Raw genomic sequence first — 42832 nt, forward strand, 5'->3', positions numbered from 1 at the left:
GTTTTTGCCTCTCCCGCTTGCGGGAGAGGTCGGAGGCGCTTGCGCCTCCGGGTGAGGGGAGGGCGTCGAGGCCGGACCAGCCCTCACCCGGTCTCGCTGCGCGAGCCCGACCTCTCCCGCCAGGCGGGAGAGGCAACGCAATGAGCCACCGGAATCCTATGCCGCCGCGATGCGCCGGCCCTTCAGCTCGAAGCCGCCGCCGTCCAGGCGGTGCAGGGCCGGGGCGGCGGCCAGCAGCTCGCGGGTGTAGTCGTGCTGCGGGTGGTCGAACACCGTGTCGCGCGGCCCGGACTCGACGATCTTGCCCGACTGCATCACCGCCACCCGGTCGGCCACCTGCTCGACAGCGCCGAGGTCGTGCGACACGAACAGGCAGGCGAAGCCGTAGCGCTCCTGCAGCACCCGGAACAGCTCCAGGATCTGCTTCTGCACGGTCATGTCGAGCGCCGAGACCGGCTCGTCAGCGATGACGAAGGCCGGGCGGCGGATGATGGCGCGGGCGATCGCCACGCGCTGCCGCTGCCCGCCCGACAGCTGGTGCGGATAGCGCCCTGCATGGTCCGGCGTCAGGCCGACATCAACCAGCGTCTCGGCCAGCCGGTCGGCCTTCTGCTTGGCCGTCATCTCCGGCGCCAGCCGCAGCGGCTCGGCCACGATCGGGCCGACCTTCATCCGCGGGTCGAGCGAGGAGTACGGGTCCTGGAAGATCATCTGGCAGTTCAGCCGGTGGTCCCGCGCCGCGGCGCCGTCCCGGTCGCCATGGACATCGCCGCCCCGGAACAGGATGCGGCCGGCCGTCGGCTTCAGCAGGCCCACGATGGCGCGGCCCAGCGTGGTCTTGCCGCTGCCGCTGCCGCCGACCAGCGCCACCGTCTCGCCCGGATGGATCGCCAGGCTGACCCCGTCCACCGCCCGCTTCGGCGGGGTGCGCGAGAACAGCCGCTGCCGGCCGGCATGGTCGATGGTGACGTCCTCGACCGCGATCAGTGGCACGCTGGTGTCGACCGGCGGCCGGGCGGCGCCGCGCTTCGGCAGCGCGTCCAGCAGCTTGCGGGTGTAGTCGTCGCGCGGGCTCAGCAACACCTGCTCGGTCGAGCCGCCATCGACGGCGCGGCCGCGCTGCAGCACCACCACGTGCCGGGCGTAGCGGGCCACCATCGCCAGGTCGTGGCTGATCATCAGCACGGCGGTGCCGTTCTCGCGCGTCAGCTCGACCATCAGGTCCAGCACCTCGCGCGCCACCAGCGTGTCCAAGGCCGTGGTCGGCTCGTCGGCGATCAGCAGGGCCGGCTTGGTCAGCATCACCGAGGCCAGCATGATCCGCTGCCGCATGCCGCCGGAGAATTCATGCGGATAGGCCGACAGGCAGCGCTCCGGGTCGGCGATGCGGATCCGCTCCAGCATCGCCAGGCTGCGGCGCCGAATCTCGGCATCGTCCAGGCGCAGATGCAGCTTCAGCGCCTCGGCCATCTGCCGGCCGATCGGCATCGCTGGATTCAGCGACACCATCGGCTCCTGGAACACCATGCCGATGTGGGCGCCGCGGATCTTCCGTAGGCCCTTGGGCGGCAGCGCCGCCAGGTCCTGGCCGTCGAAGCGGACGCGGCCCGCGATCCGCTGCATCGGCGGCGGCAGCAGGTCCAGGATGGCGCGGGCCGCCATGGTCTTGCCGCTGCCGGATTCGCCGACCAGCGCCAGCATCTCGCCGGCCGGCAGGGCGAAGCTCAGGTCGTCGACCACCACCGGGCCGTCGTCGCCGGCGCGGATGGTCAGATGCTCGACCGAGAGGAGGGGGCTCATCGCTGCATCCTGGGGTCCAGGCGGTCGCGGATCGCGTCGCCGAACAGGTTGATGCCGAGCAGGGTGAGGGAGATGCACAGGCCGGGGAAGATGCCGAGCCAGGGCGAGGTGCCGATATAGGGCCGGGCGGCGGCCAGCATGTTGCCCCAGGTCGCGGCCGGCGGCGGCACGCCGAGGCCGAGGAAGCTGAGCGCGCTTTCCGACAGCAGCACCCAGCCGAACATGCTGGTGGCCAGCACGGTCAGGGGGGCGATGCAGTTCGGCAGCACGTGCCGGGCCATGGTGAACAGCTCGGAATTGCCCATGATCTGCGACGCCTCGACGAATTCGCGGCCGCGGATCGACAGCACCGTGCCGCGCACCACGCGGACGACGGAGGGCATGTAGGCCAGGCCGAGGGCCAGGATGATGCCGTATTTGTTGGCGCTGAGCACCGCCATGATGCCGAGCGCCAGCAGGATGCCGGGGAAGGCCAGCAGGGCGTCGTTGAACATCATGATGACGCGGTCGACCCAGCCGCGCATGTAGCCGGTCAGCACGCCGATCAGGGTGCCGCCGGTGACCGCGGTGGCGACGGTCAAGAGGCTGATCCAGCTGCTGGTGGCGGCGCCGCTCATCGCCCGGCTCAGCACGTCGCGGCCGAACTCGTCGGTGCCCAGCCAATGCGCGGCCGAGGGCGGCTTGAAGCGCGACAGGATGTCGATCTTCAGCGGGTCGTAGGGCGTCCACACCACGCTGAGCAGCGCGGTTGCGACCAGCACGCCGATGATCAGCCCGCCGATCGCGGCATTGGCGTGGATCCGCCGCCGCTTCGGCAGGGCCAGGGTGGTGGGGGTCTCAGCCTGCGCGCTCATGCCGTCACCCGCGGGTCGAACAGGGGATACAGGAGGTCGACGAACAGGTTCACCAGGACATAGATGCCGGCGACGAACAGCAGGCAGCCTTGCACCACCGGATAGTCGCGGGCGTAGATCGAATCGACCAGCAGGCGGCCGAGGCCGGGGATGGTGAACACGGTCTCGACCACGGCGATGCCGCCCAGCAGGTTGCCCAGCATCAGCCCGATCAGCGTCCAGGTCGGGGCGAAGGCGGTGCGGAAGGCGTGGCGCCACAGCACCGCACCCTCCGACAGCCCCTTGGCCCGGGCATGGGTAATGTACTCCAGCCGCATCACCTCGATCGTGCTGGCCCGCGCCATGCGGATGATCACCCCGGTCTCGACCAGCACCAGCGTCGCCACCGGCATGATCATGTACAGCAGGGCGGCACCGGCATCCTCGCCGAACGGGACGTAGCCGATCACCGGCAGCCATTGCAGTTTCAGCCCGAACAGCAGCAGCATCAGCAGGCCCAGCCAGAAGCTCGGGATCGACAGCAGCAGCGTGGCGCCGGAGATCACGGTGAGGTCCAGCGCGCTGTCCTGGCGCCAGGCGGCGATCATGCCGGCGGGCACGGCCACCAGGCTGGCCAGAGCCACCGCCACCAGCACGATGGTGGCGCTGACCGAGAAGCGGTCCAGGATCAGCGGCAGCACCGCCTGACCGGTGCTGATCGAGGTGCCGAAATCGCCGGACAGGACGCGGCCGAGCCAGTACAGGAACTGCACCGGGATCGACTGGTCGAGGCCGAGCGACCGGCGCAGGTCGGCGACGGCGGACGGGTCCGCCATGTCGCCCAGCATCAGCGTCACCGGGTCGCCCGGGATCAGCCGGATCAGGGCGAAGACGGTGATGGCGACGATCAGCAGCGTCGGCACCGCCATGCCCAGGCGTTGCAGCAGGAAGCGAAGCATCGCGGCCTCCTCCGGGCGGACCGGTTCAGTTCTTGATCGCCACGTTCCACAGCCGCGGCTTCGACGCCACCCAGGGCGTGTAGCCCTCGAGCCGGTCGGAGACCGCGGCGATCTCGGCCCCGTTATAGGTCACGATCAGCGGCACGTCCTCGATCTGCATCTGGTGCAGCTTGTCGAAGATCGCCTGGCGCTGCTTCGGGTCGCTGGTCACCATCGCGTCCTGGATCAGCTTCAGCGCCTCGGGGTTCTCCCACACCTTGCGCGGCTGCTTGTCCTTCGGGCCGGAGACCATCTCGTAACTCAGCGCCGGATCCATGCGGGCGGAATAGCTGAACGACATGGTCTGGTAGTCGCCGGAAGTGTAGCGGTCCAGCTGGGCGCCCCAGTCCAGCACCTCCAGCTCGATATTGATCCCGGCCTGCTGCGCCAGGGCCTGGGCGAAGATCGCAGTGTCGTAGACGTTTTGGTACTTGCGGTTGACCAGCATCTTGATCGGCTGGCCGGTATAGCCGGCTTCGGCCAGTAGCTTCTTCGCCTCCTCGACGTTCGGCACGTAACCCTGGCGCTCGACATCGGTGTAGTAGGGGCTGGCGGACGGGACCACCGAGGGGTTGGGCGGCGAGGTGCCCTGGGTCACCGCCTGGGCGATTTGGTTGCCGTCGATCGCCAGCGCCAGCGCCCGGCGGACGCGGACGTCCTTCAGCAGCGGGTCGCGGGTCTGCAGCAGGATGGCGCTCATCGACAGGGTCTGCGCCAGCTGGGTGTGCACGCCCTTCTGGCCGTCGATCTCGGCCTTGTCGGCGATGCTGACATCCGGCACCAGATCGATGTCGCCGGACAAGAGCGCCGTCTTCGCCGCCGCCGGGTCGCCGATGATGGTGAAGCGCACGGTCTCGGCCAGCGCCTGCTTGCCGCCGGTGTAGCCATCGCGCTCACCACCGCGCGAGGCGTAGTCGGCGAAGCGCTTCAGCAGCACGTATTGGGCCGGCTCCCACTTCTCCAGCTTGAAGGGGCCAGTGCCGATCGGGGCGATCCACTTGCCGTCGGGTCCCACCGAATCCGGATGGATCACGGCGCCCTCAGCGCAGTCGGTCCGGGCCATGGTGGTCAGGAACAGGGCGCTCGGCGCGTTCAGCCTGAACACGACGGTCTTCGGGTCCGGCGCCTCGACCGCCTCGATCTTGATCCGGCCACGGCCGTCGAATTCCGGCAGGCAGCGCCATTCGGTCTTGGGGTCGAGCCAGCGCTTCCAGCTCCACACCACCTCGGCCGAGGTCATCGGCGCGCCGTTGTGGAACTTGATCCCGTCGCGCAGCTTGAAGGTGTAGGTCTTGCCGTCGTCGGAGACGGCGACGCTGTCGGCCAGCATCGGCCCGACCGAGGCGTCCTCGCGATAGGCGACGAGGCCCTCGACGACATGCAGGATCACCGCATCGGTGTTGTCGTCGCGCTTGGTGCCGGGGTCGGTGCTGCGCAGGTCGCCGTTCAGCTGCACGCGGATGGTGTCGGAGGGCGGCGCCGCCCAGGCCGGAATGGACGAGACGAGCGCCGCCGCGAGTGCAAGAAGGGAAAGACGGGTCAACAGGGCCTCCCTGTGTTGAGGCGTTGGAATAGGCCGGACCGCGTTCAGGCCGCGTTTTTGGTCCGGCGGGACAGATCGAGCGAGTAGGTGGTAAAGGTGCGATTCAGGGCGGGCAGCGGCGCCACCTCCATGATCCCTTCGGCCGGGCGCATGATCACCATGGCGACGGTGGCCGAGAGGTTGGCCCGCGACGACGGCCGCGGCGGCCGGCACACAGCGTAGGGCGCGCCGAAATCGTCGAAGAACGCCGCCTTCATGTCCTCGGCGGTCAGCTGGCCGCGCTTGGCCTGGAGATGCTGCTGCACCCGCCAGTCGCGGTAATAGCTCTCGGGCGAGCTCGGGATGCCGGCTTCCTTCAGCTTCGCCAGCGCCACCGAGCTGCGCCAATGGTTGGCGTGGACCAGCAGCCCGTCCTCGGGATACAGCGGGAAGGTCTCGTCCGGCGCGCATTCGAAGTCGATGGCGAAGCCGCCGGCATTGCTCAGGATCATGTTGTTCGAGGCGGATTTCGCCGTCGTCGCCACGATCCGCATCGACAGGGCGAAATGCTCCTGCTCCAGTGCCTTGCGCCGGATCAGCGGCAGCGGCACGCCGACCCCCAGCTTGTAGTCGCGGTCGGATTCCAGGTAGTTGGCGGTGATCGCGGTGCCGACCGAGTTCAGCCCGTTGCGGGCCAGGCCGCCGGCCTCGGTGAAGGTCAGCACGTCCGGCCCGTCCTCGCGCCGCACCCGCAGCACGATCGCGGTCTCGGCGCATTCCGCCCGCCAATCCCAGTTCTGGCCGTGGATCAACTGGCCGTCGGCGCTGGCAGATCCCATGATCACCGCGCCGGTGCAGCCGTCCGGATCGTCCTCGGCCAGCCCCTTGCGCCGGTGCGCCAGCTGCATCACCTCGGTGCGGCAGTTGATCAGCGCCACCGCCTCGAAGTCGAGCTCGGCCCCCTCGGCGATGCCACGCATCTCCTCGATCAGCTCGGGCGCGAAGTCGTCCATCTTCGGCAGGAAGTCGGCGACGAAGCCGCGGATCTGCGCCCAGTCATAGCCCAGGTCCCGCAGCTGCCGGGCATAGACCTCGACGCTCTTGCGGGTGCGGTCGGCCGCGGCGGCGCCGTATTGCCGGCCGCGCTCGCGCGGCGTGCCGTGGATGTCGACGAAGGGGAAGGGCGTCATGTTCGGCAGACCCGTTGTCATCGGATGGTCACACCGTAGTGCGCTTTATGGAGACGAAAAACACTTTTCTCGGGCATGCTGCGAAGTTGAAAGATTTTTACATGCTCGCCGCACGCCCTTTTCCCGCGTCGCGCGATCGCTATCATGGAGGGGCAGCACAGCGTGGAGCACAGCGTGTCAGCGGCGGAAGCGGCGGAGCGGGCGAGCCCGCTGCAATTGGAACTGGCCCGGCAGATCGTCGAGCGGATGCGCGACGAGGGATGGGGGCCCGGCATGCGGGTGTCCGAGCAGGCGCTGGCCCGCACGCTCGGCGTGTCGCGCTCGCCGATCCGCGGCGCGCTCGACCTGCTGGTGGCGCAAGGGATCCTGGAGGCGTCGTCCGGCCGCGGTTTCGTGGTGCTGCGCCGGCCCGGGGACGACGAGATCGCCAAGCTGATCCCGCGCTCGGAGGGCGAGGAGGTCTATGTCGCGATCATGACCGACCGCGCCAATGGCCGCCTGCCGCAGGAGGTGTCGGAGGCCGAGCTGATCCCCCGCTACGGCGCGTCGCGCGGGGTGGTCCGCAAGGTGCTGATGCGCTTTGCCGCCGAAGGGCTGGTGCAACGCCAGCGCGGCCATGGCTGGCGCTTCGTCGACAGCCTGGAGACCGACGAGGCGGTGAATGAGAGCTATCAGTTCCGCATGGTGGTGGAGTGCGCGGCGCTGCGTCAGCCGGGCTTCCGGATCGACCCCGACCGGCTGCAGCAGCTGCGCCGGGCGCATGAGGACATCATGGCCCGGGCCGCCGGCGGCGTCGGCACCGACGAGTGGTTCCGGGTCAACACCGCCTTCCACGAGATGCTGGCCGCCTCGTCCGGCAACCGCTTCTTCCTGCAGGCGGTGCGGCAGCAGAACGCCCTGCGCCGGATGCAGGAATATGCCGATTTCGTGCAGCTGCCGCAGGGCCGGGTCGAGCAGTCCTGCCGCGAGCATCTGGCGATCCTCGACGCGCTCGAGGCCGGCGAGGTCGAGTGGGCCGCGGCGCTGCTGCACCGCCATCTGGCGCTGGCCGCCGGCACCTATGCCGGCGATGCCGCGGCGGAGGGCAAGCAGCGGGCCGAGCTGAGCGCATGACGGCGGTGCCCTATCGCATCCGCCCGGGCCGCTCGGACGAGGTCGACGTCGTCCGCGCCATCGAGGTCGCGGCGGCGTTGCAGTTCCGCGAGGTCGGCCTGCCGGAGATCGCGGCGCTCGATCCGGCGGAGCGGCAGGAAGTGATGCTGCGGGCGCGGCAGGGGCGGCTGCTGGTCACGGCCGATGCCGCCGACCGGCCGGTCGCCTTCGCCCTGTTCAGCGAGATCGACGGCACGCTGCATATCGAGGAGCTGGACGTCCATCCCGACCACGCCCGCCGCGGCCTGGGCGCGGCGCTGATCGAGCGGCTCGACGCCGTGGCCCGGGAGCGGGGGCTGCCGGATCTGACCCTGTCGACCTTCCGCGACGTGCCCTGGAACGCGCCCTATTACGCCCGGCTCGGCTTCGTACCGATGCCGGATGAGGATCTCGGCCCCGGCCTCGCCGCGATCCGCGACATGATCGCCGGCAAGGGCATCGACATCATCCCGCGCCTATTCATGCGGCGGCCGGTGACCGGCTAAGGCTGGTCCATCCTGATGAATTCGGAGCGGAGCCTGGCCGCGACGAAATCCACGAAGGCCCTGACCTTGGCGCTGGCCAGGCGGCCTTCGGGAATGACGAGATGGGCCGGCAACGGCGGCAGCTCGTCTTCCGGCAGCAGGATGACGAGGCGTCCCTCCCGCACATGGCGATCGATCTTATACGACATGATGCGGAGCACGCCCTCGCCGTCGACGGCGGCATCGACCGCCGCCTGATCCGCATTCACCGTCAGGCGCGGGCGCACCCGGACATTCCGGTTCACCCGCTGTCCCGGCGCGGGTGGGAAGCTCCAGATCTCGTTCGGGCTCAGCTGGGCGATCGCAATGCAGTCATGGTCTGAAAGGTCGGCGGGGGCCGTGATCGGCGGCCTGTTCGCAAGGTAGTCCGGCGAGGCGCAGAGCACGCGCCTGACGTCGCCGACATGCAGCGCGATCATCGCCGAATCCGGCAAGGCCGCGATCCGCAGCGCTACGTCCACGCCTTCCTCGATCAGGTTGATCATCTGGTCCAGCAGCAAGAGACGGATCTGGACCTCGGGGTGGTCTCTCAGGAACGCGCCGATGATCGGGCGCAGGATATGGGTCCCGAACATCACCGGCGCCGTGATCGTCAACGGGCCGCGCGGCACGGCTTGTTCGCCGGCCACCGACAGGTCGGCTTCCTCGAGGTCGGTCAGCATGCGCCGGCAGGCCGCGGCATAGCGTTCGCCGGCATCGGTCAGCCTCAGGCCGCGAGTGCTCCGATGCAGCAACTGGACGCCGACCTGGCGCTCGAGAAAGGCGATCGCGCGGGTGACCGCAGCTGGTGACCGGCCCAGCCGGCGTCCCGCGCCGGCAAGGCTGCCTTCATCGAGGCTGGCGACGAACACGCGCATGGCGTCGAGTCGATCCATCGTCCTTGCGGCTGGCGAAAGAAAAGCTTTCCGAGGATAGGTGTTCTGGCGGTCGGGACAAAGCCGTAGCTTTCTGCAGCGAACGCCCTCTGCAACCCCGCCAGAATGAGGAGGATAGAGATGTCAGCGACGAGACCGGCCGTCACCCTTCACCGCACGGCCACCGTGGACGGCGTCGACATCTTCTACCGCGAGGCCGGCCCGGCCGATGCGCCGGCGGTGTTGCTGCTGCACGGCTTCCCGACCTCGTCGCACATGTTCCGCAACCTGATCCCCGCGCTCGCCGACCGCTACCGCGTGATCGCGCCGGATTATCCCGGCTTCGGCCAGAGCGCGATGCCCGACCACAGGGAATTCACCTACAGCTTCGGCCATTACGCCGACCTGATGGATGGGCTGCTGGGGCAGCTCGGCGTGCGGCGCCATGCCATGTATGTGATGGATTACGGCGCGCCGGTCGGCTACCGCCTGGCGCTGAAACACCCGGAGCGGGTCAGCGCGCTGATCATCCAGAACGGCAACGCCTATGAGGAGGGCCTCAAGGAGTTCTGGGATCCGATCAAGGCGTATTGGGCGGACGGGTCGGCAGCGCGGCGCGAGGCGTTGGCCTTCCTGGTGGCGCCGGAGACGACGAAGTTCCAGTACACCGACGGCGTCAGCGACGTCTCGCGCATCTCCCCCGACAACTGGGTCCATGACCAGGCGCTGCTGGACCGGCCGGGGAACGCGGACATCCAGCTCGACCTGTTCCGGGACTACGGCAGCAACGTCCCGCTCTATCCCCAGTTCCAGGCCTTCTTCCGCGAACGCAAGCCGCCGACGCTGCTGGTCTGGGGCCAGAACGACAAGATCTTTCCGGCCGATGGCGCCCATCCCTACAAGCGCGACCTGTCGGACCTGGAGTTCCACCTGTTCGACACCGGCCACTTCGCGCTGGAGGACAAGGCGGACGAGATCTTCCCCCTGATCCGCGACTTCCTCGACCGGAAGATCGGCCGGCCATGACCCAAGCCCATCATCCTGGCCTGTCGCGTCGCGGCTTCTGCCTGTGCTGCGCCGGCTCGGCCGCCTTCGCCGCCGGCGGCGGCTGGCTGACTCCGCGCCAGGTCTTCGCCGAGGCCCGCGGCATCGTCGACACGATCCGCGCCGCGGCGGCGACGGCGCCGATCCAGGTCCATACCCTGCGCGGCAATGTCAGCGTGCTCGAAGGCTCGGGCGGCAATATCGCCGTACTCACTGGCCCGGACGGCAAGCTGCTGGTCGACGCCGGCATCACCGCCTCCCGCCCGCAGCTCACCAAAGCTCTCGCCGGGTTGGGACCCGAGCCGGTCACGCATCTGATCAACACCCATTGGCACTTCGACCATGCCGACGGCAACGAATGGCTGCATTCGGAGGGCGCGGCGATCCTGGCGCACGAGAACACGCGCAAGCACCTGCTCTCGGCCCAGCGCGTCGAGGATTGGGACTTCGACTTCCCGGCATCACCTCCCGGCGCCATCCCTGTCGACGTCTTTGCCTCGGATCGCACCGTGCAGCTGAATCGTTCGACGCTTACGCTGAAGTATTACGGCCCGGCCCACACCGACAGCGACATATCCGTCACCTTCGCCGAGGCCGATATCGTCCACGCCGCCGACATTTACTGGAACGGGATCTACCCGTTCATCGACTATTCGACCGGCGGCAGCATCGACGGGACGATCCGCGGCGCCGAGGCCACCCTGGCCGCGACCACCGACCAGACGATCATCATCCCGGGTCACGGCCAGCCGGTCAGCAACCGGTCCGAGTTCCAGGCCTATCGCGACATGCTCGTTGCAATCCGGGACAACGTCGCCGCGTTGAAACGGCAGGGCCGGCCGCTCGAGGAGATCGTCGCGGCCAAGCCGACCGCTGCCTACGATGCAAAATGGGGTCGGTTCGTGATCGGGCCCGATTTCTTCACGAGGCTCGTCTACGAAGGCGTCTGATGAAGGTCCGCCTTCGAGGTTCGATCCCGGCCTGGACGTCAGAACGCCGTCAGCCCGGCGACGTCGCGGCCGAAGGCGGATTGCGGCTGGGAGGGCTGGAAGTGCTTGGCCCGCTCGCGCCGGGCGACGCAGCCGGAGATGTCCGTCGCGATCACGGTCCAGGCCGCGCCGCGCTTCAGCGAATCGAGGAAGCATTCGTCGTAATAGGTGTAGCGGTCGTCGGCACCGCAGCCGAAGGACGGACGGTCGGCCCGGGCCGCGGTCAGCACGATCCGGTCCGGCGTCGTCAGCGCCGGCGTGTCGGTGTAGATCCCGGAGTAGCAGCCGGACGTGACCAGAACGGTCGGCCGGCCGGCGCAGGCGCCGTCCAGCGCCTGGGCCAGATAGGCCGGCGGAATCACCGCATCATCGGCGGCGGCGAACAGCCCGCGACCCTCGACGCCGTGCGAGGTGAGATAGACGAAGCAGCCGGTTCCGGCGGGGCCGGCCAGACCGGTCATGGCGCGGTCGAAATTCGTCTTGGTCGCGACGGTGGCCGGCTGGTGCGCATCGGCCTTGAGCACGGCGATGTCGGCCGGCGCCACGCCGAAGGACAGCAGACTGCGCCGCAGCGCGTCGACGCCGTTGTCGAACACCGGCTCGGCGTCGTCGGCCGCGACCAGCAGCGCCTTCCAGCGCAGCGGCGCGTCGGTCGCGGCGACGGAAGGGGAGGGGACGGCCTGGCCGGCACAGCCCGACAGCAGCGCCGCGAGGAGGGCGATGCGAAGCGATAGCGCCGGTCTCATCCGTGCCCTCTCCCCATCGTCCGGCCTACCAGGCGCCGGTGTTCGGCATTGATGCCCAGGGCTCGGCCGGCGGCTTCGAGCCGCCCTTCTGCAGGATCTCGATCGAGATGTTGTCCGGCGAGCGGACGAAGGCCATGTGCCCGTCGCGCGGCGGCCGGTTGATGGTCACACCCGCTTTCTGCAGCCGGTCGCAGAATTCGTAGATGTCGTCGACCTGATAGGCCAGGTGGCCGAAGTTGCGGCCGCCGGTGTAGACCTCGGGGTCCCAGTTGTAGGTCAGCTCGATCGGCGCGTCCTCCTGGCCCGGCGGGGCGAGGAAGACCAGCGTGAAGCGGCCCTTCTCGTTCTCGATGCGGCGGGTCTCCTTCAGGCCCAGCAGGTCGCGGTAGAAGTGCAGCGACTGCTCCAGGTCGGTGACGCGGACCATGGTATGCAGGTATTTCATCTTCCATCCTCTCGCGGGTTCGCGGCGGCGGGTGTCGGATCGTCCGAGGCAGTCCGGACCCGCGCTACCATCGTCGCCCGGCGGCTGTCTGACAAGTCGCTCCGCCATTCAGCCGAGGCGGAGAAAATCTCGTGACAGCGCATAACAGAGGTTGTGATCGGCCCCGTCGTTCATAAATGATGGAGCAGTGTCGGCCCGGCCGATGCATCCCCGACCATCTCTGCTCCGGAGGCCGAGGCGCATCCATGCCGCACGACACCCCCCTGATCGCCACCATCGTCGCCGGCCTCGGCCTTGCCTTCATTTTCGGGGCCCTCGCCAACCGGATCAAGGCGCCGCCGCTGGTCGGCTATCTGCTGGCCGGCATCCTGGTCGGGCCGCACACGCCGGGCTTCGTCGCCGACCAGGCGCTGGCGCCCGAGTTGGCCGAGATCGGCGTCATCCTGCTGATGTTCGGTGTCGGGCTGCACTTCTCGCTGAAGGACCTGCTGTCGGTGCGCGCGATCGCGGTGCCCGGCGCCGTGGTGCAGATCGGCTTCGCCACCGCCCTTGGCCTCGGCTTGGCGCTGATGCTGGGCTGGACCATCCCGGCCGGGCTGGTCTTCGGCCTCGCCTTGTCGGTCGCCAGCACCGTAGTGCTGCTGCGCGCGTTGCAGGAGCGCCGGCTGGTGGAGACCGAGCGCGGCCGCATCGCCGTCGGCTGGCTGATCGTCGAGGACCTGGCGATGGTCCTGGCCCTGGTGCTGCTGCCGGCGCTGGCCGGGCTGGTCAACGGCGACACCGACCTCGGCTCCGATCCGCTCGCCGTCTCGCTCGGCCTCGACCTCGGCGTCGGCGGCATCCTGGCGCTGACCCTGGTCAAGGTCGCCGCCTTCGTCGCGCTGATGCTGGTGGTCGGCCGGCGGGTGATCCCCTGGGTGCTGCACTACGTCGCCCACACCGGGTCGCGCGAGCTGTTCCGGCTGGCGGTGCTGGCGCTCGCGCTCGGCGTCGCCTTCGGCTCGGCCAAGCTGTTCGGCGTGTCGCTGGCGCTGGGCGCCTTCTTCGCCGGCATGGTGCTGGCCGAATCCGAGCTGAGCCACGCCGCGGCGCAGGAGACGCTGCCGCTGCGCGACGCCTTCGCGGTGCTGTTTTTCGTCTCTGTCGGCATGCTGTTCGACCCGACCAGCCTGTGGCGCGACCCGCTGCCGCTGCTGGCAGCGGTGTTCATCATCGTCATCGGCAAGTCGGTCGCCGCCTTCGTCATCGTCCGGATCTTCGGCCATCCGGTGACGACCGCGCTGCTGATCTCCGCCAGCCTGGCGCAGATCGGCGAGTTCTCCTTCATCCTGGCCGAGCTCGGCGTGAAGCTCGGCCTGCTGCCGGAGGCCGGGCGCGACCTGATCCTGGGCAGCGCGATCCTGTCGATCCTGCTCAACCCCGTGGTGTTCAACCTCTTCGGCCGGCTGCGGCCGCTGCTCGAGCGCCTGGGACCGGTTCCGGTCCCGGCGGGCGGCCCGGCCATCCCGGCCGAGGAGACGCCGTCGGCCGAGCCTGCGCCCGCCGCAGCGCCCGCGCCCGAGCCGGCCACGCTGGAAGAGCCGGCGCTGCCGACCGCGCTCACGGATCATGTCGTGCTGGTCGGCTACGGCCGCGTCGGCAGCCTGATCGGCGCGGCGCTACAGGCCTCGGGCCGCCCCTTCGTGGTGATCGAAGACGCCGACCAGCCCCTGGCCCGGCTGCGTGAGGCCGGGGTCGAGACCATCATCGGCAACGCCGCGGTGCCGGAGGTGCTGGGGCTGGCCAATTTGCCGGGGGCGCGGCAGCTGGCCGTCGCCGTCCCGAACGCCTTCGAGGCCGGCCAGATCGTCGCCCAGGCGCGCGCCGCCAACCCCGGCATCGCCATCATCGCCCGGGCGCATTCGGACGCGGAGGTCGAGCATCTGCGCAGCCTCGGCGCTGACGCGGTGATCATGGGCGAGCGTGAGATCGCCCGCGGCATGGCGGAAGCCCTGGTGGCGGACGAGGCGAGACCGCCTGAAATCACCCAGACGGCGTGACCGTTTCGGACCGGTCGCAAATCTGTTGCGCGGCCGGGTGGGTTCAGACATATTACATTTTGTATACCAGTTGGAATCCTGCCGATCATGACTGGTCATAGGCGGAACCGCCGACGCAGAAGATATTGTCGGCCCGCACCGCCGCCGATCATGCCTCCGGGCGACGCGACGTGTCGGCCCGGCTTCGATGCCAAAGCGGCGCTCAGCGCCGGACTTCCTCCATGACTCGATTGGCGCTCAGCGCCCTACGCCTTTGCAGGCTCTGCCCGACGGCTCGGGATCAGGCAGGGCCGGCTCTCCGGAGGCCCCGGAGGACCGGCCCGATCCCGCAGCCACCGCCAAGGGTGAGCATCGCGGGCCAATGAACCGCCGGCAGTCAACGACCGGCCGAACGAGTGCAACGAGACACTGGGAGAGCCATCGCCATGAGTGCGATTTCCAACGCGAGCGCCGGGACGGGGAGAGCGCCCGCGAATCGCTGGATTCAGCTGATCGCCGGCATCGTCTGCATGGTCGCTGCCGCGAACATCCAGTACGCCTGGACCCTGTTCGTTCCGGAGATCCAGGAGACCTATGGCTGGAGCCGCGCCGCGATCCAGACCGCCTTCACCATCTTCGTCGTCGTCCAGACCTGGCTGACCCCGATCGAGGGGTATTTCATCGACAAATACGGCCCCCGCGCGTTGGTGCTGGTGGGCGGCGTGATGACCGGCCTGTCCTGGGTCGTGAACTCCTACGCCACCTCGCTGACCGGCTTCTATGTCGGCGCCGCGATCGGCGGCATCGGCGTCGGCTGCGTCTATGCCACCTGCGTCAACGCCGCGCTGAAATGGTTCCCGGACCGGCGCGGCCTGGCCGTGGGCCTGACCGCCGGCGGCTACGGCGCCGGCTCGGCCCTGACCATCATCCCGATCGCCAGCGTCATCGCCGGGTCGGGCTATCAGACCGCCTTCTTCTGGTTCGGCCTGATCCAGGGCAGCATCATCTTCGCCGCCGCCTGGTTCCTGCGCGCCCCGGGCAAGGAGGAGGTGAAGCACTCGACCAAGGTCGCCCAGTCGCGGCGCGACTACACGCTGGGTGAGGCGCTGCAGACGCCGGTCTTCTACGTCATGCTGTTCATGTTCATCTGCACCGTCACCGGCGGCCTGATGGCGGTCGCCCAGCTCGGCGTCATCGCCCAGGATCTCGGCGTCAAGGACATGCCGGTGAACCTGTTCTTCTTCACCATGGCGGCGCTGCCCTTCGCCCTGATGCTGGACCGCATCATGAACGGCATCTCGCGGCCCTTCTTCGGCTGGGTGTCCGACCATATCGGGCGCGAGAAGACGATGTTCATCGCCTTCACCATGGAAGGCATCGGCATCGTCGCGCTCGGCACCTTCGGCCACAATCCCTGGGCCTTCCTGATCCTGTCGGGCGTGGTGTTCCTGGCCTGGGGCGAGGTCTACTCGCTGTTCAGCGCCACCGCGGGCGACACCTTCGGCACCAAGCATGTCGGCAAGATCTATGGCGTGCTGTACTGCGCCAAGGGCGTCGCCGCTCTGCTGGTGCCGTTCGGCAACCTGCTGATGGAGGCGACCGGCACCTGGTCGACGGTGCTGTACACCGTGGCGGTGATGGACCTGATCGCGGCGTTCACGGCGATCGTGATCCTGCGGCCCATGCTGCAGCGCCACCATGCCCGCAATGCCTCGGCCCTGGCGACGGCCGAGCCGCCGCGGGCGGCCAGCCACAGCGGCCGGCTTGCCAGCGCGAACTAGGCTCCCCGACCGGGCCGGCGCTTGCCGGCCCTACAGGACCTGACCCGGCCGCACAAACCGTCCCGAGGGCGGTCGGGGATTTTCGGAGCGACTGCTCCGCGGGATGGAGGAGCCGGGCCGGGAGGACACCCTCCCGGCCGGTTTTCCGTTTCGGCGAGGCGCCACGAACCGTATCGCTCCGCTTCGCAGATCCGCCACAATCCGGCGGGACGATGCGGCCATGTCCGACACCGTCAGCATCATCCACATCCTCGGCCGGTTCCTGCTCAACATCGTGGTGGTGCTGGCCTGGCTGTTCGCGGCGGCGCTGGCGTTCACGCTGGCGAGCTGCACCTCCGGCGACCCGCTGAGCTGGGCGGTCCTGGTCCTGGTCGTGGCCGGCTATTTCGTCTGGCCGGCGACCCTGGCGCTGCTGGCCGGCGCGCTGGTGCTGGCCATCCGCCGCCAGCCGACCCGCAACTGGCTGCGGACTATCGTGGCCGTCGCGGCGATCCTGGTCTTCCTCGCTGCCGCCGCGGGCTTCGGCAACCGCGGGGCCTGTACCTTCGGTGGCTTCTGAAGCCGCCTCTCAGCTCTCGAACACCAGCTGGATCCGATCGCTGGCGAAGCTGGACAGGCCGAACTCGACCACCGCGCCCCCGGCGTCGACATTGATCGCCTCGGTCGCCATCACCGGCCGGGTGCGGGTGATTTCGAGCAGCCGCTGCTCGCGCGCATCCGGCAGCCGGGCCGAGACCCGGGTGCGCCGGCGGGTGTAGTCGGCGATGCCGAAGCGGGCGAAGCTCGCGGTCACCGATCCGGTCTCGCGGAAGATCTCGACCAGCCCCGGAAAGCGCGCCGCCGGGAAGTAGTGGCTGGCGAGGCTCAGCGGCAGCCCGTCGGCATGCGACCGGGTGTCCAGCCGGATCACCGGCGTTCCGGCCGGCACCTCCAGCTCCCGCGCGACCGCAGCCGAGGCCATTTCATTCGCCGAGTCCAGCAGTTCCAGCCGGGCGGAGCGGTTCTCCCGCCGCATGTTCTCGTGGAAGCGGGTGCGCCGGCCGATCAGATAGGCGATGGCGCCGAGATGGACGAAGGTACCGCGGCCCTGGGTGACGTCGATCAGGCCGCGCTCCTCAAGCTCCGCCATGGCCCGCCGCACCGTGTGGCGATTGACGCCGAACCGCTCCGACAGTTCCGCCTCGGTCGGCAGCCGGGCGCCGGCGGCGTGCACGCCGTCGCGGATCTCAAGCTCCAGCGCCTCGCTGATCTGGCGCCACAGGGCGACACCGGCACCGCGGCTGAGCGAGGTGCGCGGAGTCATGCCGATGCCGTCACGCAAATTTCATCCTTGCCGACTTGCGGCTGTCGTCGAATCTCGTCCATGATCTAAACATACGGATGACTAGATGAATGTGCAATAGGTTGATCGGTCTATGACCAACGAAACCGAACAGCGCCGGGACTGGATGGCCGTGCTGGCCAAATCGGATCCGGCAACACTGCAGCGCCTGTGGGCAGACCTCGGGGACGGGGCCGACTTCACCACGCTGCGGCCGGCCGAGACCGGCATGGTGATGGTGCGCGGCCGCGCCGGCGGCGACGGCATGGCCTTCTCGCTCGGCGAGATGACGGTGACCCGCTGCACCGTTCGACTGGATGGCAGCGAGGTGCTGGGCTTCGCCTATGTCGCCGGCCGCGACCGGCGACATGCCGAGATTGCGGCCCGCGCCGACGCCCTGTTGCAGACCGATCGGCGCGACGCCGTCGACGCCGCACTGATCGCGCCGCTGCGCGCAGCGCAGGCCGAGGCTCATGCCGTGGCCCGGCGCAAGGCGGCGGCGACCCGCGTCGACTTCTTCACCATGGTGCGCGGGGAGAATCCGCGATGACAGCGATCCTCGATCCGGCGGCGCTGCTGCCCGGCTTCGCCGACCCGGTGCTCGGCAGCCAGTCGGTGTTCCGTGCCGTGCTCGACGCCATGTCCCGCCCCGGCCAGCCGGTGGCGTGCCCGGAGCCGGTCGCGGCGCCGGCTCCGCTCGGCCGCGCCATGACGGCGGCGGCGCTGACCCTGGTCGATTTCGACACACCGGTCTGGCTCGACCCCGCCTTGTCGACTCCGGCGGTGCAGAGCTTCCTGCGCTTCCACACCGGCTCGCCCCTGGTCGCCGATCCGGCCGCGGCGGCCTTCCTGCTGGTGGCCGATGCCGCGAGCCTGCCGCGCCTCGGCGGCCTGGCTCTGGGCGAGGACCGTTACCCCGACCGCTCGGCGACGCTGGTGGTCGAGGTGCCGGCGCTGGACGGGCCGCAGGCCGGATGCTTCACCGGCCCCGGAATCGCCGCGGCCGAGCCCATCCGGATCGCCGGCCTGCCGGCCTGGTTCCGCGAGGACTGGGCGGCCAATGGCGCCGCCTATCCGCTCGGCGTCGATTGTCTGCTGACCTGCGGCGACCGGATGCTGGGCCTGCCGCGCACCACCCGCTGGGAGGGCTGATCCGATGTATGTCGCCGTCAAGGGGGGCGAACGCGCGATCGAGAACGCCCAGGCGCTGGTGGCGGAGACCCGCCGCGGCGATCCGGCGGTGCCCGAGATCGCCCCGGACCAGATCCGCGAGCAACTGGGCCTGGCCGTCGACCGGGTGATGGCCGAGGGCTCGCTGTACGACCGCGATCTCGCGGCGCTGGCGATCAAGCAGGCGCAGGGCGACCTGGTCGAGGCGATCTTCCTGCTGCGCGCCTACCGCACCACGCTGCCGCGCTTCGCCGTGTCGGAGCCGGTCGACACCGCCCGGATGACGGTGCGACGCCGCGTCTCCGCCACCTACAAGGACATTCCGGGCGGCCAGATCCTGGGGCCGACCTACGACTACACCCACCGCCTGATCGACTTCGCCCTGGCCGCCGCGGGCGAGCCGCCGGCGGCGCCGGAGGGCGAGGCGGGGCCCGATGGGCCGGTGCCGCGCGTGGTCGAGATCCTCAACCGCGAGGGGTTGATCGAGCGCGAGGCCGAGGCGCCGGAAGGGCATGAGCCGGTCGACCTGACCCGCGATCCACTGAGCCTGCCGGCCGATCGCGACCAGCGGCTGCAGAACCTGGCGCGGGGCGATGAGGGCTTTCTGCTGGCGCTGGGCTATTCGGTGCAGCGCGGCTATGGCGGCAACCACCCCTTCGCCGGTGAGATCCGGCTGGGCGAGGTGGCGGTCGAGATCGTGCCGGAGGAGCTGGGCTTCGCGATCGAGATCGGCGAGGTCACCGTCACCGAATGCCAGATGGTGAACCAGTTCGCCGGGTCGAAATCGGCGCCGCCGCAGTTCACCCGCGGCTACGGCCTGGCCTTCGGGCATTGCGAGCGCAAGGTCATGGCGATGTCGCTGGTCGACCGGGCGCTGCGTGGTCGCGAATTGGGTGAGGACGCGCGCTATCCGGCCCAGGACGAGGAATTCGTGCTGGCACACAGCGACAATGTCGAGGCCTCGGGCTTCGTGCAGCATCTCAAGCTGCCGCACTATGTCGACTTCCAGGCCGAGCTGGAGCTGATCCGCCGGCTGCGGGCGAAGCATGAGCAGCGCGCCCGCGAGGCTGACGACACCCGGAAGGAGGCGGCGGAATGAGCGCCGACATTGGTTTTCCCCGCAGGATGGCGGTCTGGCTTCTTCCCCTTGGCCGTCATTCCCGCGAAAGCGGGAATCTCCCGCCGGTGAGTGCGTTGCGAGATCCCCGCTTTCGCGGGGATGACAAAGAAGGAAAATGGGTGAGGGGGCAGAGCGATGTCTGACGCAGCGACCAGCGTGACCCGCGATCCCGGCTACAACTTCGCCTATCTCGACGAGCAGACCAAGCGGATGATCCGCCGGGCGCTGCTGAAGGCGGTGGCGATCCCCGGCTACCAGGTGCCGTTCGGCGGCCGCGAGATGCCGGTACCCTATGGCTGGGGCACGGGCGGCATCCAGGTCACCGCCAGCATCATCGGCCCGGACGACGTGCTGAAGGTGATCGACCAGGGCGCCGACGACACCACCAACGCCGTCAACATCCGCCGCTTCTTCGCCCGCGTTGCCGGTGTCGCCACGACCGAGGACACCGGCGACGCCACGGTGATCCAGACCCGCCACCGCATCCCGGAGCAGCCGCTGGTGGAGGGCCAGATCCTGGTCTACCAGGTGCCGCAGCCGGAGCCGCTGCGGCAGCTCGAGCCGCGCGAGATCGAGACCCGGCTGATGCACGGCTATGCCGATTACGGGCTGATGCATGTCCGCCTGTATGAGGACATCGCGCGCTACGGACATATCGCCACCACCTACTCCTATCCGGTGATGGTGCATGGCCGATATCTGATGTCGCCGTCGCCGATCCCGAAATTCGACAATCCGAAGATGCACATGAACCCGGCCCTGCAGCTGTTCGGGGCGGGGCGCGAGAAGCGGATCTACGCCATCCCGCCCCACACCCGGGTGGTCAGCCTGGATTTCGAGGACCATCCCTTCGACATCCAGCATTGGGACCAGCCCTGCGCCCTGTGCGGCGCCGAGGACAGCTATCTCGATGAGGTCGTGCTCGACGATGCCGGCGGGCACATGTTCGTCTGCTCCGACAGCCATCACTGCCGCACCCGGCGCGACGCCGGCCATCACGGCGCCCTGAGCGGCGAGGCGCTGGCCGCGTACAACCGCGCGGTCGAGCAGGCTCATGAGCCGAGGGGAGCCGAGGCATGAGCGGCGACATCCTGCTGCGGGTCGAGGGCCTGACCAAGCTGTACGGCGACACCGTCGCCGCCTGCCGCGACGTCTCCTTCGAGATGTCGCCCGGCGAGGTGCTGGGCATCGTCGGCGAGAGCGGCTCGGGCAAGACCACGCTGCTCAACTGCATCTCGGGCCGGCTGGCGCCCAGCGCCGGCACGGTCGCCTTCGACACCCGGGTCCGCGGCCTGATCGACATCTACGCGCTGTCGGAGCCGGAGCGGCGGATGCTGGCCCGCACCGACTGGGGCTTCGTGCATCAGAACCCGCGCGACGGGCTGCGCATGGATGTCAGCGCCGGCGCCAATGTCGGCGAGCGGCTGATGGCGGTCGGCGCCCGGCACTATGGCCGCATCCGCGGCCAGGCGCAGGACTGGATGGAAAAGGTCGAGCTCGACCTCGGCCGCATCGACGACCGGCCGGCGACCTATTCCGGCGGCATGCAGCAGCGGCTGCAGATCGCCCGCAACCTGGTCACCAACCCGCGCCTGGTGTTTATGGACGAGCCGACCGGCGGTCTCGACGTCTCGGTCCAGGCCCGGCTGCTGGACCTGCTGCGCGGGCTGGTGCGCCGGCTCGGCATCGCCGTGGTGCTGGTCACCCACGACCTTGCCGTCGCCCGCCTGCTGGCCGACCGCCTGATGGTGATGCGGCACGGCAGGGTGGTGGAGACCGGCCTGACCGACCAGGTGCTGGACGACCCGCAGCACCCCTACACCCAGCTCCTCGTCTCCTCCGTCCTGCAGGTCTGAGCCATGCCGAACACGGTTCCGATGATCGAGGTCTCCGGCCTGTCCAAGACCTTCGTGCTGCACAACCAAGGGGGCGTGCGGCTGCCGGTGTTCGACGGCGTCGACTTCACCGTGGCCGCGGGCGAATGCGTCGTGCTGGGCGGCGCGTCCGGCGCCGGCAAGAGCACCTTCATGCGCACCCTTTACGGCAACTACCTGGCCTCGGCCGGGCGGGTTCTGATCCGGCACGAGGGCGCGCCGGTCGACATCACCGCCGCGACGCCGCGCCGGATCCTCGAGATCCGGCGCCGGACACTGGGCTATGTCAGCCAGTTCCTGCGGGTGATCCCGCGCGTGCCGACGCTGGAGATCGTCAAGGAGCCGATGCTGGCCTCCGGCGTCGCCGAGGCGCAGGCCGAGCGCCGCGCCCGCACGCTCTTGGCCCGGCTGAACCTGCCCGAGAGCCTGTGGTCGCTGCCGCCCGCCACCTTTTCCGGCGGCGAACAGCAGCGGGTCAATCTCGCGCATGGCTTCGCGATGGAGTATCCCATCCTCCTCCTCGACGAGCCGACGGCCTCGCTCGACGCCGACAACCGGCGCGTGGTCATCGAGCTGATCGAGGAGGCCAAGGCACGCGGCGCCGCCATCGTCGGGATCTTCCACGACACGGCGGTGCGCGACCGGGTGGCGACCCGGATCTTCGACGTCACGCTCTACAAGGCGGCCGCATGAGCACGGATCTGATCTTCTCGAATGCCCGGATCGTCACCCCCGAGGCCGTCGTCACCGGAACGCTACGGGTCGAGGACGGCCATATCGTGGCGGTGGAGGAGGGGGCGTCCCAGGCCGGCGACGATGCCGGCGGCGACTACCTGATCCCCGGCATGATCGACCTGCACACCGACCATCTCGAGCGCCATGTGGCGCCGCGGCCGGGCGTGATGTGGAACAACGTCTCGGCGGCGATGGCGCATGACGCCCAGGTCGCCACCGCCGGCATCACCACCGTGTTCGACAGCCTGTCGCTGATGGGCGAGCACAAGGGCGTGCCGCGCGGCGATCTGCTGCGGCCGATGGTCGACGGGCTGGAGGCGGCGCGCCGCCAGGACATGCTGCGGGCCGACCATTTCCTGCACCTGCGCTGCGAGGTCGCAGACCCGCATGTGCTCGACTACCTGTCGGTGCTGGTCGACGACCCGGCGGTGCGGCTGCTCTCGATCATGGACCACACGCCCGGCCAGCGGCAGTACGCCCAGGTCGAGAAGTGGCGCCAGGCCAACCGCCACCGCTACAGCGAGGCGGAGCTGGACGTGCTGATGAAGCAGCGCCAGGAGTCGCAGGAGGCGCATGCCCACCGGCACCGCCTCGCCATCGCCGAGCTCGCCCGCGGCCGCGGCCTGGCCCTGGCCAGCCATGACGACGAGACCCCGGCCCATGTCGACGAGGCGGTGTCGCTCGGCGTCTCGATCTCGGAGTTCCCGACCACGGCCAGCGCCGCCCAGGCGGCGCGCAGCCACGGCCTGTCGATCCTGATGGGCGCGCCGAACGTGGTCCGCGGCGGCTCGCACAGCGGCAATGTCGGCGCGGCCGATCTCGCGGCGGCCGGGCTGCTCGACATTCTCGCCTCCGACTATGTGCCGATCAGCATGCTGCACGCCGTCTGCCTGCTGGCCGACGCGCCGGTCGGGCTCGGCCTGCCGGGGGCGATGGCGCTGGTCAGCGCCAACCCGGCCAAGGCGGCGGGCCTTGACGACCGCGGCCGGATCGCGCCCGGGCTGCGGGCCGACCTCGTCCGCTTCCGCCTGATCGACGGCGTGCCGCACATCCGTGCCGTCTGGCGTGCCGGCAAGCGGGTTGCGTGAGCTGGCCGTGCCGATGAACCAACGCGTTGCCTCTCCCGCTTGCGGGAGAGGTCGGAGACGCGAAGCGGCTCCGGGTGAGGGTTCTTTGTCGAGGCCCGGGCCAGCCCTCACCCGGTCTCGCTGCGCGAGCCCGACCTCTCCCGCCAGGCGGGAGAGGCAACGCGAACTTTCTGCTTATCCGATGCTTGAGACGACATGACTCGACGCTACGCGATCTACTTCGCACCGCCTCCCGCATCCGCGCTGGCGGAGCTCGGCGCCGAGCTGCTGGGCCGCGATCCGGAGACCGGGGAGGCACGGCCGCAGCCGCGGCTCGACGGCATCGACCCGGACCGGTTCCACGCGATCACCGCGGATGCCCGCCACTACGGCTTTCACGCCACGCTGAAGGCGCCCTTCGCCCTCACCGAGGGAGTGCCGGGCGAGGCGCTGCACGCGGAGGCCGAAGCTTTCGCCGCCGGCCACGCCCCGGCGACGGGCCCAGCGCTGGCGCTGGCCTCGATCGGCGGCTTTCTGGCTCTGGTGCCGTCGGTCGCGGCGCCCGAGGTGCACGCCCTGGCCGATGCCTGCGTMGAGGCCTTCGACCGGTTCCGCGCGCCGCTCACGGCCGCGGAGCTGGAGCGGCGGCGCCGGTCGCCGCTGACCCCGGCGCAGGACCGGCATCTCGAGCGCTGGGGCTACCCTTATGTGTTCGACGAGTTCCGCTTCCACATGACCCTGACCGCCCGCCTGACCGACAAGGCCGAGCATGACCGCGTCCGCGCCGTGCTGGCCGAGCGGACCGCACCGGTCTGCGTCGATCCGCTGCGCATCGATGCGATCGCGGTGTATGAGCAGGCCGACCGGAAGTCCCCGTTCCTCGTCACCGGCCGCTATCCGCTGACGGGGGCATCGGCATGACCGCGGTGGTCACGGCGGTCGGCCTCAGCCCGATCCACGGCTTCAGCAAGCCGGTGCTCGATGCGATCCGGCTGCTGGCCGGACTCGGGGTCGAGGGCGACGCTCATATCGGCGTCACGGTGAAGCACCGCTCGCGAGTGCGGGTCGACCCGACCCAGYCCAATCTGCGCCAGGTGCATCTGATCCAGGGCGAGCTGCATGACGAGCTGGCGGCCGCCGGCTTCACCGTGGTGCCCGGCGACCTGGGGGAGAACGTCACCACCCGCGGCATCGACCTGCTGAGCCTGCCGACCGGCGCCAAGCTGCGGCTCGGCGCCGAGGCGGTGGTCGAGATCACCGGGTTGCGCAACCCCTGCAGCCAGATCGACGGCTTCCAGCAGGGGCTGCTGAAGCTGGTGTTGGGCCGGGACGAGGCCGGCAACCTGGTGCGCAAGGCCGGGGTGATGGGCATCGTCCTGTCCGGCGGCACGGTGCGCCCCGGCGATCCGATCGGGATCGAGCTGCCGCCGGAACCGCACCGCCCGCTGGAGCGGGTCTGACCTGCCCTAATGTGACGCCGGCGCGCCCGGCTGGCGCAGCGGATGGGCGCGGGCGAAGGCGTCCAGCGCCAGGCAAGCCTCCGCGATCCGGTGCACGGTGGGCAGCTCCGCGGTGTCGACCTGGAAGCCGCGGGCGCCGGCGACCTGGCTGATCAGGCAGAGATCCGCCATGCCGGGTGTGTCGCCATGGCAGAACCGGCCTGTGTCCGGCTCCGTCGACAGCCGCCGCTCCGCCTGCACCAGGCCTTCCCGGAACCAGTGGCGGAGCCAGCCCGTCCGCCGCGCCTCGTCGATCTGCAGCTCGTCGGCGAGATAACGGCGCACGCGTGGCACGATCAGCGGATGGTGGTCGGCCGCGAACAGCAGCGCCAGGGACCGCACCCGCGATCGCCCGCGGGCATCCGCCGGCAGCAGCGCCGGCTGCGGATGCGTCTCCTCCAGATATTCGAGGATCGCCAGGGATTGGGTGAGGGGCGGGCCGTCATCGACGAAGAGGGAGGGCACGACCGACTGGGCATTGACCGCGCGATAGCCGGGCGCGTGCTGCTCGCCGGCGTCGAGATCGATCATCGTCTCCTCATAGGCGAGCCCCTTCAGGTTCAGCGCAATGCGAACGCGGAAGGAAGCGGCCGAGCGCCAGAAGCCGTACATCCGGATCATGAGGCGTCCTGTCATGGAATCGGGTGGGGATGGCCGGTCGGCCCGGCCATCCTACAGTTGGGAGCCGCCGGCTCCCCGTTCCCGACCTTCCTGTAGGCCGCCGTCGCGCCCTATCGCCGCAGATTGGTCTTCGCCAGCTCGATCAGTTCGCTGCCGCGGCCGTTGATCACGGCGCGCAGCATGTACATGCCGAAGCCGGCGACCTGGCTGGCCGAGACGGTGGGCGGCATCATCAACTCCAGCTTGTTGGTGGCGACGTCGATCACCACCGGCCCGTCATGGTGCAGGCCGCGCCGGATCGCGTTCTCGACCTCGCCCGGATCCTCGACCCGGATGCCGAAGATGCCCATCGATTCCGCCATGGCCGCGAAGTTCGGGTTCTCCAGGTCGGTGTAGGTGTCGAGGAAGCCGGTCGCCTTCATCTCCATCGCCACGAAGCCCAGCACGCCGTTGTTGTAGACCACCACCTTCACCGGCAGGTTCTGCTGCTTCAGCGTGATCAGGTCGCCCATCAGCATGGTCAGGCCGCCATCGCCGGACAGCGATACCACCTGCCGCCTTGGATAGGCGGCCTGGGCGCCGATCGCCTGGGGCAGGGCGTTGGCCATCGAGCCGTGGTTGAGCGACCCGATCAGCCGCCGCTTGCCGTTGACCTTGAGATAGCGCGCTGCCCACACCGACGGGGTGCCGACATCGAAGGTGAAGACGGCGTCGTCGTCGGCAAGGTCGCTGACCACCTTGGTGAGATATTGCGGGTGGATCGGCGGCCGGCCCGCCTTGCCGGTCGCGAGGTCGTCCAGCCCTTCGCGCGACTTGACGTAGTCCTGCAGCGCGGCGTCGAGATGCTCGCGGTCGTCCTTGACCTCCAGCCGCGGCAGCAGCGCCGCGATGGTCTCGCCGACATCGCCGACCAGCCCCAGCTCCAGGCTGCAGCGCCGGCCAAGATTCTCGGCCCGGATGTCGACCTGGATGATGCGCGCATCGGCCGGATAGAACTGGCGGTAGGGGAAGTCCGTGCCCAGCATCAGCAGCACGTCGCAGTTCATCATCGCATAGTAGCCGGACGAGAAGCCGATCAGTCCGGTCATGCCGACGTCATAGGGATTGTCGTACTCGACGAACTCCTTGCCGCCGAAGGCGTGGACGATGGGGGATTTCAGCGTCTCGGCAAGGCCCATCAGCGCCTCATGGGCGCCGGCGCAGCCGCGGCCGCAGAACAGGGTGACCCGCCGGGCCTCGTTCAGCAGCGCCGCCGCGCGCTCGATCTCGGGTTTGGCCGGCACCACCACCGGCTGGGCCGGCAGCAGGAACGGGGAATGGCGCCGGTCGCCGATCTCCTTCAGCGCCACGTCGCCGGGGATGACGACGACGGCGACGCCGCGCTTGGCCACCGCCTCACGCATCGCGATCTCCAGCACGCCGGGCAGCTGCGCCGGGTCGGAGACCAGCTCGCAATAATGGCTGCACTCCTGGAACAGGGTCTGCGGATGGGTCTCCTGGAAATAGCCGCGGCCGATCTCCGAGCTCGGGATATGCGCCGCGATCGCCAGCACCGGCACGCGGTTGCGGTGGCAGTCGAACAGGCCGTTGATCAGGTGCAGGTTGCCCGGGCCGCAGCTGCCGGCGCAGACCGCCAGCTCGCCGGTCAGATGGGCCTCGGCCCCGGCGGCGAAGGCCGCCACCTCCTCATGCCGCACCCGGACCCAGTCGATCGTCTTCTTCCGGCGCAGGCTGTCGGTCAGCCCGTTCAGCGAATCGCCGACGATGCCGTAGATCCGCTGGACCCCGGCATCGGCCAGCATATCGGCGATCATATCGGCAACCGTTCTCTTGGCCACGACCGGTCCTCCTGCAATCGGGTTGGGCTTCGGCATGATAGCCGGATGAAGCGCGATCCGAAGACCGAACCGTTCGATGACGGATGCAACAGGTTTCGTGGACCCCGACATGCGGCCGTAGCGCTGCCGGGGCAGTCTGCGCTGGTCTAGGGTCCCCGACCGACCCCTTTGGTAAGACAAATCGTTCATCGAACGGCAGAGCCCGACATGACCCATGCCATCGCCGCCGACCTGCCATCGGCCCGGCGCCTGACCGCCGGCGACTACCGCACCCTCGGCCTGGCCGCGCTCGGCGGCGCGCTGGAATTCTACGACTTCGTCATCTTCGTGTTCTTCGCGGCGGTGATCGGGCAGCTGTTCTTCCCGCCGGACATGCCGGACTGGCTGCGCCAGTTGCAGACCTTCGGCGTGTTCGCGGTCGGCTATCTGGTGCGGCCGCTGGGCGGCATCGTCATGGCGCATTTCGGCGACCTGTTCGGCCGCAAGCGGATGTTCACCTTCAGCATCCTGCTGATGGCGGCGGCCACGCTCGGCATGGGGCTGCTGCCGACCTATGCCCAGCTCGGCGTCTGGGCGCCGATCGCTCTGCTGGTGCTGCGCATCCTGCAGGGGGCGGCGATCGGCGGCGAGGTCCCGGGCGCCTGGGTGTTCGTGGCCGAGCATGTGCCGGCGAACCGCATCGGCTATGCCTGCGGCACGCTGACCGCGGGGCTGACCGCCGGCATCCTGCTGGGGTCGCTGGTGGCGACCGCGATCAATGGCAGCTTCGGCCAGGCCGAGATCGCCGGCTGGGCCTGGCGGCTGCCCTTCCTGCTGGGCGGGGCCTTCGGCCTGCTCTCGGTGCATCTGCGCCGGATGCTGCACGAGACCCCGATCTTCCAGGAGATGCAGGCCCGCAAGGCGCTGGCGGCGGAGCTGCCGCTGAAGGCGGTGCTGCGCGACCACCGCGGCGCGGTGCTGGTCTCGGTGCTGCTGACCTGGCTCTTGTCGGGCGCCATCGTCGTGGTCGTCCTGATGACGCCGGCGCTGCTGGAGAAGCTGCACGGCGTGCCGCCGACGCAGGCGCTGCTGGCCAACAACCTGGCCACGCTGGGGCTGGCGGCCGGTGTCATCCTGGCCGGGCTGATCGTCGACCGGATCGGGGCGGGGCGGCTTTTCGCCATCGGCTGCCCGCTGCTGGGGATCGGCGTCTGGCTGCTCTACACCAAGGGCGCCGCCAGCCCCGAGCTGCTGCTGCCGACCTATGCCCTGGCCGGCCTGCTCGTCGGCGTGGTCGGCGGGGTGCCCGTCGTCATGGTCCGCGCCTTCCCGGCGGCGATCCGGTTCAGCGGCCTGTCCTTCTCCTACAACATCTCCTACGCCGTGTTCGGTGGGCTGACGCCGGTGCTGGTGCCGCTGCTGCTGGCCGCGGATCCGCTGGCGCATCTGCACTACATGCTGGCGCTGTGCGTGCTCGGCTGCGGGGTCGGCCTGTGGCTGATGCGGCGGGAGGGCCGGTCGCCGCTCACCGCATCATGAGAACCGGGATCAGGCAGGACCGCGCCATCGCGGTGGTGGTGCTGCCGATGATCAGGTTGCGGATGCGGGAATGGCCGTAGGCGCCCATCACCAGCAGGTCGATCGACGCCGCCGCCACCTCCGCCGCGATCACCGCCTCGGGCTCGCCCGGCAGAATCCGGGCGCGGATATCCCAGCCGGCATCGCGCAGCCTGGCCTCGGCGGCATCCAGCTTGGCCTCGGCCTCCTCGTCCGGGCTGCCGGCCATCAGCAGATGGCCCTCCAGCCCGCGCAGCAACTGGCCGTTGGCGATCAGCTCGACCGCCTTGGTCACGCTCGGGCCGCCGTCGAAGGCGATCAGGAAGCGCCGGATCGGCTTGAAGGTGCGGGCGGCCACCAGCACCGGCTTCTTCGCCGCGCGCGCCACCCGTTCGAGATTCGAGCCGAGATGCAGCTTGGCGAAGTCGGCCGCCTCGCCGCGCTTGCCGATGACGATGACGCTGGCCTCCGGCTCGAACTCGCCGACCGTTTCGACTAGGTCACCATTGTAGAGATGGGTCTCGACATCGACGATTCCGGCTTCCCGCAGCCGGGTGCGGCCTTCGTCGAGGATCAGCCGACCGCGCTTCTGCGACAGGCCGGCCCGCTGCTCGTCCATCGCCGCCAGCTCGGCCAGGATGTCCTGGGAATAGGCGACCAGCGTGCCGCTGATGTCGACCGGGATGGTCGATACCTCGCGGCGGCCCAGCACGTGCAGCAGCTCGACCGGCTGGTTCAGCCGCGACGCCGCCCAGGCCGAAAGGTCACAGATGCTGTGGGAGTAGATCGAGCCGTCGATACAGGCGAGGATCTTGGCCATGCGATCGACTCCATGTTGGCCGGGCCCGCGCTGGGCGATCGGCGACGATGGAAGACTGACTCAATGCCGGCCCGGACTCAACAACCTGGGATGGAAGCGCGCCAATCCAAGACCGCGGCGGACCGGGCCGCCTCGACAGCGCCGGAGCGCCTCGGGTCAGGCGGCCTGGTACAGCCGGGTGGTGTCGGCCGGCAGGGAGACGCCCAGGTCGATCACGGCCTTGAGCGGCAGGTGGTCCGAGGCGATCCGCGACAGCGCGCTGCGATGGACGTCCACCTGGCGCAGCACGCCCTGCGGCCAGCCCAGGATGCGGTCGAGCGAGACCAGCGGCAGCGGCGCGGGGAAGCTGGGCGGGCTGGCCTGCAGCGGCCCGAACAACGCGCCGAGCGGCCGCAGCGACGAGCGCCGCCCGGGACGCCATTCGTTGAGGTCGCCCACCAGCAGCGTCGGCATGCTCTCGCCCTCGGCGATCTCGTCGAGGATCATCGTGGCCTGGCGCATCCGGCAGCGCCGGAGCAGGCCGAAATGAGCCGCCACCACCCGCAGGCGGCCGGCGGGCAGTGCCAGTTCGGTGACGATGGCGCCGCGCGGCTCGGCGCCCGGCAGCGTCAGGCGGCGCAGGCGGGTGACCGTGCCGTCCCGCACCAGCAGGGCGTTGCCGTGCCAGCCGTGGCCGTCGGGCAGGTCGGAGACATGCACCAGGTGCAGGCCGCTGTCGCGGCGCAGCGTCTCGGCGTCGAGCAGGCCGGAACGGCGGCCGAACCGGCGGTCGACCTCCTGCAGCGCGACCACGTCGGCGTCGAGCTCGGCGACCACGCCGGCGATGCGCAGCGGGTCGAAGCGCCTGTCCAGGCCGACGCATTTGTGCACGTTGTACGACCCGACCACGACCGTGCGGGCGGGGGCCGTCGGTGTCTCGGGCAGGGTGCCGGTGCGGAAGGATGCGTCGTAGGGGGCCATCTCGGTTCCGAAAGCCGGGACCGTCAGACAGCGCCCGGGACTAACGGGATTTAATCTACCACGGCGCCGATGCCAAGATGCCGCGACGGAATGTACCGCCCCGAGCCCGGCCGCGACGACCGGGACGGCAGGGACCTGCGGGTGCGTGATCACCGGCGGCTCCGTTGCTTATTCCGAAAAAATCGAACAAATCCGTGGTGCACAGAATAAGAACAGATCTGCAGAGATCAGGATATCGTTCTCTTTGTTCTTCAGTGCTGCCGGCTGTGAATAATCGAAGATAATTTCTGAGGATGGAGTTCGGGAAATCATGGACCGAGACGCCGAACCGATGCCAGATCAGCGGCGATACGGCGAGCCCGGCAGCGACAACGTGCTTTATCTGCCGCGTCGAGACGGCGCGAGGGATCCGAAGGGCGACCCGGGCCACGTCGTCCCGCAGGAAGACCAGTACGTGTCCGGAACCCGTTTCGAGGCGCCGCTGATCGTGTATCGCCCCGACGGCTCGCTGAAGTCCGAATGGTGGTTCAGCGCGGATGGCGCCCACCGCATCGACGGGCCCGCCTATGTTCGCCACAACCGGGACGGCAGCCGCGTCGAGCATTGGTACCTGCATCACCGCCGGCACCGAACCAGCGGGCCCGCGGTCATCGAGTGGACCAACGACGGCAGCGTGCGGCGGGCCCAATGGTGGATCGGCGGCAAGGAGGTCACGGAGATCGCGGAATCCTTCTTGGCCGAGGCAGAGGCGCCCTGGCCGCTCGACACGACGGACGAGAGCATCTTTCTCCGCCGCTGCGTCGGCGAGCTGCGCTCCCGTCGCCCGGGTGACGAGGGCATGCGGCCGGAGCCGATCGTGGTCGGCGTGTGCCTGGCCAGCCTGTTCTGGCTGCCCGTGGTTCTGACGGCCGCCCTGCTCTGGGCCTGACCTGTCAGAGGTCGTCCGTCGCCGAGGCCTCCGGGCGCCTGCCCGGCGCCGCCGCCGTGCCGCGCCCGGACCGCGGCGGCTGGCCGAAATGCTTCTTGTATAGCCGATAGAAGGTCGACGCGTTGCTGAAGCCGTAATCCAGCAGGATGGTCGCCACCTTCTTCCTGCCCTGCTCGAGATCGCGATGCGCGGCTTCGAGCCGCAGGGTGATGATGGTCTCGCGCAGGGAAGCGCCCAGCCGTTCGAACAGTCCATACAGCTTTCGTGGCGAGATCTCGAAATGCCGGGCGATGGATTCGGGCGAGAGGTCCCGGCTGCTTAGGTTCTCGGTGATGTGCCTCTTGATCTGCTGGAGCAGCAGCCGGTCTCTGTCGTGAGTCCGAGACGGAACCATCCCGAGCAGATAGGCACGGATGATCTCGACCAGATGGTTGAACGACGGAACCTCCGGGATGGCCGTCAGCTCCGCCCCCTGGTCGCTGGTCATCAGCTCGTTGTGGAACCGGATATAGGTCGTGATCGCCTCGCTGTTGATCACCGCGAGCGCCTCCAGGCCCGGGAACAGGGCGTCGGCGCCCTGGGTGATGTGCAGCCAGTCGAGGAGACAGGAGCGCCCGGACTCCTTCTCCAGGACCAGATCGAAATCGCAGCTGCCGTCGAGGACGACGGCCGCGCCCGGCTTCAGCCGGACGGTCTGGTCCTTGATCAGCAGCGCGCAGCTGTTGCCGGTGGCGATGACGAGGCAATGGTCGGGGGCGGGGCTGCCCAGCGCGCCGCGGCGGCGCAGGATTCCCGGCGTGCAGTACAGCCGCAGGGATCGATGGTCGTCGACGATGCCGAGCTTGGCCGTGACCCGGAACGGCACATCGGTGGTCGGCACGAAGTCCGCGTGCAGCAGGGGCTGGCAGAACTGCGACCGGAAATAGTCGACACCCCCCTCATACAGCATCGAGCCGGATGTCGTGACGCGTTGGCCGGCGGCGGCGGTTTGGTGGGGGATGACCATCGTCTTGCATCACCGGAATGGCGGGAACATCGGAGGGGTCGGCATCCGTCTCCGCGGCCGTCCAGGCGGCGATGAAGGCCGGGGTCGGCGCGCATGCATCCGATATAGCGGGGTTGGTAGACCGGTTGGCGCGACTTGGAATATCGTCCTGCGCAGATGTGATATCAAATTATGCAGGACAATATCGACTGGTGCGCCGCGGGGCAGGCTCCCCCATGCGGAGATGACGGCGCGCCGGATGATCCGGAGTTCCGACATGCACATGCCCATGCTCGCGCCGGCCGGGCGCTTTTCCCATCGGCTGAGCTCTCCGGCAGCCGGTGTGCCGCGTCTCGTGCTTTGGGCGAAGATCTGCTCCAGGCTGGACGGCATGATCGATTTTTACCACTACAAAGAACACTTTCCGGCGATCCGACCATCCAGGCGGTGCGCGGGAACAGGGGTGGCAGGGAACGTTCCCTATGATAACGTCACCATGATGCAGCGGAAACGGTAAGGATTCAGGGGGAATGCCCCCGGTCTTCCAGTTTTTGGAACTCTCTGTCTTTCCGTAATTCAAAATGAATAATTATTTCGATTTCAGGCGGTATAATAAACTTATTGTGATTTAAATTCATCATGCTTAGTTATCCGTGCGGTTCGGAAAGCACAAATCGAGGGAGCCTGTCTGATGAATTGCGTGAACCTATTTTGCTTCCCCGACCAGGCAACGGAAATCTGGTTGAGATGAGACTTTCCTTCGCCGGAGTCGCGGAGTTGCCGATGATGTTTTGTGGCCCCGGAGGCTCGGCAGAGCCCGTCCCGATCGCCTGCGGCGCCGATATGCGTCATGTCCGGGAAGGTGACCTGATGTTCTTCGTGAGAGCAAAGTCCTACCACGGGGCCGAATGACCGCGCCGCACGCATGCCGACGCTGCAGGCATTGAGACATGCAAGAGAGTTCTGCCTGGGGATCCATCCTGTGCGCCGGCCCGGACGAGCATTGCCGGCGGCTGTGCCAGCCGCTGCTCGATTCCGCGCTGGAGCCGCTGGGAAGCCAGTCCGGGGCCGCCAATGTGCTGTTCGGCTTCGTCGGCCGACACCGGGCCATCCAGATCCGCTCGGGTCCCGGCGTCATCCGCCGGCCGGCCGGGGGCTTCTCCCGGCTCGGCGACCACTATCTGGTCCTGGTGCCCTGGAGCGCCTGCCTGCTGGTCAGCGGGGGGCAGAGCTGCGCCCTCGCGCCCGGCATGGTCGCCGCCATCGACGGTGACCGGGGTTTCGAGCTGCAGCTGGTCGACGACGGCGGCGAGGGCCGTGTGGTCGACTGGCTACACATCGCGGCGCCAAGCCTGCCGGAGCTGCGCCGGGTGACCGGCTGCATCGCCATGACCAGCGTCATGCTGGCCCGCTACGTTTCCAGCCACGCCAGGCTGATCGTCAAAGGGGTCGGGGCGGACGAGCCGCTGGCGGCACGGATGCCGGTCTTCGATTACATCCGCAGGGCGATCAGGGACTATGTGCAGCAGGCCGATGCGGCGGAGCCTGAGGGGCCGCGGTCGCTCCACCGGATCCAGACCTTCATCGAGAGCCATGTCGGGCATCCGCAGCTGGGGGCCGATCTGATCGCCCGGGAATTCGGCATCTCCAAGCGCAAGCTGTACGCCGTCGTCGGCGAGAGCGGCGCGTCGCTGCACGACATGATCATGGCGGCGCGGCTGGAGGCGGCGCATCGGGTGATCGAGGCCGGCGGGCAGAAGATGGCGAGCCTGATCCGCGACCACGGCTTCACCAACGCCTCGACCTTCTACCGCAACTACAAGCGCCGCTTCGGCCGGACGCCGCGGGCCGGATAGGCCGGAAGGGCGGTCGCGTCCGGAACTAGGCGGAGTTTCCCGGTGCGCTCCGCGGGACGTCGGTGCTGGCCCGCAGGAGCAGCTGGCTCGACAGCGTTGTCTTCAGCGGCGGCGCGGCGGCGGCATCCTCCAGAAGCTGCAGCATGATCTCCGCGGCGCGGGATCCGAGATCCTGGGTCGGCTGCGCCAGCGTGGTCAGGGGCGGATCGCAGAACGCGCCGACCGCGGCTCCGTCGAAGCCGAGGACCGAGACGTCGCCGGGCACCGCGACGCCGTGCGAACGGACCGTGCCGATGAACGAGATCGCGCCATCGTCGGCGCAGCAGACGATGGCGGTGGGGCGCCGCTTCATCGCCAGATATGACTGCGCCGCCTCGACGCCGGCCCGCAGGCCGTCGTGGAACCCGAGACGCCCGCCATGGCGGGTGACGGCCCGCTCGGGCAGGCCTGCCGCCGCCAGGGCATCGAGCAGCCCGGAAAATCGCTCGGCCTCGTGATAGCTGCCGGCCGGGCCGGCGACGTAGAGAAACGTCCGGTGGCCCAGGGCGATCAGGTGGAGCACGGCATCGCGCATCGCGCCGCGATCATTGGTGATGACGCTTGGGATGCCGGCCGTGCTGCGGTCGATCAGCAGCGACACCACCGGGACATCGGCGTCGGTGAGCGACCGGCGGCCATAGGACGGCAGGACCGCGGCGCCGAACACGACCACGCCGCGGACGGAGCCGCCGAAGGCCTGGCCGAGGATGTGCCGCTCGGCGGCCGGGGAGTTGCGGTTGCAGAACAGCAGGTCGAAGCCGTGCTCCGAGAGGGTGGCGGAGAGGCTCTGCACCACCGCGGGAATGATCTGGGCGACGCCGAAGATGGTGCTCGGGCCTGGCAGGGTGGCCATGATGTTGGTGGATTTGCCGGCGCGCAGGCTCCGTGCCGCGGCGTTCGGGATGTAGCCCAGCTGTTCCGCCGCGGCGGCGACGCGCCGCCGGGTCTCCTCGTTGATCCGGCCGGGAACGGTGAGGGCGCGGCTGACCGTCGAGGTGGCGACGCCTGCCAGGCGCGCGACATCGCTCATCAACGGCCCCGAATTCCGGCCGTCCTTGGGTCGCCTTGGCATGCCGTCCGTGCTCCCTCCGCCCCCGTCTCGTCGATGAAAGAATTGTTGCAAATGTGGCGGGCTGGCGGGGGTGTCCCGGGGGGCTCAGCGGGCCGGAAGAAAAATCTTGCAAACAATCCGACAATCACTATCGTTGGCAAACGATTGCCAAGCATTGGCCGGAACGGATGGAAGGGTTCGTTCCGTAATGCAGGGCCAACCAGACTCCAGGCAGGCGAATGCTGTCTGCCCAGGGGCGATTTTCCCCCCACCCACTTTCACCAACCGACCGATGCGCCGGATAGCGTCCCACGACACCGCCAGGCAAGGCAACTCCGTCTCCGGATCGATCCTCTTCGCCGATGCGGAGGCGTTCGCCCGGCAGGTCTGCGACTCCGTGCTCGGCGCGACCTTCGCGCCGGACGGCGGGGATTTCCGCGCCGCGATCCGGTTCAACCTGGTCGGCTGCAGCGGGGCGGCCCATCTGCGCATCACTCCCGGGGTGCTCACGCGCCCTGGCCGGCCCTGCGACGGGCCGCATTTCCTGGTCCTGGTTCTGCGCGAAAACGGCCACCTGACGGTGGGGGAGACCGGGCGGCCGCTGTCACCGAATTCGGTGGTCGTGATCGGCGGCGATATCGAGTTCAGCCTGGCGCTGTCGGCCGGGACGGCGGGCGCCTGCGAGTTGGATGTGCTCCAGGTTGCCGGGGCCGAGCCGCCGGCCCTGGCCAAGGCGTCCGGCGTCGTGGTCACGACCAGCGCCGCGCTGGCGGACTACATCCTCGGCCTGGCCGATCTGGTTCAGCCGGAAGGCGGCGAGATCGGGCCGTGCCAGCGCGACATTCCGATCTTCGACTATATCGGGGCCGCGATCCGCGACTATCTGGCGGGTGAGGACGGCGAGGACGCCTCGCGCCCCGACCACGGCCTTTATCAGCGGATCAAGGGCTTCATCGCCCAGAACGTGAAGAACCCGGCCCTCGGCGCCGACCTTCTGGCCCGCACCTTCGCCATATCGAAGCGCAAGCTCTACAGCATCTTCTACGACAACCGCGCCTCGCTGCACGAGACGGTGATGACGGCGCGGCTCGAAGCCGCGCGGCGTGAGATCGAGGCGGGCGGGCAGAAGGTCGCGAGCGTGATCCTGGACCATGGCTTCTCCAATCCCTCGACCTTCTATCGCAACTACAAGCGCCATTTCGGCCGCGTGCCGCGCGCCTAGCCGCCCGCATTCCGGCCGGACAGATCCGCCGGCCAGAGGCCAGACTTGTTCAAGAGAATGGCTCGCAATCATCCTCCGTCAGTCCGAATTCGACTTGTAATCGAAAATATAGATTACAGTTTAGTAATATTTTTTGCCTGAAATATGCCGCCTCGCTGCGACGGATGCGCTGGTTGCCACAACAATTGCTCGATTTAGGAGATCGGGCTGCACCAAACGACGTCGCGGGTGATGCAGCATTCAGGAATATGCAAATTACCTTCACCGATATGCAGATGGTCTGGGGAACGATCCACACTCGCGGGGCAATCATTTCGGCGTCCCAGGAATGGACGGCCGCTGGTGCGGGCCGCGGAGACGCCGGCCCACCGCCATCCGGGCAGATCGGTGCCGGGCCCTCTCGGCTCGTCATGAGGGAAGGCGGAATGAACCGGTCGGAAGCCCAGCCTTTCGCGGCCCGGCCTTTCGCGGACGATGCGGCGACCGGCGCCCTGGCCGGGCTCGCTCCCGTGATCCCGGGCGGGTCCGTCGCAGGGATGTCATACCCGATGCCGGGATGGCCGGGTGAGGACCGTCGGCTCCAGCCGGCGGCCGCGCCGTCCGTGCGCCCCGGATGGCAGGACCGGGTTCAGCTCGACCATTATCGCGACGTGCTGGGGTGGGAGCCGTTCCCGCCAGCGCCGCGCGATTTCGCCGACAAGCGGCCGTCGGCGCCACGCGGCGTCTCGACCCTGGCCTATGAGCCGGAGCAGCAGTTCGAGGCCTGGCACGCGCATCACGCTCCGCTGATGGATGTCGGCCTGCCGCCCGGCGTGACGCCCGCGCAAGGCTTCGTCGCCGAGTTCATGACCTGCGGCCTGGGCGGCCTGTGGCTGGCCTATGGCCATGCCGATGCCCATTCCTTCGGCCAGGCCGGGGGAGGGGGGCGGCGCCGCACGCCGGTCGGCTGCTGGCGCCTGACGCTGCTGACGGTCGGGGAGATCTGGGTCGAGACCCCAGACGGCCAGGTCCATATCCGGCCGGGCGATCTGTTCCTGCTGTCGCTGGACGAGCCGTTCCGGGGCCGCGCGACCCACCATGGCGGAGTGTCCCTGACCCTGCCGCGCGACCTGTTCGTCTCTGCCGCCGCGAATTTCGACGCCGCCTCGGGCACGGTCATGACCGGGCCGCTCTCGGCCCTCCTGGTCGATTATCTGCGCAGCCTCGAGGCGCGGCTGATCGGCATGTCGCCGGAGGAGCTGGCGCTGGCGGGGCGGGCCACGGCCGAGATGCTGACGGCCTGCGTCGGGCCGTCCCGCGACCGGCAGGAGCAGGCGCGCAGCGCCATCGCCTCGATCCTGTTCGACCGCGCCCGCTCGCACATCCAGGCGCATTTTGGCGACCCCGAGCTGACGCCGGAGCGCGTGGCCCAGGACCTGCGCGTCTCGCGCTCGAACCTGTACCGGGTGTTCGAGCAGGCCGGCGGGGTGTCGCGCTACATCCAGCAGTGCCGGCTGTTCGCCGCCCATGCCGCCCTGACCCAGGAGAGCGGGCGGCGGATCCAGGACATCGCCTATAGCTGCGGCTTCAAGCTGGCCTCGGACTTCACCCGGGCGTTCCGGCGGGAATTCGGCTTCAGCCCGCGCGAGGCCCGCGACGCCTGGCGCAAGACCGGAAGGCCGGCCGCCGAGGCCGACAATCGGCGGATCGGCCTCGCCCCCGCGGAATGAGCCGGCGGCCGCCGCGGCACACCGGCAGCGGGCATACGAGCGGATTGCCTCTCCCGCTTGCGGGAGAGGTCGGACATCCGAAGGATGTCCGGGTGAGGGGATAGCGCCTCGCCGAAAGCACAGCTCTGCCAGGAGCGAGCGCGTGATCCTCCATCCTGAAACGCCGATTTTGGTGTCGCGGCCGAGCCGCCCTCACCCGGTCTCGCTGCGCGAGCCCGACCTCTCCCGCAAGCGGGAGAGGCAATTTCATAGCGCGCGGAGACTGGGTGAATCCGATAGCGCGTGAGGGAGGCGGACTCATAGAGCCGTCACCGGGCGGACACGCCCGCCTCGCCCGGATTCTCCTCAAATTGCAGGGGCTTGTGGCCGTCGAGACACAGGGGCGGCGCCGAAGCCACGAATGGGACGCCATGCCAATTATTGGGACGCCCAGCGGAGTGACGGCAACCGAGCCGTGAGGAATTCTTGCCTCGTGCGGTTGTCGGACAAGATCGAAGCAACAAGGCCATTCCAGCGGACGCCGGTCGGCGAAGAGAGAATTGGCTTTTACTTCGATTGTCTTCGGTTCGGCGACCGGGAAGGACGCTGGTCCTGGCCAATCCTGTGCGGTTGGCGTGGATCGGTGCTGCGGCCGGCTTGTGCCGGCAGGTCATGCGGGGAGGGGTGGGATGAATCGATCGGATGATCGGTCCCTGGATATCGAAGCGGCGGCGCCGAACGGGCCCGCCGCCGATGCGTTTGCGGACGGGCCGGAGGGACGGCCCCCGGATCCGCGGCACGCACCGGAATCATCCGATTCCTTCATCCATCAGCCGCCGGGCGTACCGGCGGCGCACGCGTTTCAGGCTGGCATTTCAGCGGGGAGTGACATCATGAGCGACACCCAGATCAAGCACAGCGTCCGGCGTCATTCCTCCCATTTCGCCAGCAACTGGGTCGCCGGTGCCGACCAGCCCAGCAAGTCCCTGCGGCGGCGCCTGATGGCGGCGCTGCGCCTGGCGCATCGCGCGCTGGGCATGAAGCGGGACCGGCTGGGTCTCGGGGCCCTCGGCACCGGCGGCGCCGTCGGCGGCGCCACGCTCGCCGTGGCCGGCGCCGCGACGGCGCCGGCCACCCTGTTTGGGGTGCTGCGCCGGGCCAGGGGACTCTACGCCGCCATCTCGCTGGCGACGCTGGTGGCGCAGCTTCCGACCCAGGCCTTCGCGCAGGTCCTCATCGGCCCCGGCAGCACCAATCCCGGCCCCGCCTCGACCGCCGTGGGCACCGGCGCCCACGCCAATGGCCAGAACAGCGTGGCGCTGGGCACCAGCACCACCGCCACCGGCGACGGGTCGATCTCGATCGGCTACACCAACAGCACCAACGGCCTGAACGCGATCGCCATCGGCGTCTTCTCGAACGCGACCGGCACCAACGCCCTCGCCCTGGGTGGAAACGCCCGTGCGGTCGCTGACGGTTCGACGGCCTTCGCCGTCAACTCCACGGCAAGCGGCGTAGGGTCAACCGCTGTCGGCAACACGTCCACCGCCAGCGGGGGGAATGCGACGGCGCTGGGCATCGCTTCGGTGGCCAGTGGGGGGAATTCGACGGCGCTGGGCGTCAGTTCGGCCGCCAGCGGCGGCAATTCGATCGCCGTGGGTTCCAACACCAAGGCGATTGGCGTCAGCTCGTCGGCCTTCGGCGGGTTCGCGCTCGCCAACGCCTTCCAGTCGACCGCAATGGGATTTGCGGCGCAGTCGACCGCCGAGAATGCTGTCGCGATCGGGACCGCGGCCAACGCCAGCGGCCTCGCTTCGGTGGCCCTGGGCCTGGCGGCCACTTCGAGCAACAACAGCTCGATCGCGATCGGCTGGCAGTCGATCTCTTCGGCCGTGAACTCGATCTATCTCGGCGCGCGCACCGTCGCGGGGACGGGCGCCACCGCGCAGAGCGCCATCGGCATCGGCACCGATGTCACGGCCTCCGCCCAGGACTCGCTCGCCATGGGCCGCGCCTCGAAGGCGACCGCCGTGGGTGGCACCATCGCCATCGGGGTCAGCGCCAACGCTGCGGGCCAGGGCGCCGTCGCGGTCGGCCCCACCGCCAGCGCGGCCGGCAACTTCTCGGTGGCCACGGGCAACGGGACCGTATCGAGCGGAGTCGGCTCGGTCGCGTCGGGGTCGGGGGCTCAGGCCACGGACGTTTCCGCCACGGCGGTCGGCAACAACGCGGCCGCCCAGGGCCCGAGCGCCACGGCGCTGGGCGCCGCCGCGGTCGCAAGCGGCACCAATGCGGCCGCGGTCGGCCGTTCGGCCAGTGCCACCGCAGCTGGCTCGATCGGCGTGGGCTCCTTCGCCACGGCCACGGCATTGAATTCCACGGCGATCGGTGCCGGCTCCACGGCAGGAGCGACCAATGCGTTCGCCGGGGGACGTGCGGCCAATGCCGCAGGCCTGGATTCCATCGCCATCGGCACAACGGCCAATGCGACGGCCGCGAGCGCCACGGCGATCGGCGACAGCTCACAGGCGCTCGCGGCCTCGAGCGTAGCGCTGGGCGACACCAACACCGTGGCGGCAGCGGCCGGCCCCGGCTCGGTGGCGATCGGCCACAATTCGGCAGTGAACGGCGGCACCGGCGCGGTGGCGATCGGCGAAGGCCAGGTCGTCACCGGCAATGGCGCCGTGGCGATCGGCGACCCGAACACAGTCAGTGGCACCGGCGCGGTCGGCATGGGCGCCAACAACGCGGCGACCGRCAACGGCGCGGTGGCACTGGGCAACACCAACATCGCGAACGGCCTCGGTGCCGTGGCGCTGGGCAATGCCGCGAACGCCACCGGCACCAGCACCGTCGCCCTGGGCAACGCGGCGGCGGCCGGCGCGAACAACGCGGTCGCGCTCGGCAACGGCGCCACGGCCGGCCAGGCAGGGTCGGTGGCGCTGGGCTCGGGCTCGGTGACGGCGGCCGCGGTCGGCACCGCCAGTACGGTGATCGGCGGCACCACCTACAACTTCGCTGGCGCGACTCCGACCAGGACGGTCAGCGTCGGCGCGGTCGGCGCCGAGCGCACCATCACCAATGTCGCGGCGGGGCGGATCTCCGCCACCTCGACCGACGCCATCAACGGCAGCCAGCTCTTCGCCACGAACCAGGCCCTGGAAGCGAACATCGCGGGCGCGGCCGTCCACTATTACAGCGTCAATGACGCCGGCGTGCACGGGGCGAACTACAGCAACAACGGCGCCAGCGGTGTCAACGCGATGGCCGCCGGTGTCGGCGCCGTGGCGGCGGGAACATGGGCCACGGCTGTCGGTAACCAGGCAAACGCCACCGGAAATGGCTCGGTGGCGCTGGGGCTCGCAGCCGCCGCGGAAAAGACCAGCGACATCGCGATCGGCAACCAAGCCAACGCAACGGGCGGGACCTCCATCGCCATCGGCGCGATCAACCTTGCGTCAGGCCCCAACTCCATCGCCCTCGGTACGGCAGCCGGCAGCACCGCCTCAGCGACCACGGCCATCGGCAATCGGGCAGGCGCGACCGCGGTGAACGCCACCGCGGTGGGCAATTTCGCTCGCGCTGACGGCGTCAACGCGGCGGCCTTCGGCAGCGAGGCCAATGCCGGCGGGAACCAGTCCGTCGCATTCGGTGACTCGGCGAATGCGTCGGCCACCCAGTCGGTCGCGATCGGCGTGCTCGCCGCGGCCGGGGGGGCCAGCGGCTCGACCGCGATCGGCGCCAATGCCAATGCCAGCGCCACCAACAGCCTGGCGCTGGGCGTCTCCTCCAACGCGTCCGCCCAGCTGGCCACGGCGGTCGGCCCCGGCGCGCAGGCCGCGGACACCAACACCGCGGCGATCGGCCCGAACTCGCATGCGACGGCGCAAGCGGCCTCGGCGTTGGGCTTCCAGGCGAATGCAACGGGCCTCAATTCGACGGCGGTCGGCGCCGGGTCGGTCGCGTCCGGCGCGGCGGCGGGCGCTTTCGGGGTCAGCGCCAACGCCAGCGGCACCAGTTCTCTGGCCGTCGGCGGCGGCGCCATCGCCTCATCGAATTTCGCGGCGGCCCTCGGCCGCGCTGCTCAGGCGACCGCGGCGAACGCAACGGCGGTCGGCGTCCTCGCCAACGCGGCAGGCGCGAATTCGACGGCGGTGGGCAACAGCTCGCAGGCGCTGGCAGCGTCGAGCGTGGCGCTGGGCGACACCAATACGGTGGCCGCTGCGGCCGGCCCCGGCTCGGTTGCGATCGGCCATAACTCGAAGGTGAACGGCGGCACCGGCGCGGTGGCGATCGGCGAGGGCCAGGTCGTCACCGGCAACGGTGCGGTCGCGATCGGCGACCCCAACACAGTCACCGGCACCGGCGCCATCGGCATGGGCGCGAACAACACCGCCAACGGCACCGGCGCCGTGGCGCTCGGCAACACCAACATCGCCAACGGCCTCGGCGCCGTGGCGCTGGGCAACGCCGCGAACGCCACCGGTACCAGCACCGTCGCTCTGGGCAACGCGGCGGCGGCCGGCGCGGGCAACGCGATGGCGCTCGGCAACGGCGCCACGGCCGGCCAGGCCGGCGCCGTGGCGCTGGGCTCGGGCTCGGTGAC

General features: G+C 69.4%; 37 protein-coding genes. 22 read left to right on the top strand and 15 right to left on the bottom strand.

Going from position 1 to position 42832, the window contains the following annotated elements; all coding sequences use genetic code 11:
- Window positions 1-156 precede the first annotated feature (156 nt).
- Genes AB4Z01_RS25170 through AB4Z01_RS25190 form a run of 5 tightly spaced genes read right to left on the bottom strand, consistent with a single transcriptional unit; the run spans window position 157 to window position 6364 of the window.
- Window positions 157-1800: an ABC transporter ATP-binding protein gene (locus AB4Z01_RS25170; RefSeq protein ID WP_441698601.1), complete on the bottom strand. Its 1644-nt coding sequence runs from the start codon at window positions 1798-1800 to the stop codon at window positions 157-159.
- The gene (locus tag AB4Z01_RS25175) at window positions 1797-2654 is read right to left on the bottom strand and encodes an ABC transporter permease (RefSeq protein ID WP_441698602.1); all 858 of its coding nucleotides are present in this window, start codon (window positions 2652-2654) and stop codon (window positions 1797-1799) included. Before AB4Z01_RS25175 ends, AB4Z01_RS25170 begins: the two co-directional genes overlap by 4 nt.
- Window positions 2651-3592: an ABC transporter permease gene (locus tag AB4Z01_RS25180; protein WP_441698603.1), complete on the bottom strand. Its 942-nt coding sequence runs from the start codon at window positions 3590-3592 to the stop codon at window positions 2651-2653. The genes AB4Z01_RS25175 and AB4Z01_RS25180 overlap by 4 nt, the downstream gene beginning before the upstream one ends.
- Window positions 3593-3617: 25 nt before the next feature.
- On the bottom strand, window positions 3618-5174 hold the full coding sequence (locus AB4Z01_RS25185) for an ABC transporter substrate-binding protein (RefSeq protein WP_441698604.1): 1557 nt from the start codon (window positions 5172-5174) through the stop codon (window positions 3618-3620).
- 44 nt (window positions 5175-5218) lie between these two features.
- The gene (locus AB4Z01_RS25190) at window positions 5219-6364 is read right to left on the bottom strand and encodes a C45 family autoproteolytic acyltransferase/hydolase (protein WP_441698605.1); all 1146 of its coding nucleotides are present in this window, start codon (window positions 6362-6364) and stop codon (window positions 5219-5221) included.
- 153 nt (window positions 6365-6517) lie between these two features.
- Here AB4Z01_RS25190 and AB4Z01_RS25195 point away from each other — a divergent pair, with 153 nt between their 5' ends.
- A complete protein-coding gene (locus AB4Z01_RS25195) occupies window positions 6518-7456 on the top strand; it encodes a GntR family transcriptional regulator (RefSeq protein ID WP_441698606.1) in 939 nt (312 codons plus the stop codon).
- Window positions 7453-7980, top strand: coding sequence for a GNAT family N-acetyltransferase (locus AB4Z01_RS25200; RefSeq protein ID WP_441698607.1), 528 nt, complete (start codon window positions 7453-7455; stop codon window positions 7978-7980). The genes AB4Z01_RS25195 and AB4Z01_RS25200 overlap by 4 nt, the downstream gene beginning before the upstream one ends.
- On the opposite strand, the gene AB4Z01_RS25205 is transcribed toward AB4Z01_RS25200, so the two are convergent.
- On the bottom strand, window positions 7977-8876 hold the full coding sequence (locus tag AB4Z01_RS25205) for a LysR family transcriptional regulator (RefSeq protein WP_441698608.1): 900 nt from the start codon (window positions 8874-8876) through the stop codon (window positions 7977-7979). The genes AB4Z01_RS25200 and AB4Z01_RS25205 overlap by 4 nt on opposite strands.
- A 138-nt stretch (window positions 8877-9014) precedes the next feature.
- Between AB4Z01_RS25205 and AB4Z01_RS25210 the strand changes: the two genes are divergently transcribed.
- Together AB4Z01_RS25210 and AB4Z01_RS25215 are read left to right on the top strand one after the other, a co-directional pair.
- Window positions 9015-9899 carry an alpha/beta fold hydrolase gene (locus AB4Z01_RS25210; protein ID WP_441698609.1) on the top strand — a complete coding sequence of 295 codons (885 nt, stop codon included), beginning with the start codon at window positions 9015-9017 and terminating at the stop codon, window positions 9897-9899.
- Entirely contained in the window at window positions 9896-10867 is a 972-nt protein-coding gene (locus AB4Z01_RS25215; protein WP_441698610.1) for an MBL fold metallo-hydrolase, read from the top strand. Before AB4Z01_RS25210 ends, AB4Z01_RS25215 begins: the two co-directional genes overlap by 4 nt.
- Before the next feature lie 38 nt (window positions 10868-10905).
- Here AB4Z01_RS25215 and AB4Z01_RS25220 read toward each other — a convergent pair whose 3' ends face one another.
- Together AB4Z01_RS25220 and AB4Z01_RS25225 are read right to left on the bottom strand one after the other, a co-directional pair.
- Complete coding sequence (locus AB4Z01_RS25220) at window positions 10906-11652, bottom strand: C13 family peptidase (RefSeq protein WP_441698611.1); 747 nt, start codon at window positions 11650-11652, stop codon at window positions 10906-10908.
- Window positions 11653-11677: 25 nt separating this feature from the next.
- On the bottom strand, window positions 11678-12097 hold the full coding sequence (locus AB4Z01_RS25225) for a VOC family protein (protein ID WP_429230218.1): 420 nt from the start codon (window positions 12095-12097) through the stop codon (window positions 11678-11680).
- Between the two features lie 245 nt (window positions 12098-12342).
- On the opposite strand from AB4Z01_RS25225, the gene AB4Z01_RS25230 reads away from it, so the two are divergent.
- The 3 genes from AB4Z01_RS25230 to AB4Z01_RS25240 all read left to right on the top strand — a co-directional run bounded on the left by AB4Z01_RS25230 (window position 12343) and on the right by AB4Z01_RS25240 (window position 16455).
- Window positions 12343-14136, top strand: a complete 1794-nt coding sequence (locus tag AB4Z01_RS25230; RefSeq protein ID WP_441698612.1) for a cation:proton antiporter domain-containing protein — start codon at window positions 12343-12345, stop codon at window positions 14134-14136.
- 425 nt (window positions 14137-14561) lie between these two features.
- Window positions 14562-15896 carry an oxalate/formate MFS antiporter gene (gene oxlT / locus AB4Z01_RS25235; protein WP_441698613.1) on the top strand — a complete coding sequence of 445 codons (1335 nt, stop codon included), beginning with the start codon at window positions 14562-14564 and terminating at the stop codon, window positions 15894-15896.
- Window positions 15897-16116: 220 nt separating this feature from the next.
- Window positions 16117-16455: a hypothetical protein gene (locus AB4Z01_RS25240; protein ID WP_441698614.1), complete on the top strand. Its 339-nt coding sequence runs from the start codon at window positions 16117-16119 to the stop codon at window positions 16453-16455.
- 9 nt (window positions 16456-16464) lie between these two features.
- Here the strand turns inward: AB4Z01_RS25240 and phnF are convergent, their stop codons facing one another.
- Window positions 16465-17217 (bottom strand): phosphonate metabolism transcriptional regulator PhnF, encoded by a 753-nt coding sequence (gene phnF, locus AB4Z01_RS25245; protein WP_441698615.1) that lies wholly within the window; start codon window positions 17215-17217, stop codon window positions 16465-16467.
- A gap of 94 nt (window positions 17218-17311) precedes the next feature.
- Between phnF and phnG the strand changes: the two genes are divergently transcribed.
- From phnG to AB4Z01_RS25290, 9 genes are all read left to right on the top strand, one after another.
- Window positions 17312-17767: a phosphonate C-P lyase system protein PhnG gene (gene phnG, locus AB4Z01_RS25250; RefSeq protein WP_441698616.1), complete on the top strand. Its 456-nt coding sequence runs from the start codon at window positions 17312-17314 to the stop codon at window positions 17765-17767.
- Complete coding sequence (gene phnH, locus AB4Z01_RS25255; RefSeq protein WP_441698617.1) at window positions 17764-18369, top strand: phosphonate C-P lyase system protein PhnH; 606 nt, start codon at window positions 17764-17766, stop codon at window positions 18367-18369. The genes phnG and phnH overlap by 4 nt, the downstream gene beginning before the upstream one ends.
- A 4-nt stretch (window positions 18370-18373) precedes the next feature.
- Window positions 18374-19486 carry a carbon-phosphorus lyase complex subunit PhnI gene (locus AB4Z01_RS25260; RefSeq protein ID WP_441698618.1) on the top strand — a complete coding sequence of 371 codons (1113 nt, stop codon included), beginning with the start codon at window positions 18374-18376 and terminating at the stop codon, window positions 19484-19486.
- A gap of 156 nt (window positions 19487-19642) precedes the next feature.
- Window positions 19643-20587, top strand: a complete 945-nt coding sequence (locus tag AB4Z01_RS25265; RefSeq protein WP_441698619.1) for an alpha-D-ribose 1-methylphosphonate 5-phosphate C-P-lyase PhnJ — start codon at window positions 19643-19645, stop codon at window positions 20585-20587.
- Window positions 20584-21363, top strand: coding sequence for a phosphonate C-P lyase system protein PhnK (phnK, locus tag AB4Z01_RS25270; protein ID WP_441698620.1), 780 nt, complete (start codon window positions 20584-20586; stop codon window positions 21361-21363). Before AB4Z01_RS25265 ends, phnK begins: the two co-directional genes overlap by 4 nt.
- Window positions 21364-21366: 3 nt before the next feature.
- On the top strand, window positions 21367-22074 hold the full coding sequence (gene phnL / locus AB4Z01_RS25275) for a phosphonate C-P lyase system protein PhnL (RefSeq protein ID WP_441698621.1): 708 nt from the start codon (window positions 21367-21369) through the stop codon (window positions 22072-22074).
- Entirely contained in the window at window positions 22071-23204 is a 1134-nt protein-coding gene (locus tag AB4Z01_RS25280; RefSeq protein WP_441698622.1) for an alpha-D-ribose 1-methylphosphonate 5-triphosphate diphosphatase, read from the top strand. Before phnL ends, AB4Z01_RS25280 begins: the two co-directional genes overlap by 4 nt.
- 195 nt (window positions 23205-23399) lie before the next feature.
- The gene (locus tag AB4Z01_RS25285; protein WP_441698623.1) at window positions 23400-24104 is read left to right on the top strand and encodes a DUF1045 domain-containing protein; all 705 of its coding nucleotides are present in this window, start codon (window positions 23400-23402) and stop codon (window positions 24102-24104) included.
- Window positions 24101-24643 carry an MOSC domain-containing protein gene (locus AB4Z01_RS25290; RefSeq protein ID WP_441698624.1) on the top strand — a complete coding sequence of 181 codons (543 nt, stop codon included), beginning with the start codon at window positions 24101-24103 and terminating at the stop codon, window positions 24641-24643. The genes AB4Z01_RS25285 and AB4Z01_RS25290 overlap by 4 nt, the downstream gene beginning before the upstream one ends.
- 6 nt (window positions 24644-24649) lie before the next feature.
- Here AB4Z01_RS25290 and maiA read toward each other — a convergent pair whose 3' ends face one another.
- Both maiA and poxB read right to left on the bottom strand, forming a co-directional pair.
- Window positions 24650-25303, bottom strand: a complete 654-nt coding sequence (gene maiA, locus AB4Z01_RS25295; RefSeq protein WP_441698625.1) for a maleylacetoacetate isomerase — start codon at window positions 25301-25303, stop codon at window positions 24650-24652.
- Between the two features lie 110 nt (window positions 25304-25413).
- A complete protein-coding gene (gene poxB / locus AB4Z01_RS25300; RefSeq protein ID WP_441698626.1) occupies window positions 25414-27141 on the bottom strand; it encodes a ubiquinone-dependent pyruvate dehydrogenase in 1728 nt (575 codons plus the stop codon).
- 207 nt (window positions 27142-27348) lie between these two features.
- Between poxB and AB4Z01_RS25305 the strand changes: the two genes are divergently transcribed.
- Window positions 27349-28659, top strand: a complete 1311-nt coding sequence (locus tag AB4Z01_RS25305) for an MFS transporter (RefSeq protein ID WP_441698627.1) — start codon at window positions 27349-27351, stop codon at window positions 28657-28659.
- On the opposite strand, the gene AB4Z01_RS25310 is transcribed toward AB4Z01_RS25305, so the two are convergent.
- Window positions 28646-29497: a universal stress protein gene (locus tag AB4Z01_RS25310; RefSeq protein ID WP_441698628.1), complete on the bottom strand. Its 852-nt coding sequence runs from the start codon at window positions 29495-29497 to the stop codon at window positions 28646-28648. The genes AB4Z01_RS25305 and AB4Z01_RS25310 overlap by 14 nt on opposite strands.
- A gap of 156 nt (window positions 29498-29653) precedes the next feature.
- On the bottom strand, window positions 29654-30457 hold the full coding sequence (locus AB4Z01_RS25315; protein ID WP_441698629.1) for an endonuclease/exonuclease/phosphatase family protein: 804 nt from the start codon (window positions 30455-30457) through the stop codon (window positions 29654-29656).
- 310 nt (window positions 30458-30767) lie between these two features.
- Here AB4Z01_RS25315 and AB4Z01_RS25320 point away from each other — a divergent pair, with 310 nt between their 5' ends.
- The gene (locus tag AB4Z01_RS25320; RefSeq protein WP_441698630.1) at window positions 30768-31385 is read left to right on the top strand and encodes a hypothetical protein; all 618 of its coding nucleotides are present in this window, start codon (window positions 30768-30770) and stop codon (window positions 31383-31385) included.
- Between the two features lie 4 nt (window positions 31386-31389).
- On the opposite strand, the gene AB4Z01_RS25325 is transcribed toward AB4Z01_RS25320, so the two are convergent.
- Window positions 31390-32391: a helix-turn-helix transcriptional regulator gene (locus AB4Z01_RS25325; protein ID WP_441698631.1), complete on the bottom strand. Its 1002-nt coding sequence runs from the start codon at window positions 32389-32391 to the stop codon at window positions 31390-31392.
- Window positions 32392-33320: 929 nt separating this feature from the next.
- On the opposite strand from AB4Z01_RS25325, the gene AB4Z01_RS25330 reads away from it, so the two are divergent.
- Complete coding sequence (locus tag AB4Z01_RS25330) at window positions 33321-34226, top strand: helix-turn-helix domain-containing protein (RefSeq protein WP_441698632.1); 906 nt, start codon at window positions 33321-33323, stop codon at window positions 34224-34226.
- Between the two features lie 25 nt (window positions 34227-34251).
- Here the strand turns inward: AB4Z01_RS25330 and AB4Z01_RS25335 are convergent, their stop codons facing one another.
- The gene (locus AB4Z01_RS25335) at window positions 34252-35295 is read right to left on the bottom strand and encodes a LacI family DNA-binding transcriptional regulator (RefSeq protein ID WP_441698633.1); all 1044 of its coding nucleotides are present in this window, start codon (window positions 35293-35295) and stop codon (window positions 34252-34254) included.
- Window positions 35296-35608: 313 nt separating this feature from the next.
- On the opposite strand from AB4Z01_RS25335, the gene AB4Z01_RS25340 reads away from it, so the two are divergent.
- From AB4Z01_RS25340 to AB4Z01_RS25350, 3 genes are all read left to right on the top strand, one after another.
- Window positions 35609-36538: a helix-turn-helix domain-containing protein gene (locus AB4Z01_RS25340; protein WP_441698634.1), complete on the top strand. Its 930-nt coding sequence runs from the start codon at window positions 35609-35611 to the stop codon at window positions 36536-36538.
- 602 nt (window positions 36539-37140) lie between these two features.
- Window positions 37141-38247 carry a helix-turn-helix domain-containing protein gene (locus tag AB4Z01_RS25345; RefSeq protein ID WP_441698635.1) on the top strand — a complete coding sequence of 369 codons (1107 nt, stop codon included), beginning with the start codon at window positions 37141-37143 and terminating at the stop codon, window positions 38245-38247.
- 872 nt (window positions 38248-39119) lie between these two features.
- Window positions 39120-42832: beta strand repeat-containing protein (locus tag AB4Z01_RS25350; RefSeq protein ID WP_441698636.1), on the top strand; the 3713-nt coding region annotated here is incomplete at its 3' end.

Origin of the sequence: Inquilinus sp. YAF38 (assembly GCF_052113205.1) — a bacterium.
Classification (GTDB): Bacteria; Pseudomonadota; Alphaproteobacteria; order DSM-16000; family Inquilinaceae; genus Inquilinus.

Excerpts from the sequence above, each read along its gene's own strand:
- AB4Z01_RS25210 (WP_441698609.1), top strand. The coding sequence starts at position 9,015 with ATGTCAGCGACGAGACCGGCCGTCACCCTTCACCGCACGGCCACCGTG.
- phnK (WP_441698620.1), top strand. The coding sequence starts at position 20,584 with ATGAGCGGCGACATCCTGCTGCGGGTCGAGGGCCTGACCAAGCTGTAC.
- AB4Z01_RS25230 (WP_441698612.1), top strand. The coding sequence starts at position 12,343 with ATGCCGCACGACACCCCCCTGATCGCCACCATCGTCGCCGGCCTCGGC.
- AB4Z01_RS25240 (WP_441698614.1), top strand. The coding sequence starts at position 16,117 with ATGTCCGACACCGTCAGCATCATCCACATCCTCGGCCGGTTCCTGCTC.
- AB4Z01_RS25325 (WP_441698631.1), bottom strand. The coding sequence starts at position 32,391 with ATGGTCATCCCCCACCAAACCGCCGCCGCCGGCCAACGCGTCACGACA.
- AB4Z01_RS25340 (WP_441698634.1), top strand. The coding sequence starts at position 35,609 with ATGCGCCGGATAGCGTCCCACGACACCGCCAGGCAAGGCAACTCCGTC.
- AB4Z01_RS25175 (WP_441698602.1), bottom strand. The coding sequence starts at position 2,654 with ATGAGCGCGCAGGCTGAGACCCCCACCACCCTGGCCCTGCCGAAGCGG.
- AB4Z01_RS25260 (WP_441698618.1), top strand. The coding sequence starts at position 18,374 with ATGTATGTCGCCGTCAAGGGGGGCGAACGCGCGATCGAGAACGCCCAG.
- AB4Z01_RS25335 (WP_441698633.1), bottom strand. The coding sequence starts at position 35,295 with ATGAGCGATGTCGCGCGCCTGGCAGGCGTCGCCACCTCGACGGTCAGC.
- AB4Z01_RS25280 (WP_441698622.1), top strand. The coding sequence starts at position 22,071 with ATGAGCACGGATCTGATCTTCTCGAATGCCCGGATCGTCACCCCCGAG.
- AB4Z01_RS25180 (WP_441698603.1), bottom strand. The coding sequence starts at position 3,592 with ATGCTTCGCTTCCTGCTGCAACGCCTGGGCATGGCGGTGCCGACGCTG.
- AB4Z01_RS25225 (WP_429230218.1), bottom strand. The coding sequence starts at position 12,097 with ATGAAATACCTGCATACCATGGTCCGCGTCACCGACCTGGAGCAGTCG.
- AB4Z01_RS25330 (WP_441698632.1), top strand. The coding sequence starts at position 33,321 with ATGCAAGAGAGTTCTGCCTGGGGATCCATCCTGTGCGCCGGCCCGGAC.
- AB4Z01_RS25200 (WP_441698607.1), top strand. The coding sequence starts at position 7,453 with ATGACGGCGGTGCCCTATCGCATCCGCCCGGGCCGCTCGGACGAGGTC.
- AB4Z01_RS25190 (WP_441698605.1), bottom strand. The coding sequence starts at position 6,364 with ATGACAACGGGTCTGCCGAACATGACGCCCTTCCCCTTCGTCGACATC.
- oxlT (WP_441698613.1), top strand. The coding sequence starts at position 14,562 with ATGAGTGCGATTTCCAACGCGAGCGCCGGGACGGGGAGAGCGCCCGCG.
- AB4Z01_RS25265 (WP_441698619.1), top strand. The coding sequence starts at position 19,643 with ATGTCTGACGCAGCGACCAGCGTGACCCGCGATCCCGGCTACAACTTC.
- AB4Z01_RS25215 (WP_441698610.1), top strand. The coding sequence starts at position 9,896 with ATGACCCAAGCCCATCATCCTGGCCTGTCGCGTCGCGGCTTCTGCCTG.
- AB4Z01_RS25305 (WP_441698627.1), top strand. The coding sequence starts at position 27,349 with ATGACCCATGCCATCGCCGCCGACCTGCCATCGGCCCGGCGCCTGACC.
- AB4Z01_RS25310 (WP_441698628.1), bottom strand. The coding sequence starts at position 29,497 with ATGGCCAAGATCCTCGCCTGTATCGACGGCTCGATCTACTCCCACAGC.
- AB4Z01_RS25315 (WP_441698629.1), bottom strand. The coding sequence starts at position 30,457 with ATGGCCCCCTACGACGCATCCTTCCGCACCGGCACCCTGCCCGAGACA.
- phnL (WP_441698621.1), top strand. The coding sequence starts at position 21,367 with ATGCCGAACACGGTTCCGATGATCGAGGTCTCCGGCCTGTCCAAGACC.
- AB4Z01_RS25220 (WP_441698611.1), bottom strand. The coding sequence starts at position 11,652 with ATGAGACCGGCGCTATCGCTTCGCATCGCCCTCCTCGCGGCGCTGCTG.
- AB4Z01_RS25205 (WP_441698608.1), bottom strand. The coding sequence starts at position 8,876 with ATGCGCGTGTTCGTCGCCAGCCTCGATGAAGGCAGCCTTGCCGGCGCG.
- maiA (WP_441698625.1), bottom strand. The coding sequence starts at position 25,303 with ATGATCCGGATGTACGGCTTCTGGCGCTCGGCCGCTTCCTTCCGCGTT.
- phnH (WP_441698617.1), top strand. The coding sequence starts at position 17,764 with ATGACAGCGATCCTCGATCCGGCGGCGCTGCTGCCCGGCTTCGCCGAC.
- AB4Z01_RS25320 (WP_441698630.1), top strand. The coding sequence starts at position 30,768 with ATGGACCGAGACGCCGAACCGATGCCAGATCAGCGGCGATACGGCGAG.
- AB4Z01_RS25170 (WP_441698601.1), bottom strand. The coding sequence starts at position 1,800 with ATGAGCCCCCTCCTCTCGGTCGAGCATCTGACCATCCGCGCCGGCGAC.
- phnG (WP_441698616.1), top strand. The coding sequence starts at position 17,312 with ATGACCAACGAAACCGAACAGCGCCGGGACTGGATGGCCGTGCTGGCC.